The organism is Mucilaginibacter aquariorum (genome assembly GCF_024498135.1).
In the GTDB taxonomy this organism is placed as follows: domain Bacteria; phylum Bacteroidota; class Bacteroidia; order Sphingobacteriales; family Sphingobacteriaceae; genus Mucilaginibacter; species Mucilaginibacter aquariorum.
Genome location: NZ_JANHOH010000001.1, coordinates 1,268,055 through 1,325,725 on the forward strand (window position 1 = coordinate 1,268,055; position 57,671 = coordinate 1,325,725).

The following is a 57,671-nucleotide window of genomic DNA, read 5'->3' on the forward strand; positions in this document are numbered from 1 at the left end:
TTGCCAAAAAAGAGGTACAGATCTACGCCGATAAGAAAGCCTACGAAGTATTGGATGGTTTATACCCTGTCTCACTTTTAGAAGAAGCCAAACCGGAACACTTCGGAATAGAATTTCTGTCGATGAAGATGTCTATTAAAACGGTTGACAACCTGCAACAAGCTTTGAATCATATCGCTATCAACAGTTCTAAACATAGCGAGGCTATAATCTCTGAGGATGAACTCAATATAGAAACCTTTTTAAACCGGGTTGATGCCGCGGCCGTTTATGTAAATACTTCTACAGCTTTTACTGATGGCGCCCAGTTTGGCCTTGGTGCCGAAATTGGCATCAGCACACAAAAGCTCCACGCCCGCGGGCCGATGGGATTGGAGGAATTAACGAGTTATAAATGGATAGTTAAAGGGAGTGGGCAGATAAGGCAGTAATTATGCTATCAATTATTACACACCTGTTTTTTCCTGCCAGCCAGCAAATGGTTTTACGGTAGCACAGTTTGGCATACCATTTTTGCCGGTACCGGGCACGGTGGTTTCCAATTCTGCGCCCGCTGTTATTTGATCCCATATAATACCGGTTAGCGGTATTTTAAGCCGACCGCTCCAGCCGCCACCACCTGCGTACGATCCAATGTCCAGGTAAATAAACCTGCTGCCTATCGGCCCCTGCACAAACGGCCCGCGAAAATCGGGCAGATCATGCATATCCGGAGTGCCTTTTATTTCTATCGACAATTGAAAATAGAGATCATCCCCTATTGATCGTTGTACCTGCACGGGCTCATAATTGGAGCCTGAACCTTTTTGCAAAGAGTAGATTAGGTTTAAGGGCGGTTTTTCGAGGGTAATGCCCAGGGTAATACTATTGTCATTGGAGGCCATACTATGATACGGTATAAACGGGTGTTAATATTTGAAAATAAAGATAAGATTAACTTATAATATTAGTTATGCATATTGTGCCCACTGTGAACCGCGCCTTCACAATTCAATATAAAAAATTCATCAAAATAACCCTCCGCGTAGTTTTAGGGTTCATCGCCTTTGTGGCACTGTACCTGTTTGCAGCTTGGAGCATATCTAGATCACTGTCTCTGCAGAGCCCCCCGTTCCCATCTTCATTTTACCATCCTCTGACCCAAGCTATAAACACCATAAACACTAAAACCTTATCTTTGCACCCAATATGAGTAAGCACGGTAGGATATTAGTGGCAATGAGTGGCGGAGTTGATAGTTCTGTAGCGGCAGTAATGCTGCATGAACAGGGCTATGAGGTCATAGGCCTTACCATGAAAACCTGGGACTACGCCGCAAGTGGTGGCAGTTCAAAAGAAACCGGCTGCTGCAGTTTGGATAGTATTAACGATGCGCGTGCTTTGGCCGTTGGCTATGGTTTCCCGCATTATATTCTGGATATCCGCAATGAGTTTGGCGATTTTGTTATCGATAACTTTGTTGACGAATACCTTGCCGGCCGTACCCCTAACCCCTGTGTGCTGTGCAATACCCACATTAAATGGGAAGCCCTTTTAAAACGTGCCGATAAACTGGATTGCGAATTTATTGCTACCGGCCATTATGCCAACATCCGTTTGCAGGATAGCGGCCGTTACGTAATATCAAAAGGTAAAGACGAGAACAAAGATCAGTCATACGTACTTTGGGGCGTATCGCAGCAAAACCTGGCGCGTACCAAATTCCCTTTAGGCAGTTTTTCAAAGCCCGAAATAAGGCAGATGGCGGTTGATATGGGTCAGCTGGAACTGGCGGGTAAAAGCGAAAGCTATGAGATCTGCTTTGTGCCTGATAACGACTACAGGGCATTTCTACGTCATAAAGTAGAAGACCTTGACGAACGTGTAGGCCCTGGCAACTTTGTACTTACCGATGGCACCATAGCAGGCAAGCACCTGGGTTATCCTTATTATACCATAGGCCAGCGTAAAGGCTTAGGCATTGCTTTGGGCAAACCCATGTTCGTTACCAAAATTCAGCCCGAAACAAATACCGTTGTTTTAGGCACTATTGAAGAACTGGAAAAGAAAGAAGCCTGGGTACGTAACCTTAACCTGGTTAAATACGATAAAATTACCGAGCCATTGGAAGCCGTGACTAAAATACGCTACAAAGATGCCGGTACCGAAAGTAAGATAGTACAGATAGGCGACCACATGAAGGTGTCGTTCGACCACATGGTATCGGGCATTGCACCGGGCCAGTCAGCGGTATTCTATGAAGGCAACGACCTTTTAGGCGGCGGTTTTTTGATTTAATTTTCTTTTTGTCAAATCTTTTTCACCCTCTTTACGTAGTAGAGAGGGTCGGCCAGCGAAGCGTAGTCGGGATGAGTGAAATGTCGGCAAATACTCATCTTGAAAACATTTTTATTACTACCCGCTTTACTACATTTACAACCCAACAAAAAAACAAATTTGCGTTTCTAATGCATTTTATGTTTTCTTTGCAAAAAAACACACGCTTAAATGGCTAAAAATTTACTGATTGTTGAGTCACCGGCGAAAGCCAAAACCATTGAAGGATACCTGGGAAAGGACTTTACCGTAAAATCGAGCTACGGCCATATTCGCGATCTTGTAAAATCTGAAGATGCTATAGATATCAACAATAATTTCTCACAAAGGTACGAAGTACCTGCAGATAAAAAGCAGGTAGTGAGCGAGTTAAAGAAATTAGCTAAAGAAGCAGACATTGTATGGCTCGCTTCCGATGAGGACCGCGAGGGAGAAGCCATATCATGGCACTTATTTGAAACTTTAGGACTAAAAGAGCCGGATACCCGCCGCATTGTTTTCCATGAGATAACAAAGCCGGCTATTATGAAGGCTATAGAAAATCCGCGTAAAATAGATTACAACCTGGTAAATGCACAACAGGCCCGCCGTGTTTTAGACAGGCTGGTGGGTTTTGAGCTATCACCTGTTTTGTGGAAAAAAGTTAAACCATCACTTTCTGCAGGTCGTGTACAATCTGTAGCTGTACGTTTAATTGTTGACCGCGAACGCGAGGTAAATAAATTTAAAGCAGAGGCTGCTTTTAAAGTAGTGGCCCTGTTTGGCAAAGGCAAAGATGCATTTAAAGCCGAATTGCCCGAGCGTTTTAGCAAGCAGGAGGATGCCGAGCAATTTTTACAGGATTGTATCAAGGCTATTTTCGAGATAAAATCATTAGAAACCAAACCCGCCAAACGTTCACCGGCAGCGCCCTTTACTACATCTACCTTACAACAGGAGGCAAGTCGTAAACTGGGTTACTCGGTAGCACGTACCATGCAGGTAGCGCAAAGGTTGTACGAATCCGGTTATATCACTTACATGCGTACCGATTCGGTAAACTTATCTGATACGGCATTAGATGCTGCTCAAAAGGAAATTGTATCTGCCTACGGCGATAAATACCATCAGCATAGAAAGTATAAAACCAAAAGCGCAGGTGCGCAGGAAGCTCACGAGGCCATACGCCCTACTTACTTCAATAACCATACTATTGATGGCGAAAGTAACGAAAAACGCCTGTACGAACTGATCTGGAAACGCGCTATTGCATCGCAAATGAGTGAAGCGCAATTTGAAAAAACCGTTGCAAAGATCAGTATATCAACACGTAAAGAAGACCTTGTTGCTAACGGAGAGGTAATGAAGTTTGATGGTTTCCTGAAAGTTTACCTGGAAGGCAGCGATGAGGATGAGGACAACCAAACAGCAGATGGCGATAACGCAATATTGCCGCCATTAAGCAAAGGGCAGATCTTAGACTTGCAGGAATTATCGGCTACTGAAAGATTTTCGCGCCCGCCTGCACGTTATACCGAGGCCAGCCTGGTAAAAAAATTAGAAGAATTAGGTATAGGTCGTCCATCAACCTATGCCCCTACCATATCTACCATACAAAACCGCGGATACGTGGTAAAGGAAGAACGTGAAGGCCGCCAAAGGAACTTCCGCATGCTAACACTTAAAGGCGGTAACATCGTCAAAGAAACCAGGATAGAGAATACCGGTGCCGAGCGTGGTAAATTATTCCCTACCGATATTGGCGCTGTGGTGAATGACTTTTTGGTACTGCATTTTCAGGGCATTGTTGATTTTAACTTTACTGCCAGCGTTGAAAAACAGTTTGACGAAATAGCCCAGGGCCTGCAGGACTGGACAAAAATGATCCGTACTTTTTACGATCCTTTCCACAAGGACGTACAAAGCACCATTGAAACGGCTGACAAGGCAACCGGCGAACGCGAATTAGGTGTACACCCGGAAAGCGGTAAAAAAATGTCGGTACGTATTGGCAGGTACGGCCCGTTTGTACAAGTTGGTGAAAACCCGACAGACGAAAGCGAGGAAAAACCCCTGTATGCAAGCCTGCGTACAGGCCAAAGTATAGAAACTATAAGCCTGGAAGAAGCGCTTGAACTATTCAAACTGCCAAAAGTTGTTGGTGAGTATGAAGGTAAAGTGATGAAGGTGGCTATTGGCAGGTTTGGCCCATATATTAGCCACAACAGCGCGTTTGTTTCTTTACCAAAAGAGATAGACCCGTTAGATGTTACCGAGGAACAAGCTATTGAACTGATTGAGGCGAAGCGTAAAAAAGATGCAGAGAAGTTAATAAAGGCTTTCCCGGAAGACGAAACCGTAAAAGTTTTAAACGGTCGTTGGGGGCCATATATTGAATTTGGTAAACTAAACGTTAAAATACCAAAGGATATCACAGACCCGCTAACGCTTACATACGAACAATGTAAAGCATTAGCCGACGCGATGCCAAAAGATGCCAAGAAAGGGCGTTTCGGTAAAACGGCCGCTGCTGCAAAACCGGCCGCTAAAAAAGCACCGGCAAAGAAAAAAGCGGTTGCGAAAAAAAAGTAAGTTATTAGTTGATTGAGTGAATGGTGGGTGGTTTTAGAATATTCAACTATTCACCCAATCAGCTTAATCAACCACTCACTAATACAAAATGATTAAAGACCTCCCCCCTAATGTGGTTAAAGATATAGCGGTTGCAGTAGCTTTAGAAGGCGAAAACCCCGAAAGCAAAGTTTGGTACGTGTACCTTATCAACCTTAAAAACGTGCCGCTGGAAAACGTGCTGGTAACTTCAAAAGGTTATGGCGAAAAAGATGGCGAACAGGTTAAAACTTCTATCCTGCGCCACTCATTCCCGCTTATTGAGGCAAACTCTTATAAACTTATTGAACCTATTGACGAGCAAACCTTTGGATTGAACAACGAGTATTGGCTGAGCTATTATATCGGCAGGGAGATCTTCGATAAAAAGTTTATTTTTTTACCCGAAAGCATAGTCGACGATAATTTTATTAAGCTGCCTGTTGTAAACAAGCCAGGTGTAATGATCCGTTAATTGTTAAGACTATGCAGTTGGTGCATCGACTGCTTAAGATCGCTGTAAAGTTTCTTATATACCGGGAATATCTGGCTGTAAGTTGCATGCCCCTTATTATCAGGGGTTATCACTACCCTGTCTGTAGCTTCATTGTCCATTATCTTTTTAATATCGATATCCAACGCTTCCATAGCTAAATAAATAGCGCCTATAGCCGATGCATCATCAGATTGCAGCAGAACCAACTTTTTCCCGGTAATATCAGCAAGCAGCTGCACCCAGGTAGGTGATGATATAAACCCGCCACTTATTACAATTTCTTCTATAGTTTGGTTCGGATTTTCTACCGCGTTCAACACATCGTTCAAGGCAAAGCAGATACCTTCTAAAGCAGCCCTTAAAAAGTGTTGCTGCTGATGCTTAAAATTGATATTTATGAATGCCCCCGAGCTTTTGGCATCCCAAACCGGTGCCCGTTCGCCATATAAATAAGGTAAAAACACCAGGCCATCGCTGCCGGGCTTAACAGTATCTATCGCTTTAAATAGCTGTTTATAGCTATCATCGGTAACCGGCCCCAGCTTTAAAAAATCTTTCAGCAACCAGTTTACGGCGGCACCACCATTGTTTACCGCCCCGCCACAAATAAATGTATGGGCATTAAGCAGGTAATTAAAGGTCATGGCGCCGTAGTTATAAACCGGGACGTTGCTGCCTACCCTCACCGCACCGCTGGTACCAATAGTAAGCGCCCCAACACCGCCACGTACCGCGTTACCACCCAAGTTGGCACAGCAGCCATCGCTGGCGCCTATAACGAAAGCCGTTTCGGTACTGCTGCCAGGCAAAACATCTGCAGAAGCAACATACCGTTTGTAATCTGTATTAACAGGTGTTGAAAGTTTTGAAAAATCTATGCCGGCTAAAGCGCATGCTTTATCATACCACTTTAAATCTAAAATATCAAACAACCCCATGGCCGAAGCAATGGAGTAATCCACTTCAAAAGCACCAAACAGTTTAAACCAAACATATTCTTTTACCGATATAAACTTATGGGCGTTATTAAACAATTTTTTATCATTTTCCCGCAACCAAATTAGCTTGCAAAGTGGCGACATAGCATATATGGCGGTACCTGTGTGTTGATAAATATCCTCGCCCTGGGCAGATTGACGGATATTTTGGGCAATATCCCCACTTCGGGAATCGGACCAAAGCATAGCATCGGCCAGTGCGTTACCATCCTCATCTACAGGCATAATGCTATGCATAGCGCTGCTAAAGCTAATAGCTATAGGGGCTTGCTTAAGGTTGGTATGTATTTTGCTAATGCAGTTTACAAATGCCTGCCATATCAGTTCGGGGTTTTGCTCGCTGTAGCCAGGCTTAGGATTATTGGTTGTATAATAACTTTGAGCGGTAGCAATGGTTTTACCATTAATATCAACCGCTACTGCTTTTGTACTGCCTGTGCCTAAATCAATACCAACAAAGTAATTTTGCATAAACATGAAACCTATTTTAACAGGATGCGTAAACTTAGCAGAAGATATTGGAAAATATAATCACAATGGCTGTATTTGTTAACATTTATAGTGTAATTTGGAGAAATTAAATTTACTAACGAATAATTAAGTATACTTTTAGATAAAAAAATATTATCCAATAACTTAATATTATTAGCAGTCATATAAAATATATTATACTGGTTTTGACCAAAAAAGTTAACCATAGTAATTATTTTTAGCGTTTTTGATTTTAAACTATCATATTTATAACCCGAAACACGAATTAGAGTCGGCATGAAAAAAACTTTACTGATTGTTGATGACGATTTGAGTATTTTAAAGCTACTCAACTTTATACTATCAAAAGACTACGAAATAGTTGTAAAGAACAACGGTATTGAAGCTTTTAGCTGGTTAGAAGATGGGAACATGCCTAAACTAATTATCTCTGATTTACAAATGCCATATTTTGACGGTCAATCGTTTATTAAGAATGTAAAGATAAGTGGCTTCTACCGCGACATTCCTGTTATATTACTCTCGGCAGCATATGACCTGGATGAACAAGTAGCTAAGATGCCATTTAAAGTGGAGGCGCATATAGCCAAACCATTTAACCCAACAACCTTAAAAACGGCTATTAATAACGCATTACAAGTTTATGACGAACAAAACAGCAACTGATTGGAACGAAAATTCTAATTCCCAGATCAGGATTGCATATGCAGGTTTGGAATTGAAGGACTTGATTGCTAATGACCTGTCAAGTTATTTCCGTATAGATTTTAGTAACACGCTTACAGACCTGGAAGATCATTTGGGGAATCAATCTATACTAACCATTCCTGATATTATTTTAGTTGAGGTTGATAAGGATGAGCAATGCTTTAAACTGGTTGACCGTTTAAGGCAAAACTTTTTACTAAACGGATTGATCATCGTAATGCTATCAACCCGTAAGGATAAAAAACTTGTGCAAAAAGCAATGCAGCTAAAACTGCACGACTTTTACACATACCCTTTCTCTACATCAGACCTGCGCGAAAGATTAAACTTCCTGGTTAAATTCAAGTTGATAAGGCCAAAACTGGTAGAACTTTCAAAAGAGGTTGATATTACCTATAGAATGCCTTTTGGCAAACGCTTTCTTGATTTGCTTATAGCCGGTGGCATGTTTATTTGTCTTTTACCCATAATGGCTATTGTGGCCATCGCCGTAAAAATAGATTCAAAAGGGCCTGTATTTTATAAAAGTAAACGTGTGGGTACCGGTTATAAAGTATTCGATTTTTACAAATTCAGGAGTATGCGTACAGATGCCGACCAGCAGCTGGCACAAATGGCAATTGAAAACAATCAATACGCAGCAGAAGAATCGGGCTCGTCTAAAGCAGCCTTTGTTAAAATCAAAAATGATCCCAGGATAACAAAATTGGGGAATTTTTTACGCAGCTCCAGTTTGGATGAATTACCACAGTTGTTTAATATCATAAGAGGCGATATGTCTGTAGTAGGTAATAGGCCACTACCGGTTTACGAAGCCGAGATGCTTACTTCTAACGAATGGTCTATGCGTTTTTTAGGCCCGGCAGGTTTAACCGGCTTATGGCAGATAAGCAAACGGGGTAAAGAAGACATGTCTGAAAGGGAACGTAAAAAACTTGATAATTTTTACGCGCAAAAATATTCGCTATGGCTCGACCTGAAAATTATTTTGGGTACGGTTCCTGCCTTGTTTCAAAAAGAGAAAGTATAATTAATGCACAGCAAATTGAAAAAACTTACCATCCTAATACTCTTTATCATAAGTACCACAGCCCTGCATGCGCAGGAGTCATTTATTACCGAGGTTTCTTATCCATTTCTTGATAAATTAATAGCCACAGCTAAACAAAATTACCCTGAAGTAAAAATACGGCAAGCCCAGACAAATGCCGCCAAAGCGGCGCTTACACAATCAAAGGTAATGTGGCTTGACGCGTTCACGGCATCGTATATTTACAGCCCCAGAAGTTCGTTTAATTTAAGTAATCCTACTTTTTTTAACGGTTATCAAATAAGCATCTCTGTTAATCTGGGTAGTTTACTTTCAAAACCTTTTGCAACACGCAGCGCTAAAGAGGCGGTTAATGTGGCGCAATACCAGCAACAACAATATAATTTAACTGTTGAGGCTACAGTAAAGCGGCTTTACTTTACCTATCTTGAGGCACAGGCAGACCTGCGCAACCGTGCAAGGGCTGTTGTAGACGGCGAAATCGCGGTTAAACAATTAAAGTACACCTTTCAAAAAGGAGAATCTTCTTTTCACGATTATAACGAAGCTTTAACGAGTTTATACAATCAAAGTTCATTCAAAGTACAAAGCGAACTGGCTATGCTTACAGCAAAAGCTAATCTTGAAGAAATTTTGGGTACTAAATTAGAAGAAGTTAAATAGCACCATGGAGTTAGGAAATTTTTTTAAACTTTTATGGAAACACAAAAACCTGCTGATCATTATTCCGCTGGTTACAATTATTGTTTCCTTTTTTTTAGTAAAAAATCTTGCGGATAAATATATATCGAGCGCGCAAATAGCAACAGGTATTATTGATGAATCGCGCCATTTATTGGATGCAGACCAATCAGGCGCCAAAGAGCAATCAATTGCCCACGAGTTTAGTAACCTGATAGAAATAATGAAGCTTAAAACGCTCATTAATCAGGTATCCTACCAGTTGATCTTGCATGATCTTCAGCAACCTGTTCCGTTTAGACAGCCCAGCAAGTTATTTTTAAGTATGAACGATGCAGCCCGCAAGCATGCTATTGAAGTATTTACTGATAAATTTAAAAAACGCGAATCCCTATCCTACTACAATAAGGATGAAAACGGTTTAAACGAGCTTTTGCGATCAATGAAATATGACGAACGATCGCTCCGGAAAGCCATGTACATGAACCGTGACGAGGATAGCGACTTTATTTCTGTTTACTATGAATCTGAAAACCCCCAGCTATCAGCCTTTGTGGTAAATGTGCTGTGTAAGGAATTTATTGATTACTACACGCATACCGTAAAGCAAAACGAAACAGACGCGGTAAATTACCTGTCAAAGCTTTTGGATGAAAAACGTAACGCGTTAAATACAAAAACCAACCAGCTGCAACAATACAAAATAAAGAATGGCATCTTAAACCTGGAAGAACAATCGAGATCGATATTTAACCAGATAATGGTTTTTAATGACCGTAAGCAGCAAGCACAAAGAGAAATATCATCATATGATGGCACTATCAAAAAAATTGATGATAAATTTGACCCAAAACAACGCAAATACATTGAGGCAAGCGTAAGTAAATTCAATCAGGATATTGTTAACTCGCAAGATCAGCTTCACTTACTTACCGATAAATATGTAAGCAGCGGTTTTAACCCTAAATTAAAACTCTCGATAGATTCAATATCTAACAAGCTTGCATCGCAAATAAACGAAACTTCGGATAAGTATATTACTAACCCTTTAACCGGGAAAGATGACCTGGTAAAACAAAAACTCATGCTTGAGGTATCAAGAGATTTGGCTAAATACAGTATCCGCGCTATAAGCAACTCATTAAATGACTTGAATGCCAAATTTAACCGGTTAGTTCCGTTTGATGCTACTGTAAAAACTTTCAACTTTGATATAGACATTGCCAGTAGAGAATATCTTGATATATTGAATAGATATAATCAAACCAACCTGCAGTCAACCTTTTCTATAAAGTTGCGCCAGATTGAGACAGCAACGCCAGATACTGCCGAACCATCTAAAAAAATGCTGCTTATTTTCTTGGGAGGTGTTGTCAGCTTCGTTTTCTGCGTAATTGTATTGTTTGGTATATTCTTTTTTGATGATAATATAAAAGAGCCGGGCGACCTTGTGAAACGCACACAACTGCCCCTTATTGGCCATTTAAATACTGTTACCGGCTCGCTTGATCTTAAAAAACTGTGGGATGTTGAGCACCGTGATAAAATGAAGCTGTTTAAAGAGCTCATTCGTTCTATCCGTTTTGAGATTGACCAGGAACTACGCGGTGAAAAAGTTTTAGGTATAACCAGCTTAGGCGATCATGAAGGTAAAACGGTTTTGGCCATTAGCCTGGCCTACTCTTATTCTATGATTAATAAAAAAGTATTATTGATTGATGGCAACTTTAACAACCCAACCATAAGTAACACCGTACAGCCCAAAGTATTTATTGAAGATTATTTTAAGAACAACCCCGACAATTACGAAGCGTTTAGCGCCTCAACAAACGTAATGGGTAACCATGGTGGCGATGTTACATTGCTGGAGGTAAGTGATGAAAACTTTATCCGCAGCAGGTTTAACGAGCTAAAGATGAAGTACGATATTATCATTATTGAAACGCCGCCACTTTCATCACTCAATAAATCAAAAGAGTGGTTGTTGTTTGCTAATAAAACCATTGCTGTTTTTGAAGCCAACGGGGATATTTCAAAATGGCAAAAAGACGATATCAATTACTTGAAAAGTCTTGAAGGAAAGTTTGCCGGTTGGGTGTTAAATAAAACCGATCCTAAAAAAGACAGGTTCTGATAAACTTCGGCAATATTTGCTTGCTATAAAACCTTTAACCCTTTAAAAAATGAGGATAAAACCAGCAGAGGATGAGGGCGATGTTTTTAAAGACCTTACCCCTCTTGAACAAAAAACACGCATAGCTTCAATTGTATTAGCATTTGTGGGTGTATTTGTTTGGGCGGTTAAAATTTTATTCTTCTAACAAAGCATTATATGCTTAATAACCAGGCGCAAAATAACGGCTTCATCATTAATTTCTTTCGAAAGTTATTTTCGGGCGAAATTTCTACGCTTAAAATGATCCTGCTGTTATTGCCTGCAGCACTTTTTATAGCGGTTGCCATAGCTATGGGCGGCGTAATTGCTGCAGGTGGCCTGCTTGTACTTTTTGTTGGTATCCCTTTGGTATTAGGCATAGTAGCCTATCCTATATTCGGAATAGCCGTATTAATGGTTGTTTCGTTCTTCCTTAACTATGTTTCAGAATTTGTGCCGGATAATACCCCAACCGGTATCATCCTGGATGCTATTACCTACTTGCTTATATTCGGCTTTTTACTAAAATTTAAATACAATAAGGACTGGAGCTACTTCCAAAACCCTATCAGCTATTTAATACTGGCCTGGTTGGCTTATAACTTCCTGGAGGCAATAAACCCAGCATCGCCATCAATACTGGCATGGGTATACACCGTGCGTACTGTAGGCATTATAATGCTTACGTATTTCATATTTATTTACCAGATACGCTCTGTAGCACATATTAAGCTTTTACTAAAACTATGGCTTGTACTTGCCTTCTTAGCAGCCCTATCGGGCTTTCAGCAAGAAAAATTCGGCCTTTTCCCATTTGAACAAGCCTGGTATTATTCAGACCCGGGGCGTATTAGCCTGTATTTGATTAATGGGCATTTACGTAAGGTGGCCATATTTCCAGATCCTGTTACCTTTTCATATAATATGGTTGTGGCTGCTTTGTTATGCCTGTGTATTATATTTACCAAAATTAAAACTTATAAAAAGGTAATACTCGCCTGTATGATACCCTTTTTTTTCCTGGTAATGATGTATTCGGGCACCAGGGGGGCATTTGTATTACCACCTGCAGCATTAGCCCTGCTGGCTGTTATGAATCTTAATAAGAGGATATTAATAACTGTTATTTGTGCAGGTTTTGCTTTAGGCATTTTAATATTTATGCCCACCTCCAATCCATCTATTAAACGCTTTCAATCAGCTTTTCGCCCATCAAAAGATGCGTCTTTTAATGTACGCGCCGAAAACCAAAAGCGCATACAGCCTTATATATTATCGCATCCTATTGGGGGGGGCCTGGGCTCGGTAGGTATATGGGGGCGGCGGTTTGCACCAAACTCTTATTTGGCGCAATTCCCGCCCGATAGCGGTTATGTAAGGGTCGCTGTTGAAATGGGATACATTGGTTTAATACTGTTTTGTATTTTAATGTTTGTAATATTAAAAACAGGTATTAATAACTACTACCTTATAAAAAACCCCGAACTTAAAGCCTATTGTTTAGCAATGGTATTAATCATATTCGTATTTAATATTGGTAATTATCCGCAGCAGGCATTGATACAATATCCGTCAAATATTTTGTTCTATCTTGCATGTGCACTGTTAAGCGTAACTTTGAGATTAGATAGACAGGAAAGAAAAGCAAAAACTGATAAAAAGCTCGCTGAGTTAGCCGCCTGATAAAAATATAAATGTCATTACTAACTATAGTAAAATCAAATCCACGTTTAAAAAAGTTTGTGCACTGGCTTATTGTACAAACGCGCAGGTCTGCGCCAAGGCTATGGGTAAAGTGGTTTGTTAACCCCTTTTTACACAAACGGGGCAAGCGATCGGTTGTTAGGTTTTACTCAAGAATGGATGTTTTTCCGTTTAATAATTTCGAGCTCGGCGCCTATAGCGTAATAGAAGATTTTGCTGTCATCAATAACGGTGTTGGCGACGTCATTATAGGCCACCATACCGGTGTTGGCTTAAGTAATATTATTATAGGCCCGGTTACATTAGGCAACTATGTAACCATGGCGCAGCATGTTGTGCTATCCGGCCTTAATCATGGCTTTGAAGATGTTACCGTGTCACCCCGTTTACAAAAAGTTGTTACCAAACAAATTACCGTTTGCGATGATGTTTGGATAGGTGCCAACAGCGTAATTACAGCCGGTGTAACCATTGGTAAACACGCTGTTATTGGCGCGGGCAGTGTGGTTACAAAAGATATACCCGAGTACTGCGTTGCCGTTGGTAACCCTGCAAAGGTTATAAAAAAATATAATTTTAAAACCTCCACCTGGGACAGTGTTTAGCCGTATACAGCATATATGCCCTTTTTAAAAAAGATAATAAATAAACATACCCTGTCGTTGGCAACCAGCGCGGCCATGCCTTTAATAGGGATGCTATCGCTATCATTAATGGCGCATAACCTTTCTAAGGCTGGTTTTGGTAACTATATTTTCTTCCTCATCACATTTCTATTAGCCGATACTTTCCGCACAGGTTTTATGCAAACCTCACTTATTAAATATTACGCGGGTGCAAACAAAGGTAAAGCGATGAACATGGCGGGCTCAGCATGGTACGTTGGTTTTATTTTAACAGCAATAATTATACTGATAGACCTGTTGCTGTATTTGTTCTATAAAAACCCCAGCCCCGATGTTGAAGCTACCATTAAATGGTTTGGTATAATTTACCTGTGTACACTGCCATCGGCCATAGCATCATGGATCTTACAAGCCGAAGAACGCTTTGATAAGTTACTGCTGTTGCAAGTAGTAAACCAGGGTGGTTTTTTATTAATGCTGGTACTACTGATATTTTTTAAGCGCATAAGTTTTGATACGGTTATCTATAGTTATTTCGCTATTAATTTTGTTATCAGTTTAATCACCATTTTTATGGGGTGGGCCAAAATACATACGATTAAGTATAAAAGCCGCCAGGGAATGAGTGACCTTATACACTTTGGCAAATACAGCGTAGGCACCTCTATTGGCGCCTCCCTGCTTCGTAGTTCAGATACCTTTATTATAAAGCTCATGTTTCGGCCCGAAATGGTAGCCATTTATTATATGCCGCAGCGCCTGTTAGAAATATTCGAGATCCCTATCCGCGCGGGTGTATCTACCGCCCTGCCAGAACTATCTGCCGCTGTTTATCGTAAAAATGATGAGGAAGTGGTAGCTATTATGAAGCGATATGCCGGCATGCTTACGGTAATGCTTTTACCGGTAGCTATAGTATCTTTTATTATGGGCGGTTTTATATTCGATCTGTTATTTGGCCATAAATATGAGGGCACAGAATCAGTTAGCATCTTCCGCTTTTTTATATGTTATGTTATGCTAATGCCTATCGACAGATTTTTTGGCATTACGTTGGATATGATTGGCAAACCGCGTTTAAATATGATAAAGGTGGTTATTATGCTGACAGTGAACGTAGTTGGCGATTTTGTTGGGATACTGATATTTCATAGTCTTTACGCTGTAGCTGTCGCATCCTTATTCACATTTTTCTCGGGGGTGATATTTGGGTATTGGGCGCTTAAAAAGCATCTTAATTTTACTATCCGGGATATCTTTAGTTTAGGGTACAGTCAGTTAAAAGATGTGATCGCGCATTTATTAAAAAAGAATAAAACAGATAAAGTTGAGGTTTAATTTAAGATCAAAAGCAGGGTTAATATGGGTTTTATAGTATTTATTTTTTCGATAATTTTCACCCTTGTATTTATTTACCTGGGGATATATAGCCTTTACCTGTTTATATTCTCGGTTTTAGGTAAGCTAATAAAACTAAAGCCCCCTCCAACCGCTACTGCATACAGTAAATTTGTGATCTATATCTGTGCATATAAAGAGGATGAGATCATCCTGAATTCTGCCGCGCAAGCTTTAACCATCGATTACCCTAAAGATAAATTTCATGTCTGTGTTATTGCCGACTCTATGCAGCCGGAAACCATCCAAAAGCTAAAAACCATGCCCTTGCAGGTGGTTGAGGTTGTGTTTGAAAGCAGCACCAAATCAAAAGCATTGCATGCAGCTATAGCAGCCACACATCAGGATTTCGATGCTGCGGTGGTATTTGACATCGATAACGTAGCCGCGTCGGATTATCTGCACCAGATAAATAATTACCTGCACAATGGTAACCGCGTTATACAAGGCCATCGCATAGCAAAAAACACCGAAACGCCTGTGGCTATATTAGATGCCATAAGCGAAGAAATAAATAATCACATCTTCCGTAAGGCGCAGCAGGTATTCAAACTTTCGGCCGCCATAATTGGCTCGGGCATGGCGCTGAAGTTTAAGCTTTTTAAAGATACTATGGCGCAAATTGATGCCGTTGGTGGCTTTGACAAGGAAATGGGCCTGGTACTTACCCGCCAAAAGATCCATGTGGCTTACGCTGATAAAGCTTACGTGTACGATGAAAAAGTAAGCAACCCTGAAGTATTTAAAAAACAACGCCGCAGATGGTTGTCTGCCCAGTTCAACCTGTTAAAAACTTACGGATTAACCGGCTTTAAAGAATTGTTTGTGCATGGCAACTTTGATTACTTTAATGAGATCTATCAAACAGCTATACTGCCACGCATATTAATGCTGGGGTTAATGCCTTTAATGTTACTGATATCATTGCTATCACCAGGCATTGGGCCGGGCTGGCAATTATGGCTGGCTGCAACAGCTTGCTGCTATATTGGTATATTAGTTGCAGTGCCTGCAGGGTTCTTTAACAGTAAGTTGCTGGGTGCCATGCTTAAAATACCATTAATATTTTTCGCCATGCTTGCCTTGCTGTTCAAATTAAAGGGCGCTAACAAAAAATTTATTCATACACCACATAACCCGGGCACTAACTAATTATGGAAGTACAGCGGGTTATTGGATAATAGAATATACAAATCGTGAGATTAGCCGTGGTATTAAAGCGGCTAAGGGTAAATAAACGTCGCTGCAAACTAAGAACTTGCTAAATAAGGGCGTTGCCTGCGGCCCGGGCTTTACGCTTATATTGCACGGGCATTAGCCACAAGGCCGGTATCCGCTCCTATCCCCAACGCAGGGAAGCCTCATCCAACCCTCTCCGAAGGAGAGGGCTATAATCCCTCCGCAATTAAACGGATTTGCGGGATTTTTTTCCCCGTCGGCAAAACAGCTTCGGCCGAAGCCGGGCAGAACAATGGCGGTCTGGAGCGCGGCCGGGGCATAGAAAATTTTGCTGAAGCGGTGGTCAAGAGCGAACGCCAGTGGGGCAAAAGATTCCAGCCCGTGGTTCTGCGCGGTTTGCAGGGCAAGGCCTGGTGCGGCAAAGAAGCCTTTTTGCCGACTTGATTTTTTGTTACTTTTCGATCAAGCAAAAAGTAAAAGCCCTCCCGCGGCGATTGAGCGGACCGATTAATAGCTTACACTTAACATGAGAGATAACGGGATCGCTAAGTATGTTTGCAACATGCCTAAAGAGATTGCTTCGTACCTCGCAATGACGGATAGTGTTATACAAAAGCTCAAAGCAGCTTCCCAATCTCCCAATGATGTCCGTACGGGTCAATAAAATGTCCCAAACGATAACCATAAGGCTGATCAGCAACCGGGTAAACTGTTTTGATTCCTGCTGCTACGGCGCGTTCGGCTAAAGCATCCGGGTTTTCTACCATCAATCCAATCCGCACACTTATCCCGCCCAATATTTCCGGCCCGAAATTGCCATGAGTGGGCGAAGCATCCGCAACAACAATACGCGCGCCTTCAATAGAAAGTTCCGCTACGGTTGAGCCATCCGGGTCGGTATTGCCCGCTATTACAACAGCGCCAAAAGCTGTTTTGTAAAATTCTATAGCAGCCGCGCCATTACTCACACTTAAAGTAGGGATAATAAAACTTTGCATAACCAATTGATTTATAATATAAACGTATCAAAAATAACCGGCATTAATGTGAGCAAATATATTTTCAGCGGTATGCTAATCTGCCAAAAGTTTTATAAATTCATAGCAATTTACCAACCTGTCTATGAATTACCTTTCCAACCTTTTCCTTTCTCGAAGAGGGCAAATTATTGTATCTGTATCGCTCATACTTATTGCTTTGGTTATATATTTTGCCATGCAGCACCACCGCAATAATCAAAAAGTTGATGCGGCGTTTGGTCGGTATATAGAATCGTACACAACGGGCGTTATCTCCAAACAAAGTGGCATCCGCATAAAACTTGCCGGAGAAGTGCAGGTTGCCCACGCCCAAAACGAACAGTTGAAAGATGATATCTTCGATTTTTCGCCATCTATAAAAGGAAAGGCCTATTGGATAGATGACAGGACTATTGAGTTTCGCCCGGCAACTGCATTGAATGTAGATAAAAAATACAGTGCCGATTTTAACCTGGGCAAGATCATTAAAGTTGACAGCGATTTTGAGCACTTCAAATTCAGCTTCCAAGCCATTAAGCCCGATTTCAGTATAACCTTCGTAGGCTTGCAAAGCGAGAGCGCCACATCAGGCCAAAACATGAAACTGACCGGCAATATACAAACCGCCGATGGCGAAGATCAGGCAGGTGTTGAAAAGCTTTTAAGTGTTAGCTATGCCACGCCGGTAAAAGTAAGTTGGCAACATAATCCCATAGCAAAATCGCACCAGTTTACCATCACTAAAATAAACCGTACAACAACCGCCAACCCGCTAACTGTTAACTGGGATGGTGACAAACTGGATATAGATAAAAAGGGTAGCCAGGAATTCCGGGTGCCCGCATTAGGTGAGTTTAAAGTATTGGATATTAAAGCCGTACAGGATAATGACCAGTACGTAGCAGTGCAATTCTCCGACCCTATAATGGTAGGTCAGGAATTGAACGGATTAATAGGCATAACCAACTCGGCTAATCTTGCTTACACCATTGATGGCAGTGTTGTAAAGGTTTACGCACCCGAACGCCTGCAAGGCAATTTCAGTGTGTTTGTGAACGAGGGTGTAGAAGATATTTACCATAGAAAGATCAAAAAAGCATACATCGCCAATGTATTTTTCGAGAATCGCGAACCTGCGGTGACTATCCCCGGCAAAGGTGTGATACTGCCGGACTCGGGCAAACTGATGATGCCTTTTGAGGCGGTAAATTTGAGCGCCGTTGATGTAAGCATCATCAAGATCTATGAGAACAACGTGCCCCAATATTTCCAAAACAACGGTTTTGATGGCGGTTACGAATTGAGGCACGTGGGTAAACCAATTGTGCAGAAAACGATCCGTTTAGATACGGATAAGGGCCTGAATTTGGCGAAAAAGAACCGTTTTATGCTCGATGTTGACCAGTTAATGCGTGCCGAACCTGGGGCAATTTATCGGGTCATCATTGGTTTCAGAAAAGAGTACTCGTTGTATAATTGCAGCGCGGGCAAGCTCATCGCCAAGAATAACGAAGATAATGAATATGAGGAAAATGAATACAGTGGCGACAATATCAGCAAGGTAAACGACGAGGATGATGAGTTTTGGCAACGGTATGATAACTATTATCCCGAAAATTACAACTGGCAGGACCGTAATGACCCATGTACCGAATCCTACTTTAGTAAACAGCGTTGGGCTACCCGTAATATCATCGCATCAAACATTGGTTTGATAGCTAAACGCGGCAACGACAACAATATGATGGTTGCCGTAACCAACATCCTTAGCGCTGCCCCGATGAGTGGCGTTGAACTGGAACTACTTGATTATCAAAAACAAACAATCCTAAAAACCACATCTGATGGGGATGGCATGGCCACTTTTAACCTGAAACGTAAACCTTATCTACTGGTTGCCAAGAAAGGCAACGAACGCGGTTATTTAAAACTGGACGATGGCAGTTCCCTCCCGCTATCCCGCTTTAATGTGGGCGGCGAGCAGGTTCAAAACGGATTAAAAGGCTTCATTTATGGCGAGCGTGGCGTATGGCGCCCCGGCGATTCTATATTAACTACTTTTATACTGGAAGACAAGTTAAAAACCTTACCGGCAGACCACCCGGTAGAGTTTGAGCTGTATAACCCTAACGGGCAGCTATATCGCCGCTTAACCAAAACCAGTTCGGTCGATGGCTTTTACAGCTTCCATATTGCTACAGAAACTACCTCGCCTACTGGTAACTGGAATGCTAAGGTAAAAGTTGGCGGTGCCGTGTTCGAGAAGAAGATAAAGGTGGAAACCATTATGCCAAATCGTTTGAAACTAAAACTTGATTTTGGCGGCGCTACCGAACTAACCAAAGGCAGCGGTGCAAATGGCACACTGAACGCGCAATGGCTGTTTGGGGGTATTGCACAAAATTTAAAAGCCAAAGTTGATGCTTTCCTGTCATCACAAAAAACAAGCTTTAAGGGCTATGAGGATTATAATTTTGACGATCCTACCCTCGCCTTCAACACGCAAACCCAAACCGTTTTCGATGGCAAGCTAAATGAAAATGGTGCAGCTGCCATCAACACAGATATCAATGTAGAAAAACAAGCCCCGGGGCAGTTACGAGCTAACTTTGTGGTGAAAGTGTTTGAGCCGGGAGGCAACTTTAGTTTACAGCAGGCCAGTATGCCGTATAATGTTTATAATGGCTACGTGGGTATTAAAACACCAAAAGGCAGCGACCTGAGCGGCATGCTGGTTACCGATAAAACCCATGTAATTGAGATAGCCGATGTTGATACAAAAGGTAATGCCATGGCCGGCAGCCGCAGCGTTGAAGTGGAACTTTACAAGATCCAATGGCGTTGGTGGTGGGACGAAACAGGCAACGAGCTAAGCAATTTTACGCAAGACCGTTACAATAAACTTATAAAAACTGAAACCGTACAACTGGTTAATGGTAAAGGCAAATGGAACCTAAAAATTAACCAGGCAGACTGGGGCCGTTACCTTATCCGCATAAAAGACCCTGAAACCGGCCATTCAACTGGTAAGATCATTTATGCCGATTGGCCAAACTGGTCGGAACGATTACAGCAAACCGACCCTACCGAGGCAGCGATGTTATCTTTCACAGCCGATAAAACCAATTATAAAGTTGGCGAGGAAGCTACGCTTACCATACCTACTGGTGGCGACGGCAGGGCTTTGATCAGTTTTGAAAATGGCAGCAAGGTTTTAAAAACCGTTTGGATAGATACTAAAAAAGGCGAAACCCGCTACAGCTTCAAGATAGACGAAACCATGGCGCCAAACGTTTTTGTAAATGTTACCTTATTACAACGCCATGCCCAAACCGTTAACGATCTGCCTATACGTATGTACGGCGCTATCCCGCTAACGGTAGATAACCCCGAAACCATACTGAAACCGATCATTAGTATGCCGGATAAGATCCGCCCCGAAACACAATCGGCCATAACAGTATCCGAGGCATCAGGCAAGGAAATGACCTACACCATTGCCATTGTTGACGAAGGTTTGTTGGATATTACCAACTTTAAAACACCCGACCCGCATGAGGCGTTCTATGCCCGGGAAGCTCTTGGCGTTAAAACCTGGGACCTGTTCGATTATGTTATCGGCGCGTTTGGCGGTGGACTGGAACGCATCCTGAGTATTGGCGGTGACGGCACTAACGGTACCAACAAAAACGTAACGGTTAATCGTTTTAAACCTGTGGTAAAATTCCTGGGGCCGTTCCATTTGGGTAGCGGTGATAAGCAAACGCATAAATTTACTCTGCCGCAGTATGTAGGCTCGGTTAAGGCTATGGTTATTGCCGGGCACAATGGTGCTTATGGCACAGCAGAAAAAGCCGTAGCCGTTAAAAAGCCGCTAATGATACTGGCAACCTTGCCGCGTGTGCTTGGCCCATCAGAAAAGATCCAGTTACCGGTAACGGTGTTCGCAATGGAGAACAACATTAAATCGGTAAGCGTACAGGTACAATCGAACATGTTCAGCAATTTGGGGGGCAACAATACCAAGGTTGTTAAGTTTGCTAAAACCGGCGATCAGCTGGTAAGCTTTGACCTGGATGTTAAAGATTTTGTGGGCGTAGGCAAGGTGAAGATAATTGCCAAAAGCGGTGGTGAAACTGCTACTTACGATGTTGAATTGAACGTTCGTAACCCTAATCCACCGGTAACCCGCATTTTTGAGAAAGAATTAAAACCGGGCGAGTCGTACGCCGCTGCTTATAGTGCTATAGGCATAAACGGTACCAATAAAGCCACGCTGGAAGTAGCCAGCATCCCACCGTTAAATTTGGCTAAGCGGTTAAATTATCTCATTACTTATCCGCATGGATGCGTGGAACAAACTACGTCTTCGGCATTCCCGCAATTGTACTTAGGGCAATTATTTGATCTGTCGCCGAGGCAAAGGGCCGAAACTGAGCGCAATATCAAGCTAACCATTAACCGCCTTAACGGCTTTAGGGTACAGGGCGGTGGCCTAAGCTACTGGCCGGGCGATGGTACTGCCGATGAATGGGGAACTAACTATGCTGGTCACTTTATGCTGGCGGCACAAGCAAAGGGTTACAGTTTACCATCAGGCTTTATTGACGAATGGAAGCGTTACCAAAAACAAAAAGCGGTGAACTGGTCGCCAGATCCGCGAACCAATATCCACGGCTATTATTACTATACCGACCTGGTACAGGCATACCGTTTATACCTGCTTGCGCTATCCGGGTCGCCTGAGTTAGGCGCCATGAACAGGCTGCGCGAATACCAATATATCAGCGTTGAAGCACGCTGGCGACTGGCAGCGGCCTATAAACTGGCTGGTCAGCCGGAGATAGGTTTGCGCATGGTAGCAGGTTTACCAACTGATATTAAACCATACAACAGTATGTACGGCACTTACGGTTCTGATCTGCGGGACGAAGCCATGATCCTGGAAACCCTTACCCTATTGGGGCAGCAACAAAAGGCATCGGGCATGGTGCGCAGTGTGGCATCAAAACTATCGCAGGATAGCTGGTACAGTACCCAAACTACTGCTTACTCACTTATCGCGATAGCGCAATATTGCGGGGTGAACAAAGGTGGCGGCAAGCTGTCGTTCAATTATAATGCGGGTTCTGCAAAAGGCAACGTAAATTCAGCATCGTACCTGTGGCAGCAGGAACTGGCTGCTAATAGCGGCAAGGTTACGCTGAAAAACACCGGTACAAATAAGCTTTATGTGCGATTGATACAGCAAGGGCAACCATCATCAGGGCAGGACGTAAAAACTTACGTTAACCCGGATGTGATGCAAATGCGTGTGGCGTACTTTACGCTTGGCGGTAAACTTATCGACCCAACATCGCTTAAGCAAGGCAGCGACTTTGTGGCACAGGTAACTATCAAAAACCCGGGCAAGCGTGGCCGGTACGATAACCTGGCGCTTACGCAGATCTTCCCATCGGGATGGGAGATATTGAACAGCCGCATGCTGAATAATGACGAGGCATTTAAATCTTCTCCATCTGACTACCGTGATATCCGCGATGACCGGGTGAACACCTATTTCAGCTTAGTAGAAGGTAAAGAGGTAACTTATTATGTGATGCTAAACGCGGCTTACGCCGGTAAATACTATTTGCCTGCTGCATATTGCGAGGCCATGTATAACCATGATATTAACGCGCTGATAAAAGGGCAATGGGTTGAGGTGGTGAAATAAACAGATAATCAGTCTGTCATTTCGAACGAGGTACGAGGAGAAACCTTTTACACAAGGCATTAACGGATGCAAAGTGTAAAAGATTTCTCCTCACACCATTTCACAAGCCTTCCCACTGTTCGTTCGAAAGGACATGATTTATTTAGGATTGGGATCAGTCTGAGCTTATCAAAGACTTGTAAAGGCGGTTAATGGTTCGACAGGCTCACCATGACATTTAGAATTACTTCTCATACAACTCCAGTGGCAGGCCATCCGGGTCGGTAAAGAAGGTAAAGCGCTTGCCGGTACATTCATCTATACGGATAGGTTCGGTTATCACCTCGTATTCGTTGAGGTGGAAAACGGCCTCATCGATATCATTAACTTCAAAAGCTAAATGGCGCAAACCTAAAGCTTCGGGTTGTGAGGGCCTTGCGGGTGGTGGGCCCGGAAATGAAAAAAGCTCGATCTGGTATAGTCCGTTGACTTCCAGATCAAGCTTATATGATCTTCTTGCTTCGCGATATACCTCGCGAACTATTGTAAATCCAAGTACTTCTGCATAGAAACGTTTAGACCGCTCATAATCTGAACAGATGATAGCAATATGATGTATCCTGTTCAGCTTCAGCATATTATTCGTCGCCTAAAATTACATGAAGTACATTGTCATGTACCATTTTAATATCGGTGATATTGCCAAACAGCTCATCGTCGATAGTAGTGTTACCAATGCCATTAACGGTACCTAACAGGCTAAATTCAACTTCGCTGGTGGCCATCATTTCAATGAAACGTTCCTGATCATCTGGTGCAACACTCACTACTACCCTGCCTTGTGCTTCGCCGAAAAGGAAGGCATCTTTACGGATGCTGCTATCACTTTCGATATCAAAGCCCAAGCCGTTTGGCATAGCCGATTCCACCAGGGCAATATATAAACCGCCATCAGCCACATCATGTGCCGACTGTACAACTTTATGCTTAATTAATTGCTTAATTACCTGATGCATGGCGTATTCCTTATCTATATCAAAATAAGGCGCCGGTGCTTTTAATATTTTATGGTACGATGCCAGGTATTGTGATGACGCGATATCGTTTTGTGATTCACCAATAAGGTAAATTAAGTCACCCGGCTGTTTAAAGTCAAGCGTCATTAAGTTATCCTGATCGTCCATTACACCCAACATACCAATGGTTGGCGTAGGGAACACCGGGCCTTCATCTGATGATTGGTTGTAGAAACTTACGTTACCACCGGTTACCGGAGTTTCGAATTTTGTACAGGCTTCGCCCATCCCTTTTATGGCGCCAACAAACTGCCAGTAAACTTCGGGTTTGTATGGGTTACCAAAGTTAAGGCAGTTGGTAATTGCTACCGGCTCGCCACCTGCGCAGGTAATGTTACGTGCAGCTTCGGCAACAGCAATGGCTGTACCCTTTTGCGGGTCGGCATATACGTAGCGCGAGTTACAATCGCATGTTAAAACAATAGCTTTATTGGTCTCTTTAACCGCCACCACAGCCGCATCGCTTGGGCGATTGGTGGTCATAGTTGAAGTACCGATCATAGAATCGTACTGATCAGTCACCCAACGCTTAGATGCCAGGTTAGCATGACCAATAAGGTGCTCGGCCACATCAACTAAGTTGGCAGGCTCGGCAACGTCTTCTATTTTAAATTTTTGGTTTTCGGCAAAATAAGCAGGTTCGCGGTATTCGCGCTCGTAAACAGGGGCACCGCCACCTAATACAAGGTCATCCGCAGGTACGTCCGCTACCTTCACGCCGTTCATAAAGTATTCCAGGCGTTGGGTATCGGTTACTTCACCAATAATGGCGCAGTTCAGATCCCATTTATCAAATACAGCCTCAACAAGGGCTTCTTTACCTTTTTCAACCACAATAAGCATACGCTCCTGAGATTCGGAAAGCAAGATCTCGTATGGTTTCATGTTCTCCTGGCGCATAGGCACACGATCAAGGTGAATGATCATACCATGCTCGCCTTTGGCGCTCATTTCAGAGTTTGAGCAGATAATACCTGCCGCACCCATATCCTGCATACCAACAACAGCGCCGGTTTTAATTACTTCTAATGTAGCTTCCAGCAATAGTTTTTCCTGGAAAGGGTCGCCTACCTGTACGGCAGGCAAATCGTTAACAGAATCTTCGGTGATATCTTTTGATGCGAAAGCCGCGCCGTGAATACCATCTTTACCGGTTGCAGAACCTACTATATAAACCGGGTTGCCCACACCATAAGATGTAGCAGAAACAGTTTCGCCAGCTTTTACAATACCTGCCGAGAAAGCATTAACCAGTGGGTTAATGTTATAGCATTCGTCAAAGAAAAGCTCGCCGCCAACAGTTGGAATACCAAAGGCATTACCGTAATGGCTGATACCCTTTACCACGCCTTTAACAAGCCATTTGGTTTTATCCAAACTAAGATCGCCAAAACGCAACGAGTTCATTTGCGCGATAGGCCTTGCACCCATCGTAAATATATCGCGATTTATACCGCCTACACCTGTTGCAGCTCCCTGGTATGGTTCCAGTGCCGAAGGGTGGTTATGTGATTCAATTTTAAAGGCGCAACCAATACCATCGCCAAGGTCAACCAATCCGGCGTTTTCTTCGCCTGCCTTAGCCAGCATACGCGGACTATCTTTAGGCAAGGTTTTAAGCCAGGTGATAGAATTTTTGTAAGAACAGTGCTCGCTCCACATTACCGCGAAAATAGAAAGCTCGGTAAAGTTGGGTACGCGGCCCATTATCTCATTTATACGTTCAAATTCTTCGGGTAAAAGTCCCAGATCGCGGGCGGTTTCAACGGTGGTTAATTCCTGATTCTCCAATGTACTGTTGTTTATTTTGAAAGGATGCGCAAAATTAGCAAAAAAGGCTTAAAACAGAAAGGAAAAAGCAAAGGATTAGCTAAATACCGAACAAGGATTACAACATCTCAAAGACTATTTTTCAATACCCCTTTGTACAAAAAATGGCGATGGAAATAATTCCATCGCCATAACACATTTACACAAATCATTTATTTTATCCCTACGCCTCTTCCCTATTCGCTCAATTGAAAATTCATTGGTATAGAATACCTTACCCGTACCGGATTGCCGTTTTGAATGCCGGGCTTCCAGGGTTTGGCTAATTTTAGTACGCGCAAAGCTTCTTCATCCATGCCATAGCCTACACCACGCACTACTGTAATATCGGTTAGCCGGCCATCTTTCTCAATCACAAAACTTACAATTACCCGGCCGCCGATACCTGCTTCTTGCGCGGCAGCAGGAAATCTCAAATTACGGTTTAAAAATTTAGACCAGGCGTCTAAACCACCTACCGGTTGCGGCATCACCTCAACATTAATATATTCCTTATTATCGTTTGAAGTTGGCTCAACGCCTGTACCACCTAAATCAACGGGGCCAGGATCAACCATTTGCTGCTGCCCGCCTTTACCTTCTGTGGTTACGGATGCTATTTCCCTGTTGCTTAGCTCATCCATTTTTGGGGGATCTGTTGGAACATCATTTGGCACAACCCTAAATGCTGTATATTTAATACTTGGCGCTGCAGGCTGGGGTTTTGCGGCCGCAGGTTCAACGGGAATCTCTATTTTTTTATCCGGCTTTACCGGCGGCGGGGTTAACGGGCGAAGTTCCACATCAATATATGGTTCAATAACACCAGGAGCTTTACCAACAGCATAAGTATACGTTACAGATGCTGCTACAATTATGGTAAAGGCAATTAACATGGCCTTCACCATGTTTAAACCATAATGTTGCCTCAATTCAAAAGCACCATAAGATTTGTTACGATCGGCGAATACAAGCTCGAGCCACTCGGGATTGTATAAATTAAGTTTTGTGTTTAGCATAGCGTTTGAAATTTAATTTTACTAATTAACGCATTTGCCAAATAATATGTTGTATAAATTTGAACTTTTACGAATAAATGAATAGAATATGCCATTAAATACAATTTTAATATTGCTATTGTATCTTTATTACAAATTATATTTGGTACAGGAAGATTATTTTGCTGTGATACCTACCAGTTTTCGGTAGATATCTTCTTGATAGACTCTGCTTTTTTAGCTGCAGGCTGTTTATCTATCGCTGATTTTAGCTTTACGCCTGTGCTAATGCAGAAGCTGCCTATTTGGTCAAGATAATTATCGGTTTCCTTTTTCCCGTATTTGGCCGTCATCTTTTCTAACGGAACTTCTATCCCCGGGATGGGAACCATATTGCCAAAGCGATCGCGTTGGTAGGGTATAAATACAAAGTTGCTTATGCGGTAGCGATATCTTTGATCTTTAGTTTGGATATTAATAGTATAATTGATTTGGCCACCCTCCTTTTTCATTAATGATACACCTGTATACACCAAAAATTTACCCGATGTATTCAAGGTATTTTCTGCCTGGCCTTTGGCAGGCCTGGCAGATGGGTTAAATGCTGTTGCAAAGTCCCAGCCGCGTTTATACAAAGTATCGGCAGTCAACCCTGGTTTATCAATAACCCGGTAATAGATATAGTTGTTACCCTCATCAAAAGCTAACGAATCTTTTTGTGCCGATGCTACCTGCACACACAATAAACAAACAAGGCTAAAAAATACTTTTTTCATATTATAAAGATAAGCCATCCGCAGGAACTACGGATGGCTTATAAAAAATCAGATGTTTAAACCTAAATTAGAATGCGTATACCGCAGCAAGTACAAATTGTGATGCATTTTTAGTTGGCGCGCCGCTTTTGCTAATAAAGCCATCGTTCACGCTTTTATTGTTATCAAACCTAAACTCAGGAATTACGGTCAACGGACCCGCTTTTATATTTGCTGTTACAGTTGTTGCAAATACTGAGCTACCCGGGGTCGGGCCAAAAGTTGGATAATCGCCTGTTTTAGTTTTAAAATACTCACCTCTTAAACCTAAAGTCACGTCTTTAGATACTGCAAGTTGCGGATATAAAGCTACGCCTGTAAAACCACCGGTACCAACTGCATCTGCAGCTTTAAAAGTGGCGGCGTTTAGGCCTAATTTAAAGGCATCAGTAATTTGGTAGCTGGTGGTTAAATCAAACTCGGTACCAGACAGTTTACCGGTTAATACATTTAAATAAGCTGTCCAGCCGGTTACAGGTGCAACCATTAATTGTGCACCAAAAGTATTTACCTGATTTACAGATGTATAATAGTTCCATGAATCGTTAAAGATACCGGCCATTAAACTAACCTTGCTTGTAAAAGCATAAGTTGCTTTAAAGCCCGGGTTTTGGAACGGACCATTGGTAAACAGATACGAGGTTGAATAATTGAAGTTACCAACCGGGCTAATCACTTCATAACCCATAAATGTTGCCATATAACCACCTGTTAAATTAAATTTATCGGTTACATCATATGATACATATAAATTCTGGATATGGAAGCTATTGCCATCATCACCGTTTGGTATTGATTGCGCCTGACCACGAGGACCAAAAGACAATTCGCCAACAAAAGCGGCTTTACCTACTTTTTTCTTCAAAGCCAGGTCTATCATACCAATTGATACAGAATTATTATCTGATGCAAAGCTGGTAGGTAAATTACTGTGTTTTGAAAAATCGTACTTGTAATAAGTATCTACCGAACCCGAGATCATCAATGGCGGATCTGCTTTTGTAGTATCCTGTGCACTCGCTGCGAATACCGAAGCAACAAAGAATGATAAGAGTAAAAGTCTTTTTTTCATAATAAGGGATTTAAATTTTTGTTATTAGTTATGTTAGTTTAATTGTTTGCTGTTTTCAAGAGCACATATCTGTAAATTATGATAATATTCATAATTGAACCCCATTAGCGCCATTCAGTAATTATGTTTATTTAAAAACTATGTAAAATAATCAATGAAACATTATAAATTTTAATAAAAAACGACATTTCTATTAATTATTTACTAATTACACAATAAAAATTCACAAAAACAAACATTATTTTCAATAAAACAATAAATTATATAATATTTTATCAACAAAACATAAAATATCAATCAATTATTCACAAAAACAAATTATAAATTGATAAATATTCGATAAAAACCATTCTTTATTTGGCACCATTAAAGAATAACAGACAATAATTTCAAACTGGTAATAAATAAATGCCTCTTCGGTACATATTTTTACTTATACCATAACAACCTTTGTATTTTTAACGGATTTATGTTAACAAAACATAAATCTTTATAAAACCCTAACTATTTTAAATGATTTTATAATTTTGGGCTGAAACCAATTAAGTATCATCATGCCCAACATCCGTTTTCAAGCCTTAAGGGCTGTGTTAAACCGTGAGATCCCGGAAACCAAACTCCCTTCATCAAAAATATCCGACTACTTCGGGGTAAATGTTTTTGATAAACAAAAAATGAAGGAATTTCTTTCTAACGATGCGTACAGCGTAATTATCGATTCTATTGATAATGGTGTGCCTATCCCCCGTGATATGGCCGAGCAGGTAGCATCGTCTATGCGATCTTGGGCAATGGGTAAAGGTGCAACGCATTATACGCATTGGTTTCAGCCGCTTACAGGCACTACTGCCGAAAAACACGATGCCTTTTTTGAACCAACTGCCGATGGTGGCGCAATTGAACGCTTTAGCGGCGATGCGCTGGCACAGCAGGAACCTGATGCATCCAGTTTCCCCAGCGGTGGCATCCGTAACACATTCGAAGCACGTGGTTATACAGCCTGGGACCCATCGTCGCCGGCCTTTATAATAGGTCGTACACTTTGTATCCCTACCGTGTTTGTATCCTACACCGGCGAAGCGCTTGATTATAAGGTACCATTGCTAAAAGCTTTAAGTGCCCTAGATAAGGCAGCAGTTGATGTTTGCCACTATTTTGATAAAAGCATAGAAAAAGTAAATGCATCGTTAGGTATTGAGCAAGAGTACTTTTTGGTTGATATCGCCCTGTTTAATGCCCGCCCAGATCTATTCCTTACCGGTCGCACGCTATTCGGCCACATGTCTGCCAAAAACCAGCAACTGGAAGATCATTATTTTGGATCGATACCAAGCAGGGTTTACGCCTTTATGCAGGAAATGGAAACCGAAGCCTTACAATTAGGTATCCCATTAAAAACCCGCCACAACGAGGTTGCCCCATCACAGTTTGAGTGCGCCCCTGTTTATGAAGAAATAAACCTGGCTATAGATCATAATCAACTTTTGATGGATATTATGGATAGGGTTGCCAAACGCCATCACTTTAAAGTATTACTGCACGAGAAACCTTATGCAGGTATAAACGGTTCGGGCAAGCACAATAACTGGTCGTTAATAACCAATACAGGCAAAAACCTGTTATCGCCAGGCAAAACGCCAAAAAATAACCTGATGTTCCTTACCTTTTTTGTGAACACTATAAAAGCTGTTCATGAACATGCCGACCTGTTAAGAGCTTCCATCGCATCAGTAAATAACGATCACCGTTTGGGTGCTAACGAAGCCCCTCCTGCTATTATATCTATATTCCTGGGCAGTCAGCTTAGTGAGGTTTTAGATGAGATAGATACATCGCGTTTAAGCAAAAAAATAAAAGAGGAAAACTCGTTATGGCAGGGCATCCCTAAAATACCGCAGATATTAAAGGATAATACTGATCGTAACCGTACATCGCCATTCGCGTTCACGGGGAATAAATTTGAACTGCGTGCGGTTGGCTCATCGGCTAACTCGGCCAGCCCAATGACCATCCTGAACCTGATAATGGCCGATCAGCTTAAAAAATTCAAGATTGATGTTGATAAACTGATCAAAAAAGGCGAAAAGAAAGATGTAGCCCTGATGACCATTATTAAACGCTACATTAAAGAATCGAGAAACATACGTTTTGAGGGCAATGGTTACAGCGAAGAATGGGAAAAAGAAGCCGAAAGCAGAGGTTTGGCTAATATTAAAACTACGCCCAAAGCATTAGATGCCTTTATCACAGAAAAAGCCGAGGAGCTTTTTGCCGAAACAGGTGTATTCACTAAACGCGAAGCACACGCCCGCCACGAGATTTTGCTCGACAGCTTTTACAAGAAGTTACAAATAGAAGCCCGTGTTATTGGCGAACTGGTAATGAACGTTATTATACCGGCCGCTATAGCTTATCAATCTAAATTAATTGAGAACGTTAAGGGGTTAAAAGACCTTGGCCTTGATAAAAGCACCTACGCTGCACAGCTTGATATTATTAACCAGATAGCCGAGCATGTTAACTTTATTAAGGATAACGTTAGCCAAATGATAAACGAGCGTAAAAAGGCAAATGTTATTGAAGACCTGCGCGATCGTGCTATTGATTATGACGAGAAGGTAAAAAGCTATTTCCAGCCGATACGTTATCACGTTGATAAACTGGAACAAGTGGTTGATGATTCACTTTGGCCGCTGCCTAAGTTTAGAGAGCTGCTATTTATAAAATAATAAGATTTAACCCGGATTACATAAGATAGAACACAACTGTATGTAATCCGGGTTTATTTTTCCTTATCGTTGACTTTATCAGTTACGATATTTTCTTCTTCGATATCTTTGGGCATTTCCTCTTGCTCCTCTTGATGATCAAGCTCTTTTATATACTGCATTTTAAGGTGGTCATATAGCGAATGCTTATCTATTATTATGGATACCAGACTGGCCACCATTCCCGCTAATATCAGGTGAAATATAACGCTATGCCTGTCTGTCATTTCCAAAACCAATATTACCGAAGTAAACGGCGACCGGGTAACACCTGTTAAAAAGCCAACCATCCCAGCCAGTATCAACAAGTTTGAGTTGGCATCAGATAAATGAAACCACCCCGAAACCAATGAGCCCACGCTGGCGCCCGCTGCCAATGCAGGGGCAAAAATACCACCAGATGCACCTGTGGTAAATGACAATAAAGGCCCGGCAATACGTAATAATGGTGTATACCAAACCGAATATTTAGACGAGGTAAACAAGGTGGTCTGCATAAGCTCTTTACCAGATCCTAATATGCCCTTATCAATAAAGAAAGCAATGCCTGCCATGATAACAGCACAACCTGTTACGTAAATTACATGGTGATAAGTGAATTTAAACCTGGCTTTCCAGGCAAATATGACCAATATCAGCTTTGACATGGAGCTGCCCAATAACCCCGATATTACTGCCACAAGCAATACCCCTGAAAATATGTACGGTGATAAATTATCAATTTTAGGATAACCAAGGTATAAGTAAGGGCCTAATAACGCCTGTGCGGTTAACCCCGCAATAATTACAGATGAAAATATCGCCGTTTTAAAATAGCTAAAATGTGTTTTGGTAAGCTCTTCAATGGCAAATACAATACCACCCAATGGCGTATTAAATGCGGCGGCAAGCCCTGCGGCAGCACCGGTAACTATCATATTACGTTTGGCAATTTTTGGCCACCACTTGGGTAAAACACCGTATACTATTTTAAATACCGAGGCAGCTATTTGAATAGTTGGGCCTTCGCGGCCAATTGCCCCGCCACCCAGTGCCATTACCAGGCTCGACATTACTTTTACCAATATTACTTTTACACTTAAAAATCTGTTTATTTTTTCGCTTTTCCCCGGGCTTGATAATTGTATGGCTGCCATAACCTGCGGTATGCCACTCCCTTTTGCATAAGGAGACATCTTTTTCACGATCCACCATGCTATTAAAAAACAAAGCGGCATCAAAATAAAAAGGAGCCAGTTGTGTCGGCCAATTATATAGCCGGTTAAATTTTCGGCGGCTAAAAACAGTTTAGTATATAAAACAGCGGCCAGGCCTGTAATTATCGATGCTATCCAAAAGGGAATGGCTGTTAATGCATTCCTTTTTAAGTTTTCGTTTCGTATCCTGTCAAAAGATTTTTTTAGTTGTAGTCTGAGCCAGTAGATAAACCTCATATATTTTATGATCTGCCATACATCAAGAAAAATTAATGCTTAACAGTTTAAGAATTAAACAAAGATACAAATCAGTAGTCAAGGAAATATGATTAAGCAGTATATTTGCCCATGACTTCTCCGCAAAGATATGATCAACGGGGCGTATCTGCATCTAAAGATGATGTACATAATGCCATTAAAAACATTGATAAAGGGATTTTCCCAAAAGCATTCTGTAAAATAGTACCCGATATTTTAACCAACGACCCCGAGTATTGCAACATTATGCATGCCGATGGCGCAGGTACAAAATCGTCATTAGCTTATACCTACTGGAAAGAAACCGGTGATATATCTGTTTGGCGCGGCATTGCACAGGATGCTATTATTATGAACCTTGATGACCTGCTTTGCGTGGGCGCTACCGATAATATCCTTCTATCATCAACCATTGGCAGGAACAAAAACCTTATACCCGGCGAAGTGATAGCCGCTATTATTAATGGCACTGAAGAAATATTAGCCGAACTGCGTGATGCCGGTATAGGCATATACTCTACCGGTGGCGAAACTGCTGACGTAGGCGACTTGGTGCGCACAATCATTGTAGACTCTACCGTAACCTGCCGCATGAAACGTGCCGATGTAATATCGAACGACCGCATAAAACCCGGCGATTTGATAGTAGGCCTTGCATCATACGGACAAGCAACATATGAGAAAGAATATAACGGTGGTATGGGATCTAACGGCTTAACCTCTGCCCGCCATGATGTGTTTAACAAAACCATCGCCGATAAATACAGCGAGAGCTTTGACCCTGCAGTACCGCAAGACCTGGTATTTAGCGGCAGCAAAACCCTTACCGATAAAATTGACATAGGCAATGGCGAAAGCATAACCGCGGGTAAACTGGTACTATCTGCAACACGTACTTATGCCCCTATCATTAAAACCATTTTAGATAAATATCGCAGCCAGGTAAATGGCATGGTGCATTGTAGCGGTGGCGCGCAAACCAAGGTATTGCACTTTATAGATAACCTGCATATTATTAAAGATAACCTGTTCCCTATTCCACCGCTGTTTAAGCTAATACAGGAAGAATCAAACACTAGTTGGCAGGAAATGTACAAAGTGTTTAACATGGGCCACCGTATGGAGCTTTATGTGCCTCAGGAGATCGCTGAGGATATCATAGCTATATCAAAAAGTTTTGGCGTAGATGCCCAGGTAATAGGCCGCGTAGAAGCTGCCGATAAAAAGCAGGTAACGGTAACTTCGCCATACGGGGAGTTTGTTTACAACTAATTTAAAAAATCCTTTATAACAAGAAAGCCTCCCAGTTTGGGAGGCTTTCTTCGTTTTAGTAATTATTTATAAGTATCATTATTTCGCAAAAAAAGGCCGGGGTAATTCCCCCGGGCCTTTGCTTTATTCAAAATCAATGCTCTATAAAGCAGCTGTTTTAAAGAATGAAAGTGCAGTAAAAACTGAATTTTTGCTGCCATCTTTATTGTAGGCAGTTGCCCTAACACTGTAAGTTTTACCTGCGGCTAAGCCTAATGAATTTAATTTCAACAAGATAGTACCTGCCATTACTGTTGTATTTGGATAGGTGGTTTCTTGTGGTGTAGCTGTAATAGTATGTACCACAACTGCCGGTTTAGCCGGTGTGGTTTCCGTAGCAGGTATTGCTGGTGTAGATGTAGCATCATTACCATTCCATGTAGCAAAGTTAACAGTTGTTAACACAGGAGACGCGGCGGTAGTACCATCTAATATCTCTAATTTAAAAGCACCTGGTTCCTGGTTAGTAAGCGTAGCACCAAAGTTTAATAATAAAGTATTGGCTGTGTTACCAGATATCACAAAAGGGCCTACCTGCTGATAACCAAGGCTGCTTAATTGTATAGCCGGTAACTTTGGCTCAATACCTGCAACATCGGCTTCTTTTGTACAGCTAAACATGGTTAATGTAACCAGGGCAGCTAATACGATATTTATATATTTTTTCATTTTTTTTATTTTAAATGTTTAACAATATCAACTGCTAATTAGAATATGTATTTAGCACCAATTAATAAACTCCAGGTGGTAGCTGCAGTAGTAGCATCTACATATGGTGTAGTAACTAATTTACCGTTAAGCTGACGCATTTGGTAAGTTGGTACATTGGTATTAGCATCTGTACTAACATAGCTTAGCGGGTTGGTATAGGTAATTTGTTTTTGTATACCCCAGTTTTTGTTTAACAAGTTTGGCAAGTTGATAACCACAGCACTAAGTTGTAATGTATGTTTCTGGCCGCCTGCCATGATGTAAAAATCTTGTAAGATATTTGCATCGATACGGTTGTACCATGGCAAGAAAGCAGCATTACGTTGTGCGTATTGGCCTCTGTGGCTGTTTAGGTATGGTGTATTTTTGATGAATTGCTCTAAAGCAGCAGCCTGTTGTGCCGGAGTGTAAGTAGTAACAACACCGTTAACAGTAGCATTGTACTGAGTGAAAGTTAACTCGCTTGCTTTTTTAGGGATGTACATCAAATCGGCACTAACACCATCATTGTTTAAATCGCCGTTAACAGTGTAGCTGATTGGGGTGCTACCTGCCTGGCCCTGGTAAAATAAACCGATAGTAGTAGCAGCATGGTTTAAGTAGTTAAACCTGTAAGATGCAGAAGCAACTATACGGTGAGGCACGTAAAAGCTGGTGTAACCACTTTCTACATCGTTAGTAGTACCAACATTAGCAGTTGACGACCAAACGTTTGTAGCAGTTGTACCAGAGGTAGAGAAAGCTTCTTTAGCTTGGGTATAAGTATATGCTGCTGTTGCAGAGAAACCACCTGTAAAGGTTTTAGCAATTTGTGCTGTTAAAGAAGTTGCATAACCCTGGTTAGTGTTTTCTAAAACAATTGCAGAGTTAAGCGCCGGGTATATATTCCTGTCAGCAGATGAACCTGTGTAACGTGGCCTTGAAAGGTCGCCTTCAACCAATACACCGGTAGGCGATTTTAAGTTAGCGTTACGCATTCTAACCGCGTTGATATCTTTGGTATATAAACCTTCTAACGTAGCTGTGAAGCCATTACCAAGGTTTTTCTCAACCGCTAAGTTAGTTCTGAATACTTGTGGGAACTTAAAGTTACGGTCAATTAAAACAGTTGCAGACTGGATTGATGTACCGGCAGCTTGTGGGAATAAATTAGCGTAAACGCTTGGATCAGCATTTAATTTAATGTTTGCCAATTGTTCTGCTGTAGCAACACCACCAAAGTTATACATGGCGCTGTTACTTGGGTTGTTAGTTAAGAAAACGTAAGGTATTTTACCGGTGAAGATACCAGTACCACCACGTATTACCAATGAGTTATCCTCAAGCAGGCTCCATCTGAAACCCATTCTTGGCGAAAGCAAAATTGGCGATTTTGGCCATAAGCCAGAGTTGTATGATTTTAAGTTACCGTTAGCATCAGGCAACAACAATGCAGACATTTGTGGGTTTTCTACCGGGTTCTCTAAATAAATGCTCTTATCAGCACGTAAGCCGTAAGTTAATTTAAAGTTAGGGCTAACAGCATATTCATCCTGTGCATATAAGCTTATTGTACCAACCTTTAGGTTTGCAGAGTATACTTTATCAACACCCGGAATTAACGAGTAGTTGTAAGTAAACTGTACCGGAGGAGCATCAGCTAAGAAATCGCTTAATGAGTTATAGATATATGAACCTGCTGCACCCGGCATAAACGCATTACCTACTCTTTGGTACTCGTAGTTAATACCGCCGGTGATAGTATGTTTACCTGCGTAATAGGTTAAGTTGTCGTAAATGCTATAGGTATCGTCAATAACCTCGTTGTATTTAGTGTACGGGTCAGAACCTGCAGTAATGTAGTTATTACCTTTACCATCATAGATATCTATGGTTGGGAAAGTTTCGCCTTTAGTGGTACGTGGGTTACCGTATTTCTTAAATGTAGCTAATAACTGGTTAGAGAATTTAGAGCTGATGCTGCTGTTTAACTCAACAGTACCGGTTGTTACTTTATTTAAGAAACCATAGTTAGAGTTTTCGAAAGCAATTGACTGGTTGCTGTAACGAGCGTTAACCAAACCGCCGCTACCACGGTTAATAAAGCCTCCATTTCCGTTTGTTACAGAATATGCAGCATTATTAGGGGTACTTGTACCGTTAACAGTTTGGTCGCTTGTAGCTTTTAAGTAGCTGTATTTAACAGTTAACTTATTTTTATCGTTGATGTTCCAGTCTAACTTTAATAAATATTTGGTGTTTTTAGGCTTAAAAGCATCAAAATTGTCAAATTCACCCGGGTTATAAGAATAGTTATCTCTAAGATGTTTCTGTACTGCTTCTAAATCGGTTTTAGGCGTAGCAGCTATAGTACCTAAACCAGAGCCACCTGTTGGAGAATACGCGATACCCGGAGCGGTTGAAGTTTCTTTTTCAAAGTTGGCGAAGAAGAATAATTTGTTTTTGATGATTGGGCCGCCAAAAGTAGCACCATAAGTTTTGGTACTTGCTTTAGCTACGTTAGCGCCAATAAAGTTATCGCGGATATACTGACCGTTAAAAGATTGGTCTTTGTAGTAGGTATAAGCAGACCCGTGGAATGTGTTGGTACCGCTTTTTGTTGTAGCGTAGATACCAGCACCGGTAAAGCCCGACTGCCTAACATCAAACGGAGCAATGTTTATCGAAAGCTCATCATAAGTTTCGATAGAGATTGGCTGTGCATCACCACCCGGTAAAAGGGAAGATGATGTACCGAAAGTGTTGTTAAGGTTAGCACCATCAACAGTTACACTGTTTAAACGTGCATCACGGCCTGCAAAACTTGTACCTGTAGATTGTGGCGTTAAACGCGTAAAATCTGTAATACTCCTTGAAAAAGTAGGTAAAGTAGAAAGCGCTGTTCTGTTTACGTTTGTACTTGCACCCGCTTTAGCGGTTACAACACGCCTGCTTGAAGTAACGGTTACAGCCTGTAACTCCAAACCTGTTTCTGATAAGGTTGAGTTGAAAATGTAAGGCTGGCCTAATTGTAATGTAATATCGCTAACTGTAGCTTTATTAAAACCAATAAAGCTAACCTCAACAGTGTACGGACCGCCAACACGCATACCCGGTATGTTGAACAAGCCGTCTTTGTTTGAGGCAGCAGAATACACAGTTCCTGATGGAACGTGAGTTGCCTTTATAGTTGCTCCGGGTAAAGTAATACCCTTGGCATCTTTAATGGTACCTGTCATGCTACTTGATGTTACCTGTGCAAAGGAAACAACAGCAGTAAACAGGGAAATGATTAAGAGAAGTAAATGTTTTCTCATGTTTGTCTTTTTTGTTAACTGTTAAGTGAATTATCGTTAAGTAAATTATGCCGCAAAGATATAGAATAGAGATATTCCCTATATTAAGTTAATGTTAATAATATTTATATACTTTTCAACACTTTACACGTTCTTTAACCAAAAATGAAATTTAGATGAATATTTAGTATAAAATTTACATTATGATTGTCATTTTTCATCTTAACATTGTGGATATTTGCCATTTATGATTAAATTTTCAGGCTAAATTCTAAATCATTCCGGTTTTTCATTTCCACTGCTTTTTAATTAGCTTTGGCATTCCAAAAATCATAAAGATACATACTATATGGATTACGATTTAATTGTTATTGGTTCGGGCCCGGGCGGCTATGTTGCCGCTATACGCGCGGCGCAATTGGGTTTAAAAACCGCTATTGTCGAAAAAGAATCACTTGGGGGCATTTGCCTTAACTGGGGTTGTATCCCTACTAAAGCTTTGTTAAAAAGCGCCCAGGTTTTTGAATATTTAAACCACGCTGCAGATTATGGTATTAAAACCAGCGGCGGCGAAGTTGATTTTGAAAGTGTTGTAAAACGTAGCCGCGGCGTAGCCGATGGCATGAGCAAAGGCGTTCAATTTTTAATGAAGAAAAACAAAATTGATGTTATTATAGGTTACGGTTCGCTTAAAACAAAAGGTACCGTATCTGTTAAGATCGATGATGCTACTACTAAAGATTTTACAGCTAAACATATTATACTGGCTACAGGTGGCCGCTCGCGCGAGTTACCAAACCTTAAACAGGATGGTAAAAAAGTAATTGGTTACCGCCAGGCTATGGTATTACCGCAGCAACCTAAATCAATGGTTGTGGTAGGTTCTGGCGCAATTGGTATCGAATTTGCTTATTTTTATAACGCTATAGGTACAAAAGTTACCGTGGTTGAGTTTTTAGATAACATTGTTCCGCTTGAGGACGAAGAAATATCAAAAGGCCTTTTACGGAGCCTTAAAAAGCAAGGTATCAATATCATGACCAGCTCTACTGTTGAATCTGTTGATACCAACGGTGAAGGCTGCAAGGTAAACGTTAAAACTGCTAATGGCAACGTTGTTTTGGAAGCTGATATTGTATTATCTGCAATAGGAATTTCTACCAACATTGAAGGTATTGGCCTTGAAGAGAACGGCGTTAAAACCGATAAAGGCAAGGTGTTAGTTGATGATTTTTATAAAACAAACGTTGATGGTGTTTACGCCATAGGCGATATTGTTAAAGGCCAGGCATTGGCGCACGTTGCATCTGCCGAAGGTATTATCTGTGTTGAAAAAATTGCAGGTAAAAGCCCCGAGCCGTTAGATTATAACAACATACCGGGTTGTACTTATTGCATGCCCGAAGTTGCCTCTGTTGGTTATACCGAAAAAGCCGCTAAAGAAGCAGGTTACGAAGTTAAAGTTGGTAAATTCCCATTCTCTGCATCTGGTAAAGCAAGTGCTGCAGGCGCTAAAGATGGTTTCGTTAAAGTTATATTCGATGCTAAGTACGGCGAGTTCCTTGGCGCGCACATGTTGGGCCTTAATGTAACCGAAATGATAGCAGAAGTGGTTACCGCGCGTAAACTGGAAGCTACCGGTCATGAAATTATAAAATCGGTACACCCTCACCCTACTATGAGCGAGGCTGTTATGGAAGCTGCTGCCGATGCATACGGCGAAGTGATCCACTTATAATATTAGTAGAATTTTATAACCCATAGTATAAGGGTGGCATCACATTTGTTTATCAATTGATGCCTTACATACTAAGGCCGTCCCGGTAATATCGGGACGGCTTTTTTATTACTTGTATACCTATGGAAAACAAAAACAGTACCCGCAAACCTCTACGCGATAGCGCATCGCTTAGCCCCTGGCAAAAGGAATCATTTACACTTGATAACGCGGCCGATATATTCGCCGAAGGCACTTTATATGATGCCCTGGTAATAGGCGGCGGCATAACGGGCTTAACTACTGCGCTGCTGCTTCAAAAACAAGGCAGGCAAACTATACTTGCCGAAGCCCATACTATTGGCTTTGGTACTACCGGCGGTACAAGCGCCCACCTCAACACATTTTTTGATGCCACTTATGCCGATGTTGAAAGCGATTTTAGCGAAGAAGCGGCCAAACAATTAGCAAACTGTGGTAAAGAATCTTTCGTGATGATTGAAACGTTTGCTAAAGAATACAATATTGACTGCGATCTGGAATACAAGGACGCTTACCTGTATGCCGAAACCAGCGATGAGGTAAAAGCTTTAGACGAGATCTTTGCAGCATCACAAAGGGCAGGTATTGACGTTACCGAGGCTAAAGAAAACGGGGTGAGGGTTCCGTTCAAAAAATCTATTCTGTTTAAAAAACAGGGACAATTCCACCCATTGAAATATATATTCGGTTTGGCTAAAGCTTTTGTAGAGGCTGGCGGGGTTATCATAGAAAATACGTTCATCCGCGAAACTTCTTATGCAGATGGCGTACATTCCGCCAGGGCTGATGCTGTAACGATTAAAGCCCAAAACCTGGTTTATGCTACCCACCTGCCGCCGGGTATTAATGTAATCGATTTCAAATGTGCACCCTATCGCAGTTATGTTTTGGGCATTAAATTAAACGATGAATCAGATTATCCTGATGCTCTATCGTACGATTCTAAAGACCCTTATCATTATTTCCGTACCCATAGCATCAATGGCCAAAAACACCTACTACTGGGCGGCGAAGATCATAAAACCGGCCATGCCGACCCCGATGCTGCTTTTGAGGCATTGGAAAAATATGCCCGGGAATATTACGACATAGCTGATGTTACCTTTAAATGGTCGTCACAATACTATATCCCGTCAGACGGGTTACCCTACATTGGCCAAATGCCTGCCGGCGACGATCATGTTTACATTGCCACCGGCTATAACGGCAACGGGATGATGTTTGGCACCATAGCAGGCAAAATAATAAGTGACAGCATCTTGGGTAGAGAGAACGCTTATACTAAGCTATTTAACCCTTCACGTATAAAACCGGTTGCGGGCTTTATGGATTTTGTGAAAGAGAATGCCGATGTAGCCTATCATTTCATCGCCGACAGGTTTTCGGCCGAAGATATTCATTCCTTAAAAGATTTAAAGGCGGACGATGGCATTATCGTAAAATATAACGGCGAAAAGCTGGCTATATACAAAGATGCTGAAGGTAAGATAACCGCCTTAAACCCGGTTTGCACGCATGCTCATTGTATTGTAGGCTTTAACCACGCCGAAAAAAGCTGGGATTGCCCTTGTCATGGTGGCAGGTTTGACATCGATGGCAAAGTACTCACCGGCCCGCCAAGAAAGGATCTGCAAAAAGTGAATATAACTTAAGTGATATTATTTAACCACCGCGTACACTGAGGTTTTACACAGAGGGCACAAAGATGAAAAATCTCTGTGCCCTCTGTGAATTACAAATTATAATTCCTTTGTGACCTCTGTGGTTAAAATCGCCATCAAGCCTTACTTTATATACTCTTTATCTAAAAACACATATCTTCCCCCTAGCTGTGCACTTTCCTTTTCCAAGGTTGTTTTTACATCTATATTTATAAAGCTTACCGGGCCGCCTTTTATATTAGCGTTCCATTTTGGTAAAGCTGCTCCGTTAGGGTTACCGGTTTTTATAAAGTTGGCAAAATAGCTTTCCATCGTTGTAGATACCTTATAGTCGGCAGGCGTCCAGGCGTAGGTGGTGTTGGTTGCCAAATTCCCCATCGCGTATTCAATTTCTGATGCATGTGATGCACCAACATATGGTTCCGGCTGTTTTTTTACTTCAGGTTTAGCATTGTTATCCCCTTTTATTATTCCGTCTGCAAGGCCTGCTTTCGCATTACCCATCTTGGCCGTCATCGGTGGCCGTGGTTTCGAGAACAGGTAACGGTAAACAGGTTTGCCACTTGATAAAGCATGTGCATCAGCCCATTTCCAGGTGCTGTATACGATGAAACGATCGCTCGCTAATTCGGTAGCCGATCGGATAACTTCTTCCGGCGTATTGCCTGGATACAGCTTCATAACTTCATCGGCTTTTTCGCCATACAGGGCCTTTACCTTTTTGGCATAATTTTCCGGCGTTGGGGCATCGCCGCCCAATAGCGCCTGGTATGGTATCTCTGCCGAATTCCAACCGACTAACAACGGTACTTTTGCCTGTTCGCCGGCCGCAAATGATTCAGCCGGGCTTTTGGTTAAAAAATAACCATCAATAGTAGCCAATTGCATTGATGGAACTCCCGGTTTAGCGGCTTCATCAAGCAGTTTATCTGCAGGTATCTCACGCAGTTCCTGCAATGATTTTACGCCCGCCATTCCGGCAAATTTCAATCCGTTATTTTCACCTTCCGCAAGCGGAACAGGGGCAAGTGTTGGTTTTATCATAGCGCCGCTTTCGCCTATAGCGCCCGCAATTAAGTTTTTAGATAGTGGCGATACCATTTGTGCCGATACCGCTATAGAGCCCGCAGATTCGCCCGCAATGGTCACCCTATTGGGATCGCCGCCAAAGGCTGCAATATTTTTTTGTACCCAACGCAGGGCGGCAGTCTGGTCAAGCAATCCATAATTACCTGATGAATGATGCGGAGATTCTTTGGTCAATTCGGGATGAGCCATAAAACCAAATACACCCAGGCGATAGTTTACCGTTAAGGCAATTATCCCCCTTTTAGCCATGCTTTCGCCATCGTAACGTTCTTCAGAACCATCACCTGCAACAAATCCACCCCCATAAAAATAAACTAATACAGGCAATTTTGTTTTAGATGGTTTTGCAGGCACCCAAACATTCAGGTACAGACAGTCTTCACTCATCCCCTGCGAACGAAATTTCATATCGCCAAAAACATTCTTTTGCATGGGGTTATAACCAAATGCATCACATTTACGCACACCTGTCCAGCTATTAACCGGCTGTGGTTCTTTCCAGCGTAATTCGCCAATAGGTGGCTGTGCAAAAGGGATACCCTTAAAACTGTTCACTCCCGATTTCTCTTTTACGCTTTCAACAATACCGGTTTCAATTTTTACCTGTTTGCCTGTTTGTGCGAAAGCTGTTATACAGGTGAATTGTACCAGCAGAAAAAATGTTATTTTTTTCATGAAATATGTTTTATAATTGGTTGGTGTTTGAATGATGAAATTAGTAAAATTTATTCACCATGCAATTTATTGTGTCTTTTTGACATAATGAATTAAATTTGTTACACTACACTCCTATGAAAGCTACTATCACCATTGAATATTGCCCTAAATGTAACTGGATGCTTAGGGCCGCCTACATGGCGCAAGAATTGCTAAGCACTTTCAGCGACGACATATATGGGGTAACCCTACAACCCAGCGAAACAGCAGGTAAGTACAGTATCCGGATAGATGAAGTTGTAGTGTTTGATCGTAAGGAACAAGGCCGTTTCCCCGAGATAAAAGAGTTGAAGCAACTGATACGAGATGTGGTTTGCCCCGAAAAAAGCCTTGGCCATTCGGATAGAAATGTAACATAAATACTATGTCTGCATATTATGTCGTACAAATTTGTTTATGTAACTTTGTGGACTATATTTATAGATGCTATCCAAAAAAACTAAATACGCGATAAAGGCGCTGGTAGTCATGGGCAAAAACATGGACAAGCCACCCATGCAGATCTCAAGGATCGCCGAGCTGGAAAAAATCCCTAAAAAGTTCCTGGAGCAAATACTGCTCGATTTACGGAACGCTGGTTTCTTATACAGCAAAAAAGGCGCAGGCGGCGGTTACAGCCTCAATAAAGATCCCCGGGAAATTTTCCTGGTTAACATTATGCGTATAACCGATGGGCCAATAGCCATGGTTCCATGCGCAAGCCTTAACTTTTATCATCGTTGTGATGAGTGCCACCAGGAACATACCTGTGGTATACGCGATGTATTTATTGAAGTGCGTGATGCTTCGCTAAAGATATTATCTGAAACAAGTATTGCAGATATTATAGGCCGAGAAACAACACTGATCAGCAATGATTAGGTAGTTTAACGCTCAATATTAATCCGGGTAATTTAGAATGACAGGGGCTTACCTACTCGTCGTCGTTAAGTTTTTCCGATATATTCTTGATTGATTCATCAAGCAACGATGCTGATTTATGCAGATGAGGTTCTAACTGTTCATACTCTTCCAGCTTATTCTCGCTATTTTTTAGGATATCCATAATACCCAAAATATTGGTCAGGTATTTTCTAACCTCGTGCGAATTGATAAAGGCCAATTCTTCCCTCTTAGCAGCAAATAGCAGCTTTTCGTAATGCCTTTTCTGTTTAACGTTACGGTATATCAGTGCTATGGCAACAATGCTTAAGGCCGCTACAAGCACCATAAATATCAGCCAAAGCCGCTCGCGCTTATAAGCCTCGGTACGCTGAATGTAGGAATTTTCAGTTTCATCAATTTTCATCTGCGATGAAATATTACCTACCTGGGTTATTCTTAAATTATTCTCCTGCGATTCTTTTAAAGCCAGTTTAAAATTGTCTGCCGCCAGCTTGGTATTACCTTTCCTTTCGGCAATTTGTGCCAGCAGCTCATATAAATGAAACCTAATTTCGGGGTGGTTATCATCAACTATATTGGCAAGCAGCTTATTCACAGTTTGCCTTGCCGAATCCAGCTGCCCGCTTTTGAAATAGGCATCGGCTAAATGTTGGTTATCTAAATCGCTGGGAACGTATTTTTTATCACCTTTTAAATCCTTTATTTGTTTTATAGCTGCCGTATAATCGCGTTTAAGTAACCTGAGATAATAGCTTGTGCGCAACCGGTAGGTATGTATTTTATACGATTTACTATCCAGGGCTTCTAACTTATTATGATATATCTTTAATGAATCATAGCTTTTCATCCGGAAATAATTCTCAGATTTATTATATAAAATTACAGCCGTAAGCTGCTCTTTTCTCAATGGGCTTTCCGTTTGTAACAATGCTTCCGCCTGGTCCAGATAGTTGATAGATTGATTGTAAAACCCAGATTTATAGTATAGATCTGAAATATTAACATCTAATAAGATTTGGAGTAAATTATCCTCCATTATCAAGGCCTCCTTTTTGGCCATACGATAGTTATATATCGCACCCGTAAAATCACCCTCGTCAGTTTTTATAAAACTTAAATGACTTAAAAATTGATACAGTAAATAATGGCCGTTATTTTTTCGGGCCACCTGTATGGCCTTTAACATATATACTTCAGCGCTCTTCAGATCGTGGTTTTTGTTCTGGTAAATACTTTCAATAAAGTAGCCGAAAGCCTCTTTGTCTGGCAGGTTGTATTTTGTAAACAAACGCTGAATGGTGTCCTTGCCGGCAACTATTTGGGGCAGTTCTGCATTCTGAAAATAGCTCTTAATGTACTTTATCAGCCGTTTTTGCTGTGTCAGCCTGTCTTCCTGCTGAATTATATTAATAAGCGTATCTTGTTGAATGCTTATCTGTGTGGCATGCAATGTACTTGTAATTAGGAAAATAAAAGCTATATTAATACCAAGCTTTTTAAACATGCACATGTTTTTCTTATAAATTTACATTAGGAAAGCGTAAAAACAAACATTTGGTTACTAATATTTTTACACCTAGCAGACAATAACAAGTAAGAAACTTAATTAACAGTCAAACTTTTCCAACAATTTCAACAGGGTTTCAAAATCCTTAGGATATGGCGCGTGAACAGTTATATCATTACCCGAAGGTAGCTTAAAGCTTACCTCATAGGCATGAAGGGCAAAACGTTTCATAATAGGCAGTTCTTCCTGATCTTTACCCAAAATGTATTTACGTTTTATCTTGGAAAGAAACACAGGCTGGCCCTTATACATTTCATCTCCGGCTATTGATGCTCGCTGTGTAGCAAGGTGAATACGGATCTGGTGCATGCGGCCTGTAACCGGGCGGCACTCTACTAATGTATAATGCTTAAAATATTTTAACGACTGAAACCAGGTTTCGGCACGTTTACCTTCCTGGCGGCTAATAGTTACGTTGCCTTTGCCTACATTAAGGATAGGGAGATCGATTAGCAAACTCTCAAAAACATGCGTACCATCAATAATTGCATGGTAAACCTTCTTCACCTTACGTTTCTCAAACTGCATTGATACCGTGCGGTAAGCTTCGGGGTTTTTAGCCATTATAAGCGCGCCCGAGGTTTCTTTATCCAGCCGGTGGCATATCTGTGCATCATCGGTGTATTGCTTAGCCAGGCGCAGCATATTGATCTCGCCGCCCTCGCGCTCATCCAACGAACTGATGAACGGTGGCTTGTTCACCACAATTATATCATCATCCTCAAATAGTATCAGGTCGGCAAACTTTGGAAACTTCATAGCCGGCAAAAATACGGTTAATTAAATTAATTGCAGTATTGCCTCACCTAAATCCTCTGCAAAGAAGAAGACTTGAAGTCTCTCTCTTCCCTCTCTGGTTTGGAGGGAGTCGGGGTATGGCTTTAAAACAAATTTAACCTGCTCATGTTAAATAGCTAGTAATCATCTACCTAAATAAAAAACCATGAGCAAAAATAAAACACAACCCGAAGAAAAAGGCTTTTTTGAAAAGATAAAAGAAACCATTGAAGAGTTTTGGGAAGGCACCAAAGAAACCGCCGAAGACCTGAAAGACAAAGCGGAAGATAAAATTGACGATCTGAAAGAAAAGGTATCTTCCAAAAAAACAACGGTTGCTAAAAAAGCCACAACCGAAAAGGCATCAGTCGCCAAAAAGAGTGCTGCTACTACAGAAGAGGCTAAAAAAGAAGTAGCCAATATTAAAGAAACGGCCGCTGCTAAAGCAAAAACCGTTACCGATAAAGCTAAAGCTACTACAGCCGCCGCAAAAAAGACCGCCGATGATGTAAAAGCAAAGGCTGCAACCAAAGCTAAAACGGTTACCAACAAAGCTAAAACAGAAGTTGCCGCGGTTAAGAAAGCAGCCGCACCTAAAGCTAAAGCTGCAGCTGCAAAACCTGCCGCAACAGCTAAAAAGAAAACTACTAATGCTAAATAATCAGAGTGCTATTAAACGAAAACGGCCCCGATTGATCGGGGCCGTTTATTTATGCTTCAAATTTGTAGCCTACTCCTTTTACGGTAGATACGCAGTCGTCACCAAGTTTTTCGCGTAACTTACGTACGTGCACATCAATAGTGCGGTTGGTGACTACTACAGAGTCTTCCCAAATATTTTTTAATATCACCTCGCGGGTGTAAACTTTACCGGGCTTTGAAGCCAACAGGTATAAAAGTTCAAATTCTTTTTTAGCTAATACTACCTTAACACCTTTTTTATAAACCAGGTATGCCTCACGGTCAATCACCAGGTCACCAATTTCTAATTTGTTATCGGTAATCTCTTCTGGTGGTGAATTACGGCGAAGAATGGCATTTATACGGCTAACCAAAGCACGGGGCTTTATTGGTTTCGCTATATAATCATCTGCACCAACGTTAAAGCCGGCAATTTCTGAATACTCTTCGCTGCGAGCGGTAAGAAAAACCATAAAGGTGTTCTTAAACTCGGGCATGGTACGCATAATACGGCAAGCCTCTATGCCATCCATTTTTGGCATCATTATATCTAAAACGATAAGATCTGGCTGGGTCCTTTTAGCTTCGGCAACTGCTTCCTGTCCGTTACGGGCAGAATATACCTGGTAACCTTCTTTTTTTAGATTATACTCTATCAGCTCTAAAATATCCGGTTCATCGTCAACAATTAATATCTTTTGTTTACTTGTACTCATGTATATTTAATTTTGCATAAAAGTATAAGCTTAATAGAAGCTTATGGTTAAGTCAATATTAACAAATTGTTAAATACCACCATAAGTTAACCTTTAATTGAGGTTATTTAAATGTTTTCTTTAAAAATTCTTCAAGATCAGCGCCTGTAACATTCTTTGCAACGATAACTCCCTGCGGGTCAAGTATAAAATTTGAGGGGATAGCTTCTATACGATAAAGCCTCTCTGTGGGGCCTTCAAACCTTTGCAGATCAGACACATGCGCCCAGCTTAAACCATCGGCATTAACAGCTTGCTGCCAGTCTTTTTTCTCCGTATCCAACGATATCCCTAAGATATTAAAGCCTTTATCCTTGTACATTTTATACTGTTTAACCACGTTGGGGTTTTCCTGCCTGCAAGGGCCGCACCATGATGCCCAAAAATCGAGCATCACGTATTTGCCTTTATAGTCTGATAACTTAACCTGCTTGCCATCAATACTTGCAATGGTAAAATCAGGCGCTTTGTGGCCTACCGATATTGGTTTTGCAGCAGCCATTTGCTTTAAAAAGGTTTGTACAGCAGGGTTATCCTTAAAATCGTCCTTAATATCATCTGCGTAAGCAACTAATTGCTGCTCGTATTTATACTGATCAAGAGATGTTGCCGCATAGAAACCCGCAAGCGACTTTTTGTTCTGATCAACAAACTTTAAAACCTCTGCGCTGTAATCGGCGATGTTCTTCTGAAACTGCGGCATATAAATTTTAAGCAACGAATCAGATTCTTTACCTAAGGCTGCAGACTTAGCGGTATACTCATCAGATAGTTTACTGTTTTTGCCACCGTATAAGTTACTGATCTTGTTAAACTCCTTTATTTTTTCGGATGTTTCAGAGCCACTTATCTCATAATCGTGATTCAGGTTAGCAACATCGGTTTTGAAAGTTATGGCATCGCCGTTTTTGGCGACTATATCGTAAATATTGCCGCCAATACGTAACTTGTATAAGTTGGCATAGGGAGCAGAATGCTTAAACTGAAACTCGTTATTAGCGCCAAGTGTAGTTGAATCAATAATACTTACCTGGTTGCTATCTGCTGCCAGCAGGTATATCTTTTTAATGCTCCCGGCATTATCCAGCTTGCCCGATATACTGAATGTGGTAGATTCTTTGCAGGATGCAATAAAAAACACTGCCAAAAATGCAAGGCAGGTAACAATACGATTTTTCATATCTTATTTAGATTCTAATTCTTTTATTAAAAGCTGGTTGGTTTTCTGCGGATCTATTTTTCCTTTCGAAAGTTTCATTACCTCGCCCATGAACAAGCCTAAAACGCCCTTTTTACCCTTTTGGTATTCTACTACCTTATCGGGATATTTAGCTAAAGCAGCACGGATAAACCCTTCAACCTCGCTTGTATCTTCGCTGATCAGCAGATTTAATTCTTTAGCCAATTGGTCGGCGGTTTTGCCATTTCCTTTCAGCATTTCCGGGAATATTTTTTGAGCTGCTACAGAGTTATTCACTTTGCCATCATCAACCAACTTTATTAACCCGGCCAGGTTTTGGGGCTTTATACCAAAATTACTGATACCGATATTATTATCGTTAATATACGACCGTACCGAACCCATTACCCAGTTTGCTGCCGATTTGTAATTATTGGTATATTTTATCAGTTCTTCAAAGTAGGCGGCAAACTCTTTGTCGGCTATAATAACACCGGCATCATAATCAGATAAGCCCAGCTTTGTAGTGTACTTTTCAAGAAGTTCGTTAGGCAGGGCCGGCATATTACTGCGGATATCTGCCAGGTAAGCTTCGTTCAATTGTACAGGCATCAGGTCAGGTTCGGGGAAGTAGCGGTAATCGTTCGCCATTTCTTTTGATCGCAGCACCGATGTTTCGCCGGTATCGGCATTAAAGTTAAGCGTGTTTTGATCTATATGGCCACCGTTCTCAATCACCTCTATCTGGCGGGCAAACTCATGCTCAATAGCACGCTGCACGTTACGGATAGAGTTCAGGTTTTTCACCTCGCAGCGATTGCCATAAGCAGCAGCACCTTTTAAGCGTACTGATATGTTGGCATCGCAACGCATACTGCCTTCTTCCATATTACCATCGCAAATATCAAGGTAACGTAATAAACGACGGATCTCGGTCAGGAACTGCCCCGCTTCTTCGGCGCTACGCAGATCCGGTTCTGATACAATTTCTATCAGTGGCACCCCTGCCCTGTTCAGGTCAATAAGGGAAAAATCGTCGTGCTGATCGTGTGAGCTTTTGCCTGCATCATCTTCCATATGGATGTGATGGATGGCTATATTTTTTGATATGCCATCGGCCAGCTTTACGGTAACATTACCGCCAAGGCATATAGGCTGCTGATCTTGCGTGGTTTGGTAACCCTTTGGCAAATCGGCATAGAAATAATTTTTACGTGCAAAGGTGTTTTGCAGGTTGATTGTGCAATTACAGGCTAAGCCCATTTTTACAGCGTACTCAACCATTTTTTTGTTGATGCGCGGCAATGTGCCGGGATGCCCCAACGAAACCGGACTCACATTATGATTAGGTTCGGCGCCAAAGGCGGCCGAATCTGATGAAAATGCTTTACTTAAAGTAGATAATTGCGCGTGTACTTCTAATCCAACAACCAACTCGTACTTATCACTCACGCCGCTTTGTAGAACTGCCATATCGTATATTCAGCTGTTATTCAGCATTGATCAAACATGCCAAATATAGTGTTATATGTTATTTTTCATAGCTATTTTTTAAAAGCAATATTCAATTGTCATATATGCATTACCGAGTATCACATGTTATGTGTAAATCTTTTTATTAAACCTTCTGTTAAAAGGGCCGTCTGTTTAAATAAGGGCATGCAATTTGCCTATGCAGAAACATAATTTAGAAGATACCATGAAAAAAATGATCTTAGGGATGCTGGCAAGTTGCTTTATACTTGCTGCATCTGTTACCCAAACCAAGGCTCAGGTAAGTGTTAACCTTAATGTTGGCATCTGGAACCCGCCTGCAGAATATGCTGATGCTAATTATTATTACTTACCTGATGTGGATAGTTATTACTACGTTCCTACCCATCAATATGTATACTTATTAGGTGGGCAATGGGTTTTCAGACGTTCGTTGCCACCGCGTTATAGTTATTATAATATTAACGATGGCTATAAAGTAGCGGTTTATCGCCCAAGGGCATACCGGTATTATCGTAACGACCGCGTACACTATGCACGTTACAGGGGCGTAAAAAATGTGATCGTTCGCGATCGTTATTACAGCCCGCGAACAAGAGTTGTTAATCGTACACACTATGTTAACAGGCCACACACAAGAGTTGTTAATCGCACACGGGTTGTAAACAGGCCACACACAAGGGTAGTAAACCGTACCCAGGTTGTAAACAGACCATCACATACAAGGGTGAGAACTGTTAGTCATGTTAATCGCCAACCACATGCAAGGCCACAAGGCCATGGCGGCGGTGGTAACAAAGGCCACGGTGGTGGTAAAGGCCATCATTAATCATAATTTGATAATATATTTATAAAAGAAAGACTGCTTTGCAAGCGGTCTTTCCTGTTACAGGGCAACTATATTATTTAGATATTAAACATTTATAGGAGTTATATGTCTATAGCTTGTGTGTGTTATAATACACACTTAAATACACACTTAAATTTTATTTGAAGAAACCATGAAAAAATTACTTTTAGGATTGTTTGCAAGTCTTTTTGTACTTGCGGCATCCGTTAACCCGGCCAAAGCACAAATAAGTGTTAATTTAAACATTGGCAACTGGACACCGCCCGCAGCGTATTCGGATGTTGAATATTATTACCTGCCCGATGTAGAAAGCTATTATTATGCACCCAAAAGGCAGTTTGTTTATTTAGATGGTGGCCACTGGGTGTGGAGAAGCTCGTTACCTGCACGATACAGCAGCTACCGGATAGAGAATGGGTACAAGGTAGCCGTGAACAGGCCAAGGGCTTATACTTATTTTGAAACCGATCGCGTTAGGTATGCTAAATATAAGGGATCAAACAAAAAGATGATCATACGCGGTAACTCTTACAATGCGCACAATAAAGTTAAGTACGTAAAAGTTAAAGGGAACAATGGCAATGGCAAAGGCCATGGTCAGGGCGGCGGAAAAGGTCACGGCAAACACTAATTTCAAATATTATATAAACAAGAAAGACCGCTTTATGAGCGGTCTTTCTTGTTTATATAATATTAATACTACTGTACGAAGCTTTTTGCTTTAGCTAAGGCATTATCAATACCACTTACATCGCTGCCGCCGGCAGTGGCGAAGAATGGTTGTCCGCCGCCGCCGCCTTTAACTTCTTTGGCAAGTTCTTTAACGATATTACCCGCATGCAGGCCTTTCTCTTTCACCAAAGTCTCGTCTATCATTACCGTTAGGCTTGGTTTGCCGTTGATATTAGCAGCCAAAACCAAAAACAGGTTCGGAACAATATCTTTTAAATTGTAAGCCAGGTTTTTAATGGCATCCGCGTTTGGCAGCTCCACCTTTTGGGCGATGAAGTTGATACCGTTGATATTTTCAGCTGTTTTAGCCAGATTATCTTTTAAGCCTGATGCTCTTAACAATACCGCTTTCTCCAGTTCCTTTTTCATGCGGTTGTTATCCTCAATGAGGCTTTCAACGCTTTTAGGCAGGTCAGCAGGGTTTCTAAGCAACTCTTTCAATTTCTTCACCAACCGGCCTTCTTCCTGGATATAATTTAGCGAATTGTAGCTGGTGATAGCCTCGATACGGCGCACACCTGCTGCTACGGCGCTTTCGCCTGTTATTTTAAAGAAACCGATCTCGGCAGTGTTTTGTACGTGCGTACCACCACAAAGCTCTTTACTAAATTTATCGTCAAATGTTATTACGCGTACAGAATCACCATATTTTTCACCGAACAAAGCGGTAACGCCGCTTGCAATGGCATCATTGTACCATACACTGCGTTGTTCTTTCAGTGGGATGGCTGCGCGTACTTTTTCGTTAACAATGCGTTCCAGCACTTCTATCTCATCATCGGTAACTTTTTGGAAGTGCGAAAAATCGAAACGCAATTGGTCAGGGTTAACCAATGATCCTTTTTGATTTACGTGTTCGCCTAAGGTTTCTTTCAAAGCGGCATGCAATAAGTGCGTAGCCGAGTGGTTAGCATTGGTCATGATGCGTTTGCCCATATCAACGTACGCCATAAAACGGGTTGGCATAGGGTTTGGCAATACCCACTCTGCCGGGCCATCCTGCGTGTAATAAGGCGCAAGTGTAGCATAATGAATGATGAGGCCGTTTTCTTTTTTGGTATCGGTAACGTCAAACATCAGGTTGCCTTTGGTTTCATCGTACCATTCGCTCACTAAGCTACCGGTATCACCAACCTGGCCACCGCCTTCGGCGTAGAATGGTGTACGGTTCAAAACGATTTGATACTGTTCTTTACCCTGTGCGGTTACTTTACGATATTTCAGGATGTCACAATCGGTTTGTATTTCATCGTAACCTACAAACTCGGTGTTATCGCCACCGCGAAGCACTACCCAGTCGCCTGCACTTACTGCAGTGGCAGCACGTGAACGGAGTTTTTGGGTTTGAAGGGCTTTTTCAAAACCTTCAATATCAACCGAACCACCAATTTCACGGGCCATTAATTCAGTTAAATCTATTGGAAAGCCATAAGTATCTGATAATTCAAAAGCTGTAGCACCGGAAACAAGTTTATCCCCACCCGATGTTACTTCTTTAAATTTCCTGATACCAGCAGATAATGTCCTCAGGAAGGAAACTTCTTCCTCTAAGATCACCTTCTGTACAAAATCTTTTTGATTATATAATTCATCAAACACACCTTTAAACTGATCTGCCAGTAAAGGCACCAGCTCATTAAAGAACGGTTCTTTAAAATCTAATGTTTGGTAACTGTAACGTACGGCCCTGCGTAGTATCCTGCGGATAACATAGCCTGCTTTATTACTTGCAGGCAGCTGCCCATCAGCAATGGCAAAGCTAATGGCACGGATATGGTCGGCCAGTACGCGCATGGCTACAGCATCAGCCCAGTCAACATCGCCCGGTTTAGCCGCGCTGTTATACTTTTTGCCGCTTTTCTCCGCGATGAATTGGATCATCGGCTGGAAAACGTCGCTATCGTAGTTAGAGGTTTTCCCTTGCAGCACACGCACCAAACGTTCGAAACCCATCCCGGTATCTACGTGTTTGTTTGGCAATGGCTGTAAGGATGTATCCTTTAACCTGTTAAACTGCATAAACACGTTGTTCCAAATCTCGATAACCTGGTCGTGGTCAGCATTAACCAGCGTAGCGCCACTAATCTCGGCACGCTCATTATTGGGGCGGCTATCGAAATGGATCTCTGAACACGGTCCGCAGGGGCCGGTTTCGCCCATTTCCCAAAAGTTATCTTTTTTATTACCGGGAAGGATGTGTGCTTCGTCTACATACTGTTTCCACAGGTTGTAGGTTTCGGTATCTTTTTCAAGCCCTTCTTTATCGTCGCCTTCAAAGTAGGTTACGTAAAGGCGTTCTTTAGGTAGTTTGTAAACCTCGGTCAGCAGCTCCCAGCTCCAGGCAATGGCTTCTTTTTTAAAGTAGTCGCCAAAACTCCAATTGCCCAGCATTTCAAACATGGTGTGGTGATAGGTATCAATACCCACCTCTTCCAGGTCATTATGCTTGCCAGACACGCGCAGGCAGCGTTGCGTATCGGCTACGCGCGGCGCTTTTGCAGGTGCTTCACCCAAAAACACATCCTTAAACTGGTTCATCCCTGCGTTGGTGAACATCAGTGTGGGGTCATTTTTAACAACAATGGGTGCGCTTGGCACAATAATGTGGCCTTTAGAAGCGAAAAAATCAAGAAAAGCCTGGCGTATTTCTATAGCGGTCATAGTAATAAATAGATTGCAAAAGTGTGAAATTTTACGGAGTTTATTTTACATAATCATACACTTTGTCTATACAAAATTATGCATGATCGGATTATACCACCTGTCATTTCGAACGAGGTACGAGGAGAAATCTTTTACAAGCAGTAAGTCTAAATGAGACAAGCCTCACAACCAAATCGTCCTGCTGAATTTATTCGGCATCTCTCATGCTTAGTCTACTACTATTAATTGGCCGCTCGCCGCCGCGGAGGCTCCTTCTTTTTCTTGATAGAAAAGAAGCAAAAGATCAAGTCGGCAAAAAGGCTTCTTTGCCGCACAAGGCCTTTGCCCTGCAAACCAGACAGAACCACGGGCTGGAATCTTTTGCCCTACTACGTTCGCTCATTGCCCCTCCCTTCAGCAAAATTTCCTATGCCCCTGCCACTCACAGGCCACCATCGTTCTGCCCGCTTTCGCCCGAAGCTGTTTTGCCGACGGGGGAGGACGAAAAGAAAATCCTCTTAATCTCATAAATCCGCTTCATCCCGGTTCAGACAATCAACCAACCCAAAAAAAGGGCCGCAGGCAACCCGTAAAATCCGATATCGAAATTCCGAAATCCAAAATCAAAATAATACATTTGCATATGCCTTACAAAGAACGCGAGATCAGTAAAATGTACTACACCATGGGTGAGGTTTCGGCCATGTTTGGTGTTAACCAGTCGTTGATACGCTTTTACGAGAAAGAATTTGATGTACTGCAGCCCAAAAAGAATAAAAAGGGCAACCGCTACTTTACCCCCGAAGACCTGGAGAATTTCAAAATTATTTTCCACCTGATAAACCACAAAGGATATACCCTGCAAGGCGCTAAAGACCACCTAAAGCACAACATGGGCGATACCCGCGACCATCAGCGTGTGATTGATTCGTTGGAAGAAATGAAAAAATTCCTGCTCGAAGTGCGCGATCAGTTGTAATTAGCCGCAGATATTCTATTTTTATTCCATAATTAACCTTATCACCGGGGTCGGAATAAAATATGATAGCTAAGCATAAAGGTGAGATACCTGTTATTGTACTTATACTCCCCTTTTTAGCAGGCATATACGGCGCGCTTTTATGTTTAAATAGCAATAGTACGCCCCCTTTAACCGCGCTGATTGTTTTTAGCCTTTTATTTATTGGCCTTAATTTAGTTTATACCCGTTTGCGGGTTTACAAAGCACGCTGGCTTGGCGGCGTGCTTATTTCTGTAATATTATTTTTGTTGGGATGGTTTGTTGCCATCCAACATAACGAACTGAATAAAGCCAATCATTTTTCTAAAAAACCAGCCCAACAGTTTGTAGCTATAATCACCTCCGAACCAAAGGTAAAAGATGACCTGGTACGCTTTACAGCCGATATTAAACAAAGTATTAACAACGGCCAAGCTTACAAAACAAGCGGCACACTGCTTATCAGCATAAAAGATGAGCTGGCCAAAAATTTGTTCTACGGCGAAGAGCTACTCATACCTGCCAAATATGCTCCTGTCGACCCGCCTTATAATCCCGGTGAGTTTAATTATAAAAAGTACCTGGCAAATAAGAATGTGCATTATCAGGCATTTTTTTATCCCAAACAATATAAAATAATTACAGCAGGCAAAGGCAACCCGGTAATTGCATATGCGCTTCAATTGCGACAAAACCTGGTTAATAAGCTAAAGGCCAATATGCAGGATACTACCGCCATAGCGGTGGCATCAACGCTTATACTGGGTTATAAAGCCGATCTGAGCAATGATATTTTACAGGCGTATTCTAAAACCGGGACTATCCATATCTTATCAGTTTCGGGCGGGCATGTGGCTGTTATTTATTTGTTGCTTGGGTGGATGTTAAGTTTTTTAAACAGGTATAAGCGTGGCCGTATACTCAAGGCTATTCTTATCATTGCCCTGATTTGGGCTTATGCCTTACTTACAGGTTTTTCACCCGCAGTATGCCGGGCAGCTGTAATGATAAGTTTGGTTATCACCGGTAAAACTTATAGCAGGTATATAAACAATTTGAATTTGCTGGCAGCGTCGGCATTCGCGTTGTTATTGTATGATCCTTTTTTACTTACCGATGTGGGGTTCCAACTCTCCTACCTTGCGGTTGGCGGTTTGGTTGTTTTTCAGCCTATTGTATATAACTGGTTTAATTTTAAAAACCGGATAGCCGACAAAATATGGCTGGCGTGCTCGGTATCTATAGCTGCACAGGTTATTACCTTCCCGCTGAGCGCCTATTATTTCCACCAGTTCCCGGTTTACTTTTTGGTGAGCAACCTGCTTATTGCCATTCCTATCATGGTTATTATGTATAGCGGGCTGCTTTTACTGATACTACCGCAAATACCTTACATTTCTAAAGCATTAGGCTATGTACTTGAACAGTCGATCCTATTGATGAATAAAGCGCTGGCCTTTATAGAGCATAGCCCGTACGCCAGCA

General features: G+C 41.7%; 44 protein-coding genes (2 of these 44 cut by a window edge). 26 read left to right on the plus strand and 18 right to left on the minus strand.

The annotated features are described in order from the left end of the window. Nucleotides 1-431, plus strand: partial view of a glutamate-5-semialdehyde dehydrogenase gene (locus NPE20_RS05545; protein WP_256537613.1) — the 3' portion only. Its footprint begins 814 nt before the window's first position; the window shows 431 of its 1,245 coding nt (coding positions 815-1,245); its start codon lies off the left edge, out of view; its stop codon occupies nt 429-431. A gap of 15 nt (nt 432-446) precedes the next feature. Here NPE20_RS05545 and NPE20_RS05550 read toward each other — a convergent pair whose 3' ends face one another. Then, nucleotides 447-884, minus strand: a complete 438-nt coding sequence (locus tag NPE20_RS05550; protein WP_256537614.1) for a DUF5990 family protein — start codon at nt 882-884, stop codon at nt 447-449. Between the two features lie 304 nt (nt 885-1,188). Here NPE20_RS05550 and mnmA point away from each other — a divergent pair, with 304 nt between their 5' ends. From mnmA to NPE20_RS05565, 3 genes are all read left to right on the plus strand, one after another. Beyond that, nucleotides 1,189-2,277: a tRNA 2-thiouridine(34) synthase MnmA gene (gene mnmA, locus NPE20_RS05555; protein WP_256537615.1), complete on the plus strand. Its 1,089-nt coding sequence runs from the start codon at nt 1,189-1,191 to the stop codon at nt 2,275-2,277. 210 nt (nt 2,278-2,487) lie between these two features. Next, a complete protein-coding gene (topA, locus tag NPE20_RS05560; protein ID WP_256537616.1) occupies nt 2,488-4,887 on the plus strand; it encodes a type I DNA topoisomerase in 2,400 nt (799 codons plus the stop codon). A gap of 88 nt (nt 4,888-4,975) precedes the next feature. Then, entirely contained in the window at nt 4,976-5,380 is a 405-nt protein-coding gene (locus tag NPE20_RS05565) for a hypothetical protein (protein ID WP_256537617.1), read from the plus strand. Here the strand turns inward: NPE20_RS05565 and NPE20_RS05570 are convergent. Then, nucleotides 5,377-6,870 (minus strand): gluconokinase, encoded by a 1,494-nt coding sequence (locus NPE20_RS05570; RefSeq protein WP_256537618.1) that lies wholly within the window; start codon nt 6,868-6,870, stop codon nt 5,377-5,379. The two genes, NPE20_RS05565 and NPE20_RS05570, sit on opposite strands and share 4 nt — an antisense overlap. 297 nt (nt 6,871-7,167) lie before the next feature. On the opposite strand from NPE20_RS05570, the gene NPE20_RS05575 reads away from it, so the two are divergent. The 9 genes from NPE20_RS05575 to NPE20_RS05615 are packed head-to-tail and all read left to right on the plus strand — an operon-like array spanning nt 7,168 to nt 16,366. After that, complete coding sequence (locus NPE20_RS05575) at nt 7,168-7,557, plus strand: response regulator (RefSeq protein ID WP_256537619.1); 390 nt, start codon at nt 7,168-7,170, stop codon at nt 7,555-7,557. Next, complete coding sequence (locus NPE20_RS05580) at nt 7,535-8,629, plus strand: sugar transferase (RefSeq protein WP_256537620.1); 1,095 nt, start codon at nt 7,535-7,537, stop codon at nt 8,627-8,629. Before NPE20_RS05575 ends, NPE20_RS05580 begins: the two co-directional genes overlap by 23 nt. Nucleotides 8,630-8,644: 15 nt before the next feature. After that, nucleotides 8,645-9,313, plus strand: coding sequence for a TolC family protein (locus tag NPE20_RS05585; protein WP_256537621.1), 669 nt, complete (start codon nt 8,645-8,647; stop codon nt 9,311-9,313). A 4-nt stretch (nt 9,314-9,317) separates the two neighbouring features. Then, complete coding sequence (locus NPE20_RS05590) at nt 9,318-11,465, plus strand: exopolysaccharide transport family protein (RefSeq protein ID WP_256537622.1); 2,148 nt, start codon at nt 9,318-9,320, stop codon at nt 11,463-11,465. Between the two features lie 49 nt (nt 11,466-11,514). Continuing rightward, nucleotides 11,515-11,652, plus strand: coding sequence for a hypothetical protein (locus tag NPE20_RS05595; protein ID WP_256537623.1), 138 nt, complete (start codon nt 11,515-11,517; stop codon nt 11,650-11,652). A gap of 11 nt (nt 11,653-11,663) precedes the next feature. Continuing rightward, nucleotides 11,664-13,169, plus strand: coding sequence for an O-antigen ligase family protein (locus NPE20_RS05600; RefSeq protein WP_256537624.1), 1,506 nt, complete (start codon nt 11,664-11,666; stop codon nt 13,167-13,169). Nucleotides 13,170-13,180: 11 nt separating this feature from the next. After that, nucleotides 13,181-13,795, plus strand: a complete 615-nt coding sequence (locus tag NPE20_RS26820; RefSeq protein ID WP_290427160.1) for an acyltransferase — start codon at nt 13,181-13,183, stop codon at nt 13,793-13,795. 15 nt (nt 13,796-13,810) lie between these two features. After that, a complete protein-coding gene (locus NPE20_RS05610) occupies nt 13,811-15,154 on the plus strand; it encodes a lipopolysaccharide biosynthesis protein (protein ID WP_256537625.1) in 1,344 nt (447 codons plus the stop codon). A gap of 24 nt (nt 15,155-15,178) precedes the next feature. Next, nucleotides 15,179-16,366, plus strand: a complete 1,188-nt coding sequence (locus NPE20_RS05615; RefSeq protein ID WP_256537626.1) for a glycosyltransferase family 2 protein — start codon at nt 15,179-15,181, stop codon at nt 16,364-16,366. Nucleotides 16,367-17,010: 644 nt separating this feature from the next. Here NPE20_RS05615 and NPE20_RS05620 read toward each other — a convergent pair. Continuing rightward, entirely contained in the window at nt 17,011-17,391 is a 381-nt protein-coding gene (locus NPE20_RS05620; RefSeq protein ID WP_256537627.1) for a VOC family protein, read from the minus strand. A 124-nt stretch (nt 17,392-17,515) separates the two neighbouring features. Here NPE20_RS05620 and NPE20_RS05625 point away from each other — a divergent pair, with 124 nt between their 5' ends. Next, nucleotides 17,516-23,128: an alpha-2-macroglobulin family protein gene (locus tag NPE20_RS05625; protein ID WP_256537628.1), complete on the plus strand. Its 5,613-nt coding sequence runs from the start codon at nt 17,516-17,518 to the stop codon at nt 23,126-23,128. Nucleotides 23,129-23,351: 223 nt separating this feature from the next. On the opposite strand, the gene gloA2 is transcribed toward NPE20_RS05625, so the two are convergent. The 5 genes from gloA2 to NPE20_RS05650 all read right to left on the minus strand — a co-directional run bounded on the left by gloA2 (nt 23,352) and on the right by NPE20_RS05650 (nt 28,877). Further along, complete coding sequence (gloA2, locus tag NPE20_RS05630) at nt 23,352-23,744, minus strand: SMU1112c/YaeR family gloxylase I-like metalloprotein (RefSeq protein WP_256537629.1); 393 nt, start codon at nt 23,742-23,744, stop codon at nt 23,352-23,354. A 1-nt stretch (nt 23,745) separates the two neighbouring features. Continuing rightward, the gene (gene purL / locus NPE20_RS05635; RefSeq protein ID WP_256537631.1) at nt 23,746-25,974 is read right to left on the minus strand and encodes a phosphoribosylformylglycinamidine synthase subunit PurL; all 2,229 of its coding nucleotides are present in this window, start codon (nt 25,972-25,974) and stop codon (nt 23,746-23,748) included. A 215-nt stretch (nt 25,975-26,189) separates the two neighbouring features. Continuing rightward, nucleotides 26,190-27,011 (minus strand): energy transducer TonB, encoded by an 822-nt coding sequence (locus NPE20_RS05640; protein WP_256537632.1) that lies wholly within the window; start codon nt 27,009-27,011, stop codon nt 26,190-26,192. Nucleotides 27,012-27,184: 173 nt separating this feature from the next. Next, nucleotides 27,185-27,766 (minus strand): DUF4468 domain-containing protein, encoded by a 582-nt coding sequence (locus tag NPE20_RS05645; protein WP_256537633.1) that lies wholly within the window; start codon nt 27,764-27,766, stop codon nt 27,185-27,187. A 67-nt stretch (nt 27,767-27,833) separates the two neighbouring features. Further along, nucleotides 27,834-28,877, minus strand: a complete 1,044-nt coding sequence (locus NPE20_RS05650; RefSeq protein WP_256537634.1) for an outer membrane beta-barrel protein — start codon at nt 28,875-28,877, stop codon at nt 27,834-27,836. 554 nt (nt 28,878-29,431) lie between these two features. On the opposite strand from NPE20_RS05650, the gene NPE20_RS05655 reads away from it, so the two are divergent. Further along, nucleotides 29,432-31,606 (plus strand): glutamine synthetase III family protein, encoded by a 2,175-nt coding sequence (locus NPE20_RS05655; protein WP_256537635.1) that lies wholly within the window; start codon nt 29,432-29,434, stop codon nt 31,604-31,606. Nucleotides 31,607-31,659: 53 nt separating this feature from the next. On the opposite strand, the gene NPE20_RS05660 is transcribed toward NPE20_RS05655, so the two are convergent. Further along, on the minus strand, nt 31,660-33,078 hold the full coding sequence (locus NPE20_RS05660; protein WP_256537636.1) for a chloride channel protein: 1,419 nt from the start codon (nt 33,076-33,078) through the stop codon (nt 31,660-31,662). A 111-nt stretch (nt 33,079-33,189) separates the two neighbouring features. Here NPE20_RS05660 and NPE20_RS05665 point away from each other — a divergent pair, with 111 nt between their 5' ends. After that, nucleotides 33,190-34,371 (plus strand): AIR synthase related protein, encoded by a 1,182-nt coding sequence (locus tag NPE20_RS05665; RefSeq protein WP_256537637.1) that lies wholly within the window; start codon nt 33,190-33,192, stop codon nt 34,369-34,371. A gap of 141 nt (nt 34,372-34,512) precedes the next feature. Here the strand turns inward: NPE20_RS05665 and NPE20_RS05670 are convergent, their stop codons facing one another. Both NPE20_RS05670 and NPE20_RS05675 read right to left on the minus strand, forming a co-directional pair. Then, nucleotides 34,513-35,079: a hypothetical protein gene (locus tag NPE20_RS05670; protein ID WP_256537638.1), complete on the minus strand. Its 567-nt coding sequence runs from the start codon at nt 35,077-35,079 to the stop codon at nt 34,513-34,515. Between the two features lie 38 nt (nt 35,080-35,117). After that, nucleotides 35,118-38,417: a TonB-dependent receptor gene (locus NPE20_RS05675; RefSeq protein ID WP_256537639.1), complete on the minus strand. Its 3,300-nt coding sequence runs from the start codon at nt 38,415-38,417 to the stop codon at nt 35,118-35,120. 328 nt (nt 38,418-38,745) lie between these two features. Here NPE20_RS05675 and lpdA point away from each other — a divergent pair, with 328 nt between their 5' ends. Together lpdA and NPE20_RS05685 are read left to right on the plus strand one after the other, a co-directional pair. After that, a complete protein-coding gene (gene lpdA / locus NPE20_RS05680) occupies nt 38,746-40,134 on the plus strand; it encodes a dihydrolipoyl dehydrogenase (protein WP_256537640.1) in 1,389 nt (462 codons plus the stop codon). Between the two features lie 122 nt (nt 40,135-40,256). Further along, entirely contained in the window at nt 40,257-41,807 is a 1,551-nt protein-coding gene (locus tag NPE20_RS05685; RefSeq protein WP_256537641.1) for an FAD-dependent oxidoreductase, read from the plus strand. A 132-nt stretch (nt 41,808-41,939) separates the two neighbouring features. On the opposite strand, the gene NPE20_RS05690 is transcribed toward NPE20_RS05685, so the two are convergent. Beyond that, entirely contained in the window at nt 41,940-43,580 is a 1,641-nt protein-coding gene (locus tag NPE20_RS05690) for a carboxylesterase/lipase family protein (RefSeq protein ID WP_256537642.1), read from the minus strand. 116 nt (nt 43,581-43,696) lie between these two features. On the opposite strand from NPE20_RS05690, the gene NPE20_RS05695 reads away from it, so the two are divergent. Beyond that, nucleotides 43,697-43,981: an Rdx family protein gene (locus tag NPE20_RS05695; protein ID WP_256537643.1), complete on the plus strand. Its 285-nt coding sequence runs from the start codon at nt 43,697-43,699 to the stop codon at nt 43,979-43,981. Nucleotides 43,982-44,045: 64 nt separating this feature from the next. After that, nucleotides 44,046-44,483, plus strand: coding sequence for an RrF2 family transcriptional regulator (locus NPE20_RS05700; RefSeq protein ID WP_256537644.1), 438 nt, complete (start codon nt 44,046-44,048; stop codon nt 44,481-44,483). 52 nt (nt 44,484-44,535) lie between these two features. Here NPE20_RS05700 and NPE20_RS05705 read toward each other — a convergent pair whose 3' ends face one another. Beyond that, nucleotides 44,536-46,011 (minus strand): tetratricopeptide repeat protein, encoded by a 1,476-nt coding sequence (locus NPE20_RS05705; RefSeq protein WP_256537645.1) that lies wholly within the window; start codon nt 46,009-46,011, stop codon nt 44,536-44,538. Nucleotides 46,012-46,113: 102 nt separating this feature from the next. Beyond that, nucleotides 46,114-46,833, minus strand: a complete 720-nt coding sequence (locus NPE20_RS05710; protein ID WP_256537646.1) for an RluA family pseudouridine synthase — start codon at nt 46,831-46,833, stop codon at nt 46,114-46,116. Nucleotides 46,834-47,017: 184 nt separating this feature from the next. On the opposite strand from NPE20_RS05710, the gene NPE20_RS05715 reads away from it, so the two are divergent. Then, nucleotides 47,018-47,512: a hypothetical protein gene (locus NPE20_RS05715; RefSeq protein ID WP_256537647.1), complete on the plus strand. Its 495-nt coding sequence runs from the start codon at nt 47,018-47,020 to the stop codon at nt 47,510-47,512. A gap of 49 nt (nt 47,513-47,561) precedes the next feature. Here the strand turns inward: NPE20_RS05715 and NPE20_RS05720 are convergent, their stop codons facing one another. From NPE20_RS05720 to gatB, 3 genes are all read right to left on the minus strand, one after another. After that, nucleotides 47,562-48,248, minus strand: coding sequence for a response regulator transcription factor (locus NPE20_RS05720; protein ID WP_256537648.1), 687 nt, complete (start codon nt 48,246-48,248; stop codon nt 47,562-47,564). A gap of 103 nt (nt 48,249-48,351) precedes the next feature. Then, nucleotides 48,352-49,467 carry a redoxin domain-containing protein gene (locus tag NPE20_RS05725; protein ID WP_256537649.1) on the minus strand — a complete coding sequence of 372 codons (1,116 nt, stop codon included), beginning with the start codon at nt 49,465-49,467 and terminating at the stop codon, nt 48,352-48,354. 3 nt (nt 49,468-49,470) lie between these two features. Continuing rightward, on the minus strand, nt 49,471-50,940 hold the full coding sequence (gatB, locus tag NPE20_RS05730) for an Asp-tRNA(Asn)/Glu-tRNA(Gln) amidotransferase subunit GatB (RefSeq protein ID WP_256537650.1): 1,470 nt from the start codon (nt 50,938-50,940) through the stop codon (nt 49,471-49,473). Between the two features lie 199 nt (nt 50,941-51,139). On the opposite strand from gatB, the gene NPE20_RS05735 reads away from it, so the two are divergent. Both NPE20_RS05735 and NPE20_RS05740 read left to right on the plus strand, forming a co-directional pair. Beyond that, nucleotides 51,140-51,790: a hypothetical protein gene (locus NPE20_RS05735; RefSeq protein WP_256537651.1), complete on the plus strand. Its 651-nt coding sequence runs from the start codon at nt 51,140-51,142 to the stop codon at nt 51,788-51,790. A 172-nt stretch (nt 51,791-51,962) separates the two neighbouring features. Then, the gene (locus NPE20_RS05740; protein ID WP_256537652.1) at nt 51,963-52,442 is read left to right on the plus strand and encodes a hypothetical protein; all 480 of its coding nucleotides are present in this window, start codon (nt 51,963-51,965) and stop codon (nt 52,440-52,442) included. Nucleotides 52,443-52,510: 68 nt separating this feature from the next. On the opposite strand, the gene alaS is transcribed toward NPE20_RS05740, so the two are convergent. Next, complete coding sequence (gene alaS / locus NPE20_RS05745; protein WP_256537653.1) at nt 52,511-55,204, minus strand: alanine--tRNA ligase; 2,694 nt, start codon at nt 55,202-55,204, stop codon at nt 52,511-52,513. A 206-nt stretch (nt 55,205-55,410) separates the two neighbouring features. On the opposite strand from alaS, the gene NPE20_RS05750 reads away from it, so the two are divergent. The 3 genes from NPE20_RS05750 to NPE20_RS05760 form a co-directional block, all read left to right on the plus strand. After that, the gene (locus NPE20_RS05750; RefSeq protein WP_256537654.1) at nt 55,411-55,716 is read left to right on the plus strand and encodes a hypothetical protein; all 306 of its coding nucleotides are present in this window, start codon (nt 55,411-55,413) and stop codon (nt 55,714-55,716) included. A 113-nt stretch (nt 55,717-55,829) separates the two neighbouring features. Continuing rightward, nucleotides 55,830-56,165: a MerR family transcriptional regulator gene (locus NPE20_RS05755; protein ID WP_256537655.1), complete on the plus strand. Its 336-nt coding sequence runs from the start codon at nt 55,830-55,832 to the stop codon at nt 56,163-56,165. A gap of 62 nt (nt 56,166-56,227) precedes the next feature. Next, nucleotides 56,228-57,671 carry the 5' portion of a ComEC/Rec2 family competence protein gene (locus NPE20_RS05760; protein WP_256537656.1) on the plus strand. The gene runs 650 nt beyond the window's last position, so only the first 1,444 of its 2,094 coding nucleotides appear in the window; its start codon is at nt 56,228-56,230; the stop codon falls past the right edge of the window.

Coding starts and splice junctions, on each gene's coding strand:
- NPE20_RS05665 (WP_256537637.1), top strand. CDS start 33,190: ATGACTTCTCCGCAAAGATATGATCAACGGGGCGTATCTGCATCTAAA.
- NPE20_RS05640 (WP_256537632.1), bottom strand. CDS start 27,011: ATGCTAAACACAAAACTTAATTTATACAATCCCGAGTGGCTCGAGCTT.
- topA (WP_256537616.1), top strand. CDS start 2,488: ATGGCTAAAAATTTACTGATTGTTGAGTCACCGGCGAAAGCCAAAACC.
- NPE20_RS05550 (WP_256537614.1), bottom strand. CDS start 884: ATGGCCTCCAATGACAATAGTATTACCCTGGGCATTACCCTCGAAAAA.
- NPE20_RS05690 (WP_256537642.1), bottom strand. CDS start 43,580: ATGAAAAAAATAACATTTTTTCTGCTGGTACAATTCACCTGTATAACA.
- NPE20_RS05750 (WP_256537654.1), top strand. CDS start 55,411: ATGCTTAGTCTACTACTATTAATTGGCCGCTCGCCGCCGCGGAGGCTC.
- NPE20_RS05655 (WP_256537635.1), top strand. CDS start 29,432: ATGCCCAACATCCGTTTTCAAGCCTTAAGGGCTGTGTTAAACCGTGAG.
- NPE20_RS05595 (WP_256537623.1), top strand. CDS start 11,515: ATGAGGATAAAACCAGCAGAGGATGAGGGCGATGTTTTTAAAGACCTT.
- NPE20_RS05625 (WP_256537628.1), top strand. CDS start 17,516: ATGAATTACCTTTCCAACCTTTTCCTTTCTCGAAGAGGGCAAATTATT.
- NPE20_RS05650 (WP_256537634.1), bottom strand. CDS start 28,877: ATGAAAAAAAGACTTTTACTCTTATCATTCTTTGTTGCTTCGGTATTC.
- NPE20_RS05705 (WP_256537645.1), bottom strand. CDS start 46,011: ATGTTTAAAAAGCTTGGTATTAATATAGCTTTTATTTTCCTAATTACA.
- NPE20_RS05670 (WP_256537638.1), bottom strand. CDS start 35,079: ATGAAAAAATATATAAATATCGTATTAGCTGCCCTGGTTACATTAACC.
- alaS (WP_256537653.1), bottom strand. CDS start 55,204: ATGACCGCTATAGAAATACGCCAGGCTTTTCTTGATTTTTTCGCTTCT.
- NPE20_RS05615 (WP_256537626.1), top strand. CDS start 15,179: ATGGGTTTTATAGTATTTATTTTTTCGATAATTTTCACCCTTGTATTT.
- NPE20_RS05620 (WP_256537627.1), bottom strand. CDS start 17,391: ATGCAAAGTTTTATTATCCCTACTTTAAGTGTGAGTAATGGCGCGGCT.
- NPE20_RS05740 (WP_256537652.1), top strand. CDS start 51,963: ATGAAAAAATTACTTTTAGGATTGTTTGCAAGTCTTTTTGTACTTGCG.
- gloA2 (WP_256537629.1), bottom strand. CDS start 23,744: ATGCTGAAGCTGAACAGGATACATCATATTGCTATCATCTGTTCAGAT.
- NPE20_RS05575 (WP_256537619.1), top strand. CDS start 7,168: ATGAAAAAAACTTTACTGATTGTTGATGACGATTTGAGTATTTTAAAG.
- NPE20_RS05675 (WP_256537639.1), bottom strand. CDS start 38,417: ATGAGAAAACATTTACTTCTCTTAATCATTTCCCTGTTTACTGCTGTT.
- NPE20_RS05565 (WP_256537617.1), top strand. CDS start 4,976: ATGATTAAAGACCTCCCCCCTAATGTGGTTAAAGATATAGCGGTTGCA.
- NPE20_RS05700 (WP_256537644.1), top strand. CDS start 44,046: ATGCTATCCAAAAAAACTAAATACGCGATAAAGGCGCTGGTAGTCATG.
- mnmA (WP_256537615.1), top strand. CDS start 1,189: ATGAGTAAGCACGGTAGGATATTAGTGGCAATGAGTGGCGGAGTTGAT.
- NPE20_RS05715 (WP_256537647.1), top strand. CDS start 47,018: ATGAGCAAAAATAAAACACAACCCGAAGAAAAAGGCTTTTTTGAAAAG.
- NPE20_RS26820 (WP_290427160.1), top strand. CDS start 13,181: ATGTCATTACTAACTATAGTAAAATCAAATCCACGTTTAAAAAAGTTT.
- NPE20_RS05685 (WP_256537641.1), top strand. CDS start 40,257: ATGGAAAACAAAAACAGTACCCGCAAACCTCTACGCGATAGCGCATCG.
- NPE20_RS05735 (WP_256537651.1), top strand. CDS start 51,140: ATGCAGAAACATAATTTAGAAGATACCATGAAAAAAATGATCTTAGGG.
- gatB (WP_256537650.1), bottom strand. CDS start 50,940: ATGGCAGTTCTACAAAGCGGCGTGAGTGATAAGTACGAGTTGGTTGTT.
- NPE20_RS05590 (WP_256537622.1), top strand. CDS start 9,318: ATGGAGTTAGGAAATTTTTTTAAACTTTTATGGAAACACAAAAACCTG.
- NPE20_RS05695 (WP_256537643.1), top strand. CDS start 43,697: ATGAAAGCTACTATCACCATTGAATATTGCCCTAAATGTAACTGGATG.
- NPE20_RS05600 (WP_256537624.1), top strand. CDS start 11,664: ATGCTTAATAACCAGGCGCAAAATAACGGCTTCATCATTAATTTCTTT.
- NPE20_RS05645 (WP_256537633.1), bottom strand. CDS start 27,766: ATGAAAAAAGTATTTTTTAGCCTTGTTTGTTTATTGTGTGTGCAGGTA.
- lpdA (WP_256537640.1), top strand. CDS start 38,746: ATGGATTACGATTTAATTGTTATTGGTTCGGGCCCGGGCGGCTATGTT.
- NPE20_RS05580 (WP_256537620.1), top strand. CDS start 7,535: ATGACGAACAAAACAGCAACTGATTGGAACGAAAATTCTAATTCCCAG.
- NPE20_RS05710 (WP_256537646.1), bottom strand. CDS start 46,833: ATGAAGTTTCCAAAGTTTGCCGACCTGATACTATTTGAGGATGATGAT.
- NPE20_RS05660 (WP_256537636.1), bottom strand. CDS start 33,078: ATGAGGTTTATCTACTGGCTCAGACTACAACTAAAAAAATCTTTTGAC.
- NPE20_RS05725 (WP_256537649.1), bottom strand. CDS start 49,467: ATGAAAAATCGTATTGTTACCTGCCTTGCATTTTTGGCAGTGTTTTTT.
- NPE20_RS05610 (WP_256537625.1), top strand. CDS start 13,811: ATGCCCTTTTTAAAAAAGATAATAAATAAACATACCCTGTCGTTGGCA.
- NPE20_RS05570 (WP_256537618.1), bottom strand. CDS start 6,870: ATGCAAAATTACTTTGTTGGTATTGATTTAGGCACAGGCAGTACAAAA.
- NPE20_RS05755 (WP_256537655.1), top strand. CDS start 55,830: ATGCCTTACAAAGAACGCGAGATCAGTAAAATGTACTACACCATGGGT.
- NPE20_RS05720 (WP_256537648.1), bottom strand. CDS start 48,248: ATGAGTACAAGTAAACAAAAGATATTAATTGTTGACGATGAACCGGAT.